Annotated in this window: 51 protein-coding genes, 3 tRNA genes and 1 riboswitch (1 of these 55 only partly in view); of the genes, 5 read left to right on the forward strand and 49 right to left on the reverse strand. The window is 28.1% G+C overall.

Annotation, left to right across the window (positions count from 1 at the left end; all coding sequences use genetic code 11):
- Positions 1–184, forward strand: a 184-nt coding sequence (locus I2A75_RS01120; RefSeq protein WP_195262633.1) for an alpha/beta-type small acid-soluble spore protein, incomplete at its 5' end; no start/stop codon positions are given.
- Between the two features lie 44 nt (positions 185–228).
- Here I2A75_RS01120 and I2A75_RS01125 read toward each other — a convergent pair.
- The 4 genes from I2A75_RS01125 to clpB all read right to left on the reverse strand — a co-directional run bounded on the left by I2A75_RS01125 (position 229) and on the right by clpB (position 3399).
- Positions 229–303: transfer RNA gene (locus I2A75_RS01125), tRNA-Gly, on the reverse strand.
- A 33-nt stretch (positions 304–336) separates the two neighbouring features.
- Positions 337–412, reverse strand: a tRNA-Lys gene (locus I2A75_RS01130).
- 7 nt (positions 413–419) lie between these two features.
- Positions 420–496 (reverse strand) — tRNA-Arg (locus tag I2A75_RS01135).
- Between the two features lie 308 nt (positions 497–804).
- Positions 805–3399, reverse strand: a complete 2595-nt coding sequence (clpB, locus tag I2A75_RS01140; protein WP_195262634.1) for an ATP-dependent chaperone ClpB — start codon at positions 3397–3399, stop codon at positions 805–807.
- Positions 3400–3582: 183 nt separating this feature from the next.
- Between clpB and I2A75_RS01145 the strand changes: the two genes are divergently transcribed.
- A complete protein-coding gene (locus I2A75_RS01145; protein WP_195262635.1) occupies positions 3583–5649 on the forward strand; it encodes a helix-turn-helix domain-containing protein in 2067 nt (688 codons plus the stop codon).
- A gap of 369 nt (positions 5650–6018) precedes the next feature.
- Here I2A75_RS01145 and I2A75_RS01150 read toward each other — a convergent pair whose 3' ends face one another.
- The 6 genes from I2A75_RS01150 to I2A75_RS01175 all read right to left on the reverse strand — a co-directional run bounded on the left by I2A75_RS01150 (position 6019) and on the right by I2A75_RS01175 (position 11588).
- The gene (locus I2A75_RS01150; RefSeq protein WP_195262636.1) at positions 6019–7278 is read right to left on the reverse strand and encodes a helix-turn-helix transcriptional regulator; all 1260 of its coding nucleotides are present in this window, start codon (positions 7276–7278) and stop codon (positions 6019–6021) included.
- Positions 7279–7295: 17 nt separating this feature from the next.
- The gene (locus I2A75_RS01155; RefSeq protein ID WP_195262787.1) at positions 7296–8597 is read right to left on the reverse strand and encodes a helix-turn-helix domain-containing protein; all 1302 of its coding nucleotides are present in this window, start codon (positions 8595–8597) and stop codon (positions 7296–7298) included.
- Positions 8598–8899: 302 nt separating this feature from the next.
- Entirely contained in the window at positions 8900–9073 is a 174-nt protein-coding gene (locus I2A75_RS01160) for a YtxH domain-containing protein (RefSeq protein ID WP_195262637.1), read from the reverse strand.
- Between the two features lie 89 nt (positions 9074–9162).
- Positions 9163–10113: a ribonuclease H family protein gene (locus tag I2A75_RS01165; RefSeq protein WP_195262638.1), complete on the reverse strand. Its 951-nt coding sequence runs from the start codon at positions 10111–10113 to the stop codon at positions 9163–9165.
- Between the two features lie 43 nt (positions 10114–10156).
- Positions 10157–11119 carry a YkvA family protein gene (locus I2A75_RS01170; protein WP_195262639.1) on the reverse strand — a complete coding sequence of 321 codons (963 nt, stop codon included), beginning with the start codon at positions 11117–11119 and terminating at the stop codon, positions 10157–10159.
- A 25-nt stretch (positions 11120–11144) separates the two neighbouring features.
- Positions 11145–11588, reverse strand: coding sequence for a hypothetical protein (locus tag I2A75_RS01175; RefSeq protein ID WP_195262640.1), 444 nt, complete (start codon positions 11586–11588; stop codon positions 11145–11147).
- Positions 11589–11811: 223 nt separating this feature from the next.
- Here I2A75_RS01175 and I2A75_RS01180 point away from each other — a divergent pair, with 223 nt between their 5' ends.
- Positions 11812–13560: an FtsH/Yme1/Tma family ATP-dependent metallopeptidase gene (locus I2A75_RS01180; RefSeq protein ID WP_195262641.1), complete on the forward strand. Its 1749-nt coding sequence runs from the start codon at positions 11812–11814 to the stop codon at positions 13558–13560.
- A gap of 181 nt (positions 13561–13741) precedes the next feature.
- On the opposite strand, the gene I2A75_RS01185 is transcribed toward I2A75_RS01180, so the two are convergent.
- The 30 genes from I2A75_RS01185 to I2A75_RS01330 all read right to left on the reverse strand — a co-directional run bounded on the left by I2A75_RS01185 (position 13742) and on the right by I2A75_RS01330 (position 46105).
- Positions 13742–13972, reverse strand: a complete 231-nt coding sequence (locus I2A75_RS01185; RefSeq protein ID WP_195262642.1) for a hypothetical protein — start codon at positions 13970–13972, stop codon at positions 13742–13744.
- Between the two features lie 40 nt (positions 13973–14012).
- Positions 14013–14543 (reverse strand): helix-turn-helix domain-containing protein, encoded by a 531-nt coding sequence (locus I2A75_RS01190; RefSeq protein WP_195262643.1) that lies wholly within the window; start codon positions 14541–14543, stop codon positions 14013–14015.
- Between the two features lie 719 nt (positions 14544–15262).
- Positions 15263–15976, reverse strand: a complete 714-nt coding sequence (locus tag I2A75_RS01195; RefSeq protein ID WP_195262644.1) for an N-acetylmuramoyl-L-alanine amidase — start codon at positions 15974–15976, stop codon at positions 15263–15265.
- Between the two features lie 218 nt (positions 15977–16194).
- Positions 16195–17394 (reverse strand): DHHA1 domain-containing protein, encoded by a 1200-nt coding sequence (locus tag I2A75_RS01200; protein WP_195262645.1) that lies wholly within the window; start codon positions 17392–17394, stop codon positions 16195–16197.
- Between the two features lie 12 nt (positions 17395–17406).
- Complete coding sequence (locus tag I2A75_RS01205) at positions 17407–18339, reverse strand: serine hydrolase (protein WP_195262646.1); 933 nt, start codon at positions 18337–18339, stop codon at positions 17407–17409.
- A 199-nt stretch (positions 18340–18538) separates the two neighbouring features.
- Positions 18539–19372 carry a MetQ/NlpA family ABC transporter substrate-binding protein gene (locus I2A75_RS01210; protein ID WP_195262647.1) on the reverse strand — a complete coding sequence of 278 codons (834 nt, stop codon included), beginning with the start codon at positions 19370–19372 and terminating at the stop codon, positions 18539–18541.
- A gap of 136 nt (positions 19373–19508) precedes the next feature.
- Positions 19509–20147 carry a methionine ABC transporter permease gene (locus tag I2A75_RS01215; RefSeq protein WP_195262648.1) on the reverse strand — a complete coding sequence of 213 codons (639 nt, stop codon included), beginning with the start codon at positions 20145–20147 and terminating at the stop codon, positions 19509–19511.
- Positions 20147–21184 carry a methionine ABC transporter ATP-binding protein gene (locus I2A75_RS01220; RefSeq protein ID WP_195262649.1) on the reverse strand — a complete coding sequence of 346 codons (1038 nt, stop codon included), beginning with the start codon at positions 21182–21184 and terminating at the stop codon, positions 20147–20149. Before I2A75_RS01220 ends, I2A75_RS01215 begins: the two co-directional genes overlap by 1 nt.
- Before the next feature lie 93 nt (positions 21185–21277).
- A riboswitch (SAM riboswitch) is annotated at positions 21278–21425 on the reverse strand.
- Between the two features lie 94 nt (positions 21426–21519).
- Positions 21520–21816 (reverse strand): DUF503 domain-containing protein, encoded by a 297-nt coding sequence (locus I2A75_RS01225; protein ID WP_195262650.1) that lies wholly within the window; start codon positions 21814–21816, stop codon positions 21520–21522.
- 133 nt (positions 21817–21949) lie between these two features.
- Complete coding sequence (malQ, locus tag I2A75_RS01230) at positions 21950–23431, reverse strand: 4-alpha-glucanotransferase (protein ID WP_195262651.1); 1482 nt, start codon at positions 23429–23431, stop codon at positions 21950–21952.
- Between the two features lie 215 nt (positions 23432–23646).
- Positions 23647–24666 (reverse strand): LacI family DNA-binding transcriptional regulator, encoded by a 1020-nt coding sequence (locus I2A75_RS01235; protein WP_195262788.1) that lies wholly within the window; start codon positions 24664–24666, stop codon positions 23647–23649.
- 95 nt (positions 24667–24761) lie between these two features.
- Positions 24762–25655 carry a sugar ABC transporter permease gene (locus tag I2A75_RS01240; RefSeq protein WP_195262652.1) on the reverse strand — a complete coding sequence of 298 codons (894 nt, stop codon included), beginning with the start codon at positions 25653–25655 and terminating at the stop codon, positions 24762–24764.
- A gap of 1 nt (position 25656) precedes the next feature.
- A complete protein-coding gene (locus tag I2A75_RS01245) occupies positions 25657–26574 on the reverse strand; it encodes a sugar ABC transporter permease (RefSeq protein WP_195262653.1) in 918 nt (305 codons plus the stop codon).
- 61 nt (positions 26575–26635) lie between these two features.
- Positions 26636–27844 carry a maltose ABC transporter substrate-binding protein gene (locus I2A75_RS01250; protein ID WP_195262654.1) on the reverse strand — a complete coding sequence of 403 codons (1209 nt, stop codon included), beginning with the start codon at positions 27842–27844 and terminating at the stop codon, positions 26636–26638.
- A gap of 119 nt (positions 27845–27963) precedes the next feature.
- Complete coding sequence (locus I2A75_RS01255) at positions 27964–28911, reverse strand: helix-turn-helix domain-containing protein (protein WP_195262655.1); 948 nt, start codon at positions 28909–28911, stop codon at positions 27964–27966.
- 273 nt (positions 28912–29184) lie between these two features.
- A complete protein-coding gene (locus I2A75_RS01260) occupies positions 29185–29376 on the reverse strand; it encodes a peptidylprolyl isomerase (protein ID WP_195262656.1) in 192 nt (63 codons plus the stop codon).
- A gap of 210 nt (positions 29377–29586) precedes the next feature.
- Positions 29587–30129 (reverse strand): phosphatase PAP2 family protein, encoded by a 543-nt coding sequence (locus I2A75_RS01265; RefSeq protein ID WP_195262657.1) that lies wholly within the window; start codon positions 30127–30129, stop codon positions 29587–29589.
- 29 nt (positions 30130–30158) lie between these two features.
- Positions 30159–30785: a thioester domain-containing protein gene (locus I2A75_RS01270; protein WP_195262658.1), complete on the reverse strand. Its 627-nt coding sequence runs from the start codon at positions 30783–30785 to the stop codon at positions 30159–30161.
- 201 nt (positions 30786–30986) lie between these two features.
- On the reverse strand, positions 30987–31301 hold the full coding sequence (locus I2A75_RS01275; protein WP_195262659.1) for a PTS lactose/cellobiose transporter subunit IIA: 315 nt from the start codon (positions 31299–31301) through the stop codon (positions 30987–30989).
- A gap of 18 nt (positions 31302–31319) precedes the next feature.
- The gene (locus I2A75_RS01280; RefSeq protein WP_195262660.1) at positions 31320–32654 is read right to left on the reverse strand and encodes a PTS sugar transporter subunit IIC; all 1335 of its coding nucleotides are present in this window, start codon (positions 32652–32654) and stop codon (positions 31320–31322) included.
- Between the two features lie 42 nt (positions 32655–32696).
- Positions 32697–33002 (reverse strand): PTS sugar transporter subunit IIB, encoded by a 306-nt coding sequence (locus tag I2A75_RS01285; protein WP_195262661.1) that lies wholly within the window; start codon positions 33000–33002, stop codon positions 32697–32699.
- Between the two features lie 33 nt (positions 33003–33035).
- Positions 33036–34475, reverse strand: coding sequence for a glycoside hydrolase family 1 protein (locus I2A75_RS01290; RefSeq protein WP_195262662.1), 1440 nt, complete (start codon positions 34473–34475; stop codon positions 33036–33038).
- A 288-nt stretch (positions 34476–34763) separates the two neighbouring features.
- Positions 34764–35492, reverse strand: a complete 729-nt coding sequence (locus tag I2A75_RS01295; RefSeq protein WP_195262663.1) for a MurR/RpiR family transcriptional regulator — start codon at positions 35490–35492, stop codon at positions 34764–34766.
- Between the two features lie 147 nt (positions 35493–35639).
- Complete coding sequence (locus I2A75_RS01300) at positions 35640–37046, reverse strand: GH1 family beta-glucosidase (RefSeq protein WP_195262664.1); 1407 nt, start codon at positions 37044–37046, stop codon at positions 35640–35642.
- A 50-nt stretch (positions 37047–37096) separates the two neighbouring features.
- Positions 37097–37330, reverse strand: coding sequence for a hypothetical protein (locus tag I2A75_RS01305; RefSeq protein ID WP_195262665.1), 234 nt, complete (start codon positions 37328–37330; stop codon positions 37097–37099).
- Between the two features lie 344 nt (positions 37331–37674).
- The gene (locus I2A75_RS01310) at positions 37675–38733 is read right to left on the reverse strand and encodes a glycosyl hydrolase family 18 protein (protein ID WP_195262666.1); all 1059 of its coding nucleotides are present in this window, start codon (positions 38731–38733) and stop codon (positions 37675–37677) included.
- Positions 38734–38746: 13 nt separating this feature from the next.
- The gene (locus I2A75_RS01315) at positions 38747–40432 is read right to left on the reverse strand and encodes a glycoside hydrolase (RefSeq protein WP_195262667.1); all 1686 of its coding nucleotides are present in this window, start codon (positions 40430–40432) and stop codon (positions 38747–38749) included.
- A complete protein-coding gene (locus tag I2A75_RS01320) occupies positions 40422–42305 on the reverse strand; it encodes a glycosyltransferase (RefSeq protein WP_195262668.1) in 1884 nt (627 codons plus the stop codon). The genes I2A75_RS01315 and I2A75_RS01320 overlap by 11 nt, the downstream gene beginning before the upstream one ends.
- Before the next feature lie 25 nt (positions 42306–42330).
- A complete protein-coding gene (locus I2A75_RS01325; protein ID WP_195262669.1) occupies positions 42331–44895 on the reverse strand; it encodes a polysaccharide deacetylase family protein in 2565 nt (854 codons plus the stop codon).
- Between the two features lie 280 nt (positions 44896–45175).
- Positions 45176–46105 (reverse strand): YafY family protein, encoded by a 930-nt coding sequence (locus tag I2A75_RS01330; RefSeq protein ID WP_195262670.1) that lies wholly within the window; start codon positions 46103–46105, stop codon positions 45176–45178.
- Between the two features lie 147 nt (positions 46106–46252).
- On the opposite strand from I2A75_RS01330, the gene I2A75_RS01335 reads away from it, so the two are divergent.
- A complete protein-coding gene (locus I2A75_RS01335; protein ID WP_195262671.1) occupies positions 46253–46681 on the forward strand; it encodes a pyridoxamine 5'-phosphate oxidase family protein in 429 nt (142 codons plus the stop codon).
- Positions 46682–46883: 202 nt separating this feature from the next.
- Here the strand turns inward: I2A75_RS01335 and I2A75_RS01340 are convergent, their stop codons facing one another.
- From I2A75_RS01340 to I2A75_RS01360, 5 genes are all read right to left on the reverse strand, one after another.
- On the reverse strand, positions 46884–47678 hold the full coding sequence (locus I2A75_RS01340) for a metallophosphoesterase (protein ID WP_195262672.1): 795 nt from the start codon (positions 47676–47678) through the stop codon (positions 46884–46886).
- A gap of 1 nt (position 47679) precedes the next feature.
- Positions 47680–48594, reverse strand: coding sequence for an ABC transporter permease (locus tag I2A75_RS01345; RefSeq protein ID WP_243241910.1), 915 nt, complete (start codon positions 48592–48594; stop codon positions 47680–47682).
- A gap of 2 nt (positions 48595–48596) precedes the next feature.
- The gene (locus tag I2A75_RS01350) at positions 48597–49688 is read right to left on the reverse strand and encodes an ABC transporter permease (RefSeq protein ID WP_195262673.1); all 1092 of its coding nucleotides are present in this window, start codon (positions 49686–49688) and stop codon (positions 48597–48599) included.
- A complete protein-coding gene (locus I2A75_RS01355) occupies positions 49678–51174 on the reverse strand; it encodes an ABC transporter ATP-binding protein (protein ID WP_243241913.1) in 1497 nt (498 codons plus the stop codon). Before I2A75_RS01355 ends, I2A75_RS01350 begins: the two co-directional genes overlap by 11 nt.
- Positions 51175–51282: 108 nt before the next feature.
- Positions 51283–52353, reverse strand: a complete 1071-nt coding sequence (locus tag I2A75_RS01360; protein WP_195262675.1) for a BMP family ABC transporter substrate-binding protein — start codon at positions 52351–52353, stop codon at positions 51283–51285.
- A 258-nt stretch (positions 52354–52611) separates the two neighbouring features.
- Between I2A75_RS01360 and I2A75_RS01365 the strand changes: the two genes are divergently transcribed.
- Entirely contained in the window at positions 52612–53292 is a 681-nt protein-coding gene (locus I2A75_RS01365; protein ID WP_195262676.1) for a cyclic nucleotide-binding domain-containing protein, read from the forward strand.
- 421 nt (positions 53293–53713) lie between these two features.
- Here the strand turns inward: I2A75_RS01365 and I2A75_RS01370 are convergent, their stop codons facing one another.
- From I2A75_RS01370 to I2A75_RS01385, 4 genes are all read right to left on the reverse strand, one after another.
- A complete protein-coding gene (locus I2A75_RS01370) occupies positions 53714–54544 on the reverse strand; it encodes an SUMF1/EgtB/PvdO family nonheme iron enzyme (protein WP_195262677.1) in 831 nt (276 codons plus the stop codon).
- A gap of 334 nt (positions 54545–54878) precedes the next feature.
- Entirely contained in the window at positions 54879–55520 is a 642-nt protein-coding gene (locus tag I2A75_RS01375; protein ID WP_195262678.1) for a glycoside hydrolase family 11 protein, read from the reverse strand.
- 752 nt (positions 55521–56272) lie between these two features.
- Positions 56273–57625, reverse strand: a complete 1353-nt coding sequence (gene rlmD / locus I2A75_RS01380; protein WP_195262679.1) for a 23S rRNA (uracil(1939)-C(5))-methyltransferase RlmD — start codon at positions 57623–57625, stop codon at positions 56273–56275.
- 19 nt (positions 57626–57644) lie between these two features.
- Positions 57645–57671, reverse strand: partial view of an RDD family protein gene (locus I2A75_RS01385; RefSeq protein WP_195262680.1) — the 3' end only. The gene runs 363 nt beyond the window's last position; only the last 27 of its 390 coding nucleotides appear in the window; the start codon falls outside the window, past its right edge; the stop codon is at positions 57645–57647.

The raw sequence follows: 57671 nt of genomic DNA on the forward strand, positions 1-57671 counted from the left end.
AAGTAACAGAAAATTAGTTCCAGAAGCTAAACAAGGATTAGCTAAATTCAAAAATGAAGTAGCTAATGAAATGGGAGTACCTTTCTCAGACTATAATGGAGACCTTACTTCAAAACAATGCGGTAGTGTTGGTGGAGAAATGGTTAAGAGAATGGTTGAACAATACGAATCAAAAATTAAGTAGTTAAAATAAAAAAGAGAAGTGTTTATCCACTTCTCTTTTCCTTATGGAGCGAAAGACGGGACTCGAACCCGCAACATTCACCTTGGCAAGGTGACGCTCTACCATTGAGCCACTTCCGCACAAAAAAGCTCATTTTATCAATGAACTTAATATGGTGGCTTACCCGGGAATCGAACCCGGTACACCTTGATTAAAAGTCAAGTGCTCTACCGATTGAGCTAGTAAACCATAAGCTTGGTGCGTGTTAAGAGATTCGAACTCCTGGCCCACGCCTTAGAAGGGCGTTGCTCTATCCAGCTGAGCTAAACACGCATATTTGCTACGTTGTATATAATAACCCAAAAGGTCGGATTTTGTCAACAACTTTTTTAGTGAAATAATGAAAAAATTAAATTAAGAAATATAAGTTGTCAAAGATAAGTAGAATATGTTCCATAAGCTAAATAGCTACGAAAAAAGTGCTAGGCTTATTTTACAGTCTATTTTTCTTAGCCAACTTATATTTCATAAATTAAGATAATTAAATAAAAAATTAGCCTCATTAATGATATGTATTAAATCTAGAATTGTATTCGACATTATATAAAAATAGGAAAGCTAATACATATCATTAAGTTCAATTATTTAATTACTATTTCTTCTTCCTTTGCATCAACAACTACATTTGATCCATATCCAATTTCACCTTTTATAATCTTTCTTGCTAAATTATTTTCTAGGCTATTTTGTATATATCTTTTTAATGGTCTTGCTCCATATACTGGATCATATCCCTCTCTTGCCATAATTGTCTTTGCTTCATCTGTTACTTCTAAAGTAATATTCTTATCTTTCAATCTACTTGAAACTTCTTTCAAGAATATATCTATTATCTTCTTAATTCCAGTTTCTGATAATGGCTTAAACATAATTATATCATCTACTCTATTTAAGAACTCTGGTTTAAATCTTAATTTCATTTCATTCATAACTTGAGTTTTTATATTTTCATCAACTATATCTTCATTTTTATTTTCTAGAAGATAGCTACTTCCTATATTAGATGTCATAATTATTATAGTATTTCTAAAATCAACAGTTTTACCTTTATTATCAGTTAATCTTCCATCATCCAGAATTTGTAAGAACATATTAAATACATCTTCATGTGCTTTTTCAATTTCATCAAATAGTATCACACTATATGGATTTCTTCTTACAGCTTCAGTAAGTTGCCCACCTTCATCATATCCTACATATCCTGGAGGCGCTCCAACTAATCTAGATACTGAATGTTTTTCCATATATTCAGACATATCAATTCTTATTATATTTTCTTCTGAATCAAATAGATTTCTTGCTAAAGTTTTTGCAAGTTCTGTTTTACCAACTCCTGTAGGTCCTAAGAATATAAATGAACCAATTGGCTTATTTACATCTTTTAATCCTGCCCTTGCTCTTAATATTGCATTAGAAACAGCTGTTATAGCTTCTTCTTGACCAATTACTCTTCTTTGCATTTCATTTTCTAATCTTAGAAGTTTTTCTCTTTCTCCTTCTAATAAATTTGTAACTGGGATTCCAGTCCACTTAGAAAGAATTTTAGAAACTTCCTCCTCGGTTACTTCTTCTTTTAAAAGAGCTCCTTCGTAATTTTCTTTTACGTCCACTTCCTTTTGTCTAATTTCTTCTTCTAATGCTGGAATAACACTATATTGAATTTCTGCTGCCTTATTATAGTCATAGCTTCTTTGAGCTGCTTCTAGATCTCCTCTTGCATCATCTAATTTAGATTTTAAATCTCTTAAATTAACTATTGCATCTTTTTCCTTTTCAAATTTTGCAGTCATTTCATCATTTTTAGTTTTTAATTCTGCTATTTCTTTTTCTAAAGCTACTAGCTTTTTCTTAGAACCTTCATCACTTTCCTTAGTTAAAGCTTCTTTTTCAATTTCTAATTGGAATTGCTTTCTTCTTATATTATCTAATTCTGTTGGTAATGAATCTATTTCTGTTCTTATCATAGCTCCAGCTTCATCTATTAAATCTATAGCTTTATCTGGTAAATATCTATCTTGAATATATCTATGAGATAATTTTGCTGCTGCTATTAAAGCAGTATCATGTATTCTCACACCATGGTGAATTTCAAATCTTTCTTTTAACCCTCTTAGTATAGATATAGCATCTTCTACTGTAGGTTCTTCTACAACTACAGGTTGAAATCTTCTTTCTAACGCTTTATCCTTTTCTATATATTGTCTGTATTCATCAAAAGTTGTAGCACCTATACAATGAAGCTCTCCTCTTGCTAGTAATGGTTTTATTAAATTACCTGCATCCATGGCGCCATCAGTTTTTCCTGCTCCAACTATAGTATGAATTTCATCTATAAATAAGATTATTCTACCTTCACTACTTTGAACTTCTTTTAATACAGCTTTTAATCTTTCTTCAAATTCACCCCTATATTTAGCTCCCGCAATAAGGGAACCCATATCTAACGAGAAAATTACTTTATCTTTTAAACCTTCTGGTACATCCCCTCTAACTATTCTCTCTGCCAATCCTTCTACAATTGCAGTTTTACCAACACCAGGTTCTCCAATTAGCACTGGATTATTTTTTGTTCTTCTTGAAAGTATTCTAATTGTTCTTCTAATTTCATCATCTCTTCCTATAACTGGGTCAAGCTTATGTTTTTTAGCTAAGTCTGTAAGATTAGTTCCATACTTGCTAAGCGCATCATATGTTCCTTCTGGATCTTGTGTTTCTACTCTTTGATTTCCTCTTACTTCTTTTAGAATTTCCATGAAATTCTTCTTGTTTATATTATATTTATCTAATAACCTTTTAACTTCTCCATTTTTATCTACTTCAATTATTGCAAGCATTAAATGCTCTACGCTTATATAAGAATCCTCAAATTTTTTAGCTATATCTTCAGCCTTGACTAAAACTTCTTCGATTTGTCTTGTAGCATAAACTCCAGAGGAGTTAGCACCTTCTCCCAAAACCTTTGGCTTATTATCTAGTACTTTATTTAAATCTTCATCTAATGATTTAACTCTAACTCCCATCTTAGTTAAAATATTTGGTATTAATCCATCCTCTTGTTCCACTAATGCACAAAATAGATGAATTAACTCTACTTGTTGATGGTTATATTTAACCGCTACTAAACTAGCATTGTTTAATGCTTCTTGTACTCTTAAGGTCATTTTATCTATATTCATGCTTAACTCCTCCTCACATTTACAACCTCAAACATATTTAATATATCCTTATATTCATATAATAATACAAAAGTCAAAGAAAGTCAAAGTTTATTTTGCTTATTTTTTTGAAAATTTTATATTTATTAATAAATAAGCTATAATTAAATTATAACTTAATTCTATTAGAAAAGAGGGGATTTTATGAGAAGAGAATATGTGAGTTACCAGGAAGATGCTCCAATTAAAATAACTTATGCAAATATACAAGAATACCCTATTCACTGGCATAATTCTATTGAAATATTATATGTTTTACGTGGGAGTGTTAACATTAATATAGATACTGACTCATTTGAGTTACTTGAGAAAGAATTAGAAATAATAAATGTTGATGAGGCTCACAGAATTTATAGTAATGAAGATAATAAGGTATTAATATTTCATATAGATCCTTACTTTTTTGAAAAATATTATAAAGATATAAACAATATATTCTTCTATACAAATTCTACTGATGATGGTGCTCAAGAAGGTGAAGAATATGATCTTCTTAGAAATTTTTTAGCCAAACTCTTATGTGAAGCTATTCAAAAACTTGATGATTATGATAAGGAAATTGAATCAATTTTAATAGATTTATTATATCACCTTATAAATAACTTCCACTACTTAACTTATGAAAAAGAAGAGCTAAAAGAAAAAACTGAGCAATTAGCTCGATATCATAGAATTTCTAAATATATATTTAATAATTATGATAGCAATATAACTTTACAAGAAATTGCGAAAAAAGAATTCTTAAGTCCTCATTATCTATCTCATGAGATTAAATACGCAACTGGAAATAGCTTTACTGATTTAGTTAACCAAACTAGAGTTGAAGAATCTGTTAAGCTTTTATTAGATAGTGATTTGAGTATTTCAGATATATCTGATGAAGTTGGTTTTTCTCATGTAAGATATTTAAATAAAAACTTTAAAAATTATTATGGTTGTACTCCACTTCAGTATAGAAAGAAAAATAAATTAACTGAAAAAGAACTTGAAGAAATTAAAAAAATAGATATATTAAAACTTGAAGAAGCTTTAGAATATTTATCTTCTGAATTAGATGATTATGAACGTTTTAACTATGAAAATAAATTGTGGAAAATTCATGTAAATATGGATAATAGTCTTGGAGAATTCAACAAGGATTATAGTGAAGTTATAAATTTAGATGATGCCTTTGATTTATTATTAGAAGATAATAAAGATATTCTTGAAGAAATTCAAGAAGAACTTCATTTTAATTATGTAAGGCTCGAAAATATGTTTAATAGTGATATGGGAGTATTTCCTAAAGCCGATTTTTATAATTGGAATAAAGCCAAAAGTGTAATAGAATTTTTAGATTATATAGATTTAAAACCACTTATATTAATTGATAACTCTAATTTTACTTTTGATAAATATAAACAAGTTCTAACTAGCTTCTTTGAATATTTTTCAGAGATAGATTATATTGATGTATCGCAATTTAAATTTCAATTTACACCAGCTATATCTAAAAACACCAAAAAGTCATTAAGTGCATTTTTAATTGAAGAGTATAATTTAGATGTCATTGAAAATGATTTTATATGTGATAAAAGCTTAAATAAAATTTATGATACTGCTTATATGCTTCCATATATAATTCATAATACTATTTTTAATAAAAACTCATTAAGCTTCTTAAGAGCTTTTGATGTTTTAGAAAAAGAAATAAGTCTAACAAATGAAGTATTTATAGGAGCCCCTGGACTTGTTAATGATATGGGAATTAGAAAACCATCCTATTACGCATATTACTTGCTTAGCAAATTAGGAAATGAAATAGTTGCAATGGAAAATGGATATATTGTAACTAAAAAGGACGATGAATATTGTATTTTGCTATATTCATATAATGATGAATTGAATGAAATGCAAAACTTCGAAGATATTTTTACTAAGCGTGGTAAAAGAAAAATATATAAAAGAAAAATTTCCTTAAACATTGAAAATATAAAAAAATCTTCTAGAATCATTACTTACGAGATTAGTGAAAGAGTTGGATCTTCATATAATTATTGGTTATCCATGGGTTCACCAGATAGACTTAATAAAGAGGAAAAGGAAATTCTGCACAAAGCATCTTTTCCTAAGATAGAATTTAAATATTCAAAGAAAAATGTAATACTAAATATAATTACTGAACTTAGGGGTTATGCTGCTAAGCTAATTTTAATAAAAAGTATTAAATAAAGTACAAAGAAACCAAATTTTATGGTTTCTTTGTACTTTTTTAATTTATTTATTTTAATTTTAATAACTTAAATGTACTTAAATATCAACACTTAAGTCAATGCTTTTATACTTAGATTAAACTATAATTTAATCATAATAATAAACTAAAAAAGTTTAGAAAGGATTGATTATTTAATGAGAGGCTTATTCTTTATGCCTGGTATATTATCAAAATACTCAATATTAAGCATGTTAACTGCAATTTTACATCCATCTAAATAACTGCATAGATAAAATAAAAATTCTATAGAAACTTGAAGTTTATAGTATTTATTATATATTTAATTAGAAAAAGAATAAATAAAAGGTGGCTAATCTACCTTTTATTTATTCTTTTTCTAATTTCATAGCTAAAGTAAAATACTTTAGGGAATCCTTCACTTCGCCTAGCTTATAATACATTTCTGCCATGTCTAAATATCTTTCATATCTTTTTTCTTTATTAGCAAACTTAAATAAAGAATCCAAAGATAAATTCATATACATTTCTGCTTGAATATATAGCCCCTTCTTTTGAAGTATCATTCCTTTTAAATAATAAGCTTCTTCTATTAATACTATATCATTCGTATCAATAGCTAAATTTAATGTTGTATCAGTAATTTCATATGCAACATCGTACTCTTCATTATTATAAAGAGTTTTTATACACTTATTTAAAAATTTAACATACTTCGCCTTATTATCAGGTGGAAATAAGTCTATTCCATCTTTAATCTCTTTAATGGCTTTTTCTCTTTCATTTACATAAAAATAACTCTCACCATTTTTTCCTTTTGCTAAAGCTAAAATCATTGTATTTTCCTTTTGGCATTCATACGCTAATTTTATATATTTATCCGCATCACTTTTTCTTAATTTAATACATGCAGTAGCAAAACAATGGTATATATCTCCTTTTTCAATATCACCATCAATATAAGTTATGTAATCTATTGCTTCTTTTATAGAATTATAAGTTTCTTGTAATAATCCTAATTTTTCATAAGACTTTCCTTCTTTATAGCAAATATATGAATATTTTTCTTTATCGAACTTCTCAGAATCCTTTATAAGATCCTTTGCTCTACTATAATAATTTACTGCTTCATTATACTCTTTAATACTATAAAAAAATGTAGCCATATCTATGTAGTAAGTTATTGTATTCTCACGAGTATTATTTTTTTGGTACAAATCATAATATTGAGATATTATAATTTGTATATTTTCAACCTTATTTTTTTCCACATAAAAATTAAACAGTATATGCATAAGCTCAAACGCTAAATCATCATAGGAATATTCTAAAGCATAATTTAAATTATGGTTTATCACATCATCTATTTCATCTTCTGGTATTGAATTATTTCTAATTAATTCAAGATTACTAACTATTTGTTCTTCAACATCTCTAACTAAATAATCATAATCAATTTTAAGCTTGTTAGATATATATTCTAGAATATCTTTATCTGCCTTTATTTTTCCATTCTCAATGCAGCTCATTTTTGATATGGATACTTTATCTCCACATAATTCTTTTAAAGTTATCCCTTGATATACCCTTGCTCTTTTAATTTTTTCTCCAGTTGATAATATTTCCATTTAAACCCCCGCTTGAGTTAATTTTTAAGTATTCCTATTTCCTTAAAAATATTAACTCCTTCATCTAAATATTTAGCTGCTTCAAAATCTCTTTTATTATCTATATAAAATTTTCCTATCATAATTGCTAACTGAGCAGATTGCTTCTTTAAATTGCTCGTTCTAGCTAACTTATAAGTATCTAATAAAATATATTCCGCTTCTTTAGACATTTCTTTTATTGTATAAATTCTATACCATAATATATTTAAATCTATTAATTTCTCCATATCATCTTCTTCCATATATGAAGCAATTTCTTCTAATACTTCCTCACACTTAGAAATATTCTTTAACTTAATATAATTCTCACATATATTTATTAAAGTATCTATTATCTTGTAGTCTTTTCTCCTCATTCTTATATCTTTAGATATTTCATAATGTTTAAAGGATTCCTCTATATTTTCAAACTCATAAAATAACTTACCTAAATTATTCTCTATTTCAGATATATTATTCAGTTCTTCTAATTCTTTATATACTTCCAAAGTTTTTTGAGAGTACTTAATAGCATTAGTTAGATCTCCCTTTTTATTATATTCTTCAGATATTAATAGTAAAGTTTTAGCATACTCTTCTCTATTCTGAACTTGCTCAAATTTACTTTTTGCTAAAAATGAATAATCTATTGCCTTTCCTATATTTTCAGTTTTAAAATAGGATCTAGCCATATAATAATATATTTCCCCAAGCAATGAATCATCGCCAATACTATTATCTAAGTAGACCTTTTCAGCTTGTCTTAAATAACTATTAGCAGAATGATATGCTTTTAACTTCAATGTTATTTTACCCAAATTTAAAAAAGTATTTATAATTTCCTCATAATTATTATTTTTAATAAATATTACGTTTGATGATAAGAAAAATTGCTGTGCTAAAGTTAGTTCGCCCTTAGCCATGTATATTTCAGCCCTTAGATATAGTATTTTTGCCTTTCTATATTCCAAATTATATTTTTCTACATAATATAAAGCATTTTCTATATATTTTTCTCCTGTTATATAATCTCCTGATAAAATATAAGATTCAGCAACTTGTTCATAATAAATACTAATCTTTTCAGCCTGAGTTTCTTCAGACTCCATTAAGTACTCAACTGAAGTTTGTAATGCACCTGCTAAGTATTCTAATAAATCCATAGAAGGATTAGATCTTCCTGATTCTACCAAACTTATTTGTCCAGGGGTTATCCTATCTCCAGCTAAATCTTTAAGGGTCATATCTAATTCTTTTCTTCTTCTCTTTATTTTTTCCCCTAATGCAAGAATTTCCATCAATACTCTTCCTTTTCATTACTATAAATTAATAATTTTTCAAATTTTTTGTTTTTATTCAATTATATCATAATTTAACAAATTTAAATAGTAATTGTTACTGAACTACTTTATAGATTAGATTTTTTTCGTCAAATTATAAATTTTATAATCAAATTTAGAATATTTTTTCATTTTTTATTTATTATATCATTAAATATATCTAAAATACTATAAAAATTGTAAATATTGTTATTGAATTTATATAAATTATAGTGCTATTTTAATAATAACAACAAAAAAAGAGTAGATTTCCTACTCTTTTACTTCATATAACCCATTATTGTATCATAAGCATCGCCAGCCATATTAATTGCTCTCTTACTAGCTCTTCTTATATTTCTTTGTGTCCTTCTATCTAGTTGTGGTAAAACCATAGCGCTTACTGCCATTCCTAGCATTGCACCAGCTGCCATACTTCTCATCATCTTTGCCATAATTATCACCTCTATAAATATTCTTGATTAGATATACTTATTATTAGTAATATTATCTTCTTTACTCTATGAAAATTATGGAATTTATATTATTTTTGTTTATTATATAAATATTCAGCGTACTTTAATACATCTAGCTGATTTTCTAAAGATATTTTTTTCATAAATACATTTAACTGATTTATTATTTTCACACTTTCATTTTCTATATTAGTAGGATTTTCATTAGAAGAATCTTCATTATTATATGAATCAAGTGATATGGCTACATCCTCTTCACTATTTCCTACAACTATTATTTTCTCTTCTTTTCCACTAACAATTTCTAGTATTTCTTTTTTAATTTTGTTACTAGCTACATATAATTCATTTTTATCTAGCCATTTATCAACTACTCTATCTGAAACAATTGATAATTCTTGTTTGCATTTTTCATCAGCAATTTCATTAAATAAATCACCTGTATGGCTATCAACTTTTACAAAAATAACTTCTATGCCACTATTAATTAATTCATTCATTTTATTATAGTAATTAATAGATGATTCTTCTCTTCTTTCCCAAAATCCAGTAGCATGATGGGCTATACCTTCATAATCATGGAATATAACAACTTTTTTATCCTTATTCCTTATTGCATATTCAACACCTTTTATTGATGCTTCCAATTCTCCTGCAATTTGTCTGATATTACTTTTAGTATTATCCTTTGCTGCTGATGATTCTATATATTCTATAACATTATCTCTAACTGCAACTAATCCATAAGAATACTTTTCAGAACTTATACTATAACTTCCATCAACATATATATGCAAACAATCTTCTGGATATTTATCTATCCCCTTTTTTAATAACTTACTACCTTCTTCTAAGAACTTTTTAGCTTCATTTATATCTTCAAAGCTCTTATATTTTGCCCCCTTAACACCCTTTACATATTTCAAACATTCTGCCCATGTATTAACGATTATATTTTCTACTTTTTCATTAGTAGTAGAATTAAATCCTTCTTTTATTGCATAAACTTTTTTACCCATACTCTATGCTCCTTAAAATTATCTTCAAATATTGTACATTATTTTATAATGACATGACTTCTTCCACAAAATTATAAACTTTTTCCACATTTCTTGCACCAGTAAAGTTAGTAACATATTCTATTATATTTTTAATAACTAGAACTATATCATTTTTCCCTTCCCAGTTTTCTAATATTATGTTAGTTGAAACATCAGCTATAATCCTATCAATAGCAAAAAACGCCACTGCTATTTCATCTACTTTACCTATAAAGGGAATATTATCTGGTATTATATCCGTTGGAAATGCGATATATGCAATTGCTCCTGATATTATTAACTTAGTCTTAACTGGTACTCTCTTATCTTTTAATAATCTATATAATAAAGCCGCCATATCTGGTATTATAAATAAATAATCACTATATGTCTTTATTTTTTGTGGTAATTTATTTTCTAAATATCCTCTTCCACTACTATAACAATCTTTTACTTTTTCTATATTTTCATCAATTTCTTCAATGACTTCTTCATCTTCATCTTCAAAAGCTTCAGTTTCTTCCTTTTTTAAGTTTCCATCTAAAGAAATATTTATATTTGCTACATCCACATTTAATATATTTTGTTTAATATGTATATCTGCAATATCTAGGTCTACATAAGGCACTTCTTTTAGTAAGCTTTTTAAATTTATAACAATTTTTCCGTCTTCATAATTTATTCCTTTTTCTTCTAATGACTTAAGCGTATATTTTAATGCCATTTTTCTTAATAAAGAAAACACCTTAATTTTAGCTATTTTAAATGAAGAAACTTCCCCATGAATAATTCCATTTTCAACTCTTTTAATTTTTACTCCAGCAATAAAATCTATTTTAAAACCTTTAACGTAGCTTCCAAATAATTTTATTTCCTCACCAATTTCAATCTTAGATAAATTTAATCCTTCTACCTTTACAAAATCATTTATAATACTTAATAAGTCCTCTCCTGTTAACGAAACCTTAACCCCTGATATATTCATAATTACCTCCTATAATACAAGTTATTTATGCATTTAAATACATGTCCAAATTTGTCCCAATTATATATAAAGCCTTGTCCTTAATATATACGTCACTTATGGATGTGTTATATAAAGTACCATCACTCTTTACCTTATTTAAATCAATTATTATATTATTATCTTTTATATTTATATAATCTTCTCCAAGCATTTTTACAATGGCCTTTAATATTACATTGCTTGCTCCCTTCAATAACCCTAAGCTAGTTATATTTAAATTTTGTGCTTCTAATATTATTTTATTATTACAAAAACTTTTTATATATATAACTCCTTTAAAGCTAGCATTTATTTTCGCCCTAATTTTCCCTGAAAATGCTACTCCATTAGTAATTTCTATATGGGTTACCTCTATTCCTTTTTCTTTTCCTTTTAAATTGATTATCTCAGTAATATCTTCTGACGTTAATACAGTTGAGTTAAGCATTTTTAAAACCTCTCCTTGCTATATTACTTGTTAAAGATATTAGTCTAATTAGTCAATAATTTAACTTAAAGTATACTCTATTTGTAAGACTTTTAAAAGATATCTTTTCAATTTTACAGATTCACCAATACTTACATTGGAAAAATATATGATTTTAATTAGACTAAATATTTTTAAATGTTACAATATTCTTAGAAATCCATCTTCTATTTAGGAGGTAATGATGAATAAAATAAAGAAAAATATAATTTGGATACCAATAGTTACTGCTATTTTTTCTACATTAGTTTTGGGATATACAAGTTTTGGCTCCAAAGCTAATCATAATAAACAATATTCAGGTTTTTTAGAAGATATAACTAGTAATAATATTTCCAAGGTTATTTTTAATAATAACTCTAATTTAACTGTATTCTTAAAAGATGGAACAAAATATTCAACAAATGATCCTGATAGTCCTACTTTGAAAGAAGAGTTATTAACACATAATATAGAAGTATTAGATCAAAATAGTACAAGTACTCCTAAAACAGTTGCTTCAAGTATTCTTTTGATATCAATTGTTTCAATTGTTTTTGTAACTATTAATAAAAGAAAACTTGGATCATCAAGCATGACTAATTTAGATGTTAAAGATTTTTCAGAAGATCAAAATGCTCTAAACTTTGATTCTGTAGCTGGTAATGAAGAAGCAAAAGAAAGCCTTATGGATATAGTAGATTTTCTTAAGAACCCTCAAAAATATAAAGATTATGGTGCTAGAATGCCAAAAGGAGTTATCCTTTATGGTTCTCCAGGTACAGGTAAAACCTTACTTGCTAAAGCAGTTGCTGGTGAGGCTAAAGTTCCTTTCTATGCATTAAGTGGATCAGACTTCGTACAAGTATATGTAGGGGTTGGTGCTGCTAGGATAAGAAATTTATTTAAAAAGGCAAAAGTTCAAGGTAAAGCTGTTATATTTATAGATGAAATAGATGCAATAGGTAAAAAAAGAGGTGGCTCTAGTGCATCTAGTGGAAATGATGAAAGAGATCAAACCTTAAATGCTCTATTAACCGAAATGTCAGGCTTTGGTGAACAAGAAGGAATAGTTGTTATTGCTGCAACTAATAGATTAGATACTCTTGATTCAGCATTATTAAGACCTGGTAGATTTGATAGACATATAGAGGTTTCATTACCTGATATAAGTGCTAGAGAAAAAATAATATCATTACATTTAGAAAACAAGCCTCACGATATCATTGATTTAAAAGATATCGCTAAAAAAACTGCATACTTTTCAGGTGCAAAACTAGAAAGCTTAATTAATGAAGCTGCAATTATAGCAGCCAAAGAAAATTCTGTCTCGCTGACTCAAGATCATATAAATAAAGCATACTCTATTGTTCTTGCTGGTTATGAGAAAAAGGAAAGAAGTCATTATCTTGAAGAAGATAAGCTATTAACTTCATACCATGAAGCTGGACATGCTCTTGTTTCATTATTAAAAACACCTGACGATAAAGTTTCAAAAATAACTATAATTCCAACAACTAAAGGTGCTGGTGGTTATACATTAACTATACCTAAAGATAGTTCTTATCAAAGATTAGATTATCTAAAAAATAGAATTATGGTACTCCTTGGCGGAAGAGCAGCAGAAGAAATTATATTCGGAAAAGATAAAATTTCAACTGGAGCTCAAGGTGACCTAAGTCAAACAACAGAAATGGCAATGTCCATGATTTCAGAATATGGCATGGGAAAAACATTAGGTTTATTAAAACTATCTAGCCTCGGACCTCTTTCAAATAGTTATGGAAATCCAATAGTTGAAGAATGTAGGGAACTTGTTAATTCACTATATGAAGAAACTTTAGAATTGCTTAAAGAGAATAAAAAAATTCTAAATAAAATAGCTATGAATCTTATAGAAGAAGAAACTTTGGACGAAAAAGAAATATACAGCTTATTTAATGAAAAAATTTAATAAATAAAAATTTAAAAGGAGCTGTTGCATAAAGTTATACCAATGTAAAATTTAAAATTAAGGTAGTATTTCATCCTGAAATACTTAAATTTATATTATTTAAAAACTACTTTCAGTAGTATTCACCTTAACTCTACATTCTAAATTTTACATTTCTAATTATGCACAGCCCCCTATTTTTCTATTGTACTTTTCTATACCAAAAAACAGTTTCCATAAAACTATCATTATAATATAAGTCGTATGAGACTCTATCTAATTCTTCTCTTTCAATTAATCTATTTCCTACAATCCTTCTTTTATATGGATTGCTAGTATTTAGTCCATCAATTTGTATCCTATAAAGAGTATTTTGATAAATGAATGTTTTAAAAATTGGCTCAGCCTCAAAAGTTAATTCTAATATTTTCATATATGTCTCTTGACCTAATGAAACCTTTTGTGAATTTTCCCTAATAATCAAGTTGTTTTAATCTTAAGATTAATTGCTCATGACTTGCTTCTACTAATTTATATAATATTATTTTTCTTTCTATTTCTTTTTGAAGTTTATCCGAATTACTAAATAAGTCCCTTACCATATTAATTGCATAAGCAAGAACACTTGCTACTCCTGCACTACCTAGCTCAAACCCCATACTCTCTGTCTCTGAAAGTTGTCCTTTCATCAGCTTATATATCTCATTACAATAAGCCCCTTTTATAATTATAATGTCATATTTATACTCTAATCCAATTAATAATTCTGATGGATTAAAAGCTTCAAATGCTGGATTTTCTTGTTCTAAAGCTATAAGTTCATCCAATACAGTACCTGGAGTTTTATTTAAAGTTTCAGCTAAAGCCATTATTACCTTATTTGAATACTTTTCTATTTTCTTATTTGTATGAGTTGCAAGCAATTGTTGACTAACTCCAGTTTTTTTATATACATCATATCTCTTACTGTTATTCCTTTGCAGATATAAATCTAAATAATTCATTCTCATTCTCCTCTTATTTTTATTGATCCATAATTATTTATTACTAAAATATTTTTTACTACTTAATTATATTATACTACTTTTCTTATAAATTGTTCCGAGACACCAAGAAATATTTTTCATAACAAAAAAACCAAGCATATATTTACTTGGTAACAAATTTAATTTATTCTATTTTTAATTTATTCTATTTTTAATTTATTCTATTTTTAATTTATTTTATTTTTAATTAATATACATAAATTCAAAATTTTAATTACCTATTTTACATGGGAGTCGCGAAACGCGACTTCCTTTTTAATTCTTTATTTTAGTAACTCCAATATATTTCATAAATACTATTCTACTCAAAGCTATTTTCATATATGTCAAATAATACTGTTATTTCTACACCTATTTCTTATCGTAATCACCAACTACATTAGTCTGATTATTTGCGAGGAAATTTAATGATAAAACAGTTCCTATTAGCAACATAAAAGTAGGTATCTTCTTCAAAAGTAACACCGTCCTACTTACTTTGATATATTTTATCTAAATGTTTCAATCCATTCAAGAGGTTTACTACACAATTTCAAATGGGCTAACGAAACGTTAGCCCCTTTGAAGTCCTTGATTTTACTGCCTTAGAATAGTTTTCCTTCATTATTTTACTTTTTCATAGCTTCAACTTTTTCTCTTTTCATAACTCGGCTACTCTAAGTTATTTCCTTAACTCTTTACTCTTTCACATTTTCACTTTTCCCATTTTCCTCAGGGTATGGAACAATATAAGCTCCTTTAAGCCCATTTTTATTTAATTTAATTAACTCTTCTTCTGCTTCTTCATAATCCCGATAATATCCTAAACAAATTCTCCATCCTTCTCTTGCTGGAGTTTTAGGTTTTTTTATTGGAATATCAATTAAAACCTTATCAACCATAGCTAAACAAGCTTTGGCTACCATGTACCCATATTTAATACTACTAAAGTTTTTCTCTATGTCTTCGTTAGATATAAATTCTGCTTCAATTATGACCGCAGGCATATTAGTTTCTCTTAGCACAGTATAACTTGCTTCTTTTATTCCTCTATCATTAGACTTTAAATTTGCTAATAGCTCATCTTTAATAAATTTTGCTAAATCTTCTGATTTACCTCCTTTTTCAAAGATTACTATTTCACTTCCTTTTATTGAATCATCAACAAAGGAATTCATATGGAAGCTAACAAAATAATCTGCATTCCAGTTATTGGCTATATTTACCCTGTCTTTTGCATCTAAATTTGCATCTGATGCTCTAGTCAGTAATACTATTTCTCCATTTCTTTCTAACAATCTTTTAGCTTCATATACTGCTTCTAAGACTATATCAGCTTCTCTTCTACCATGTTTTCCTATTGCCCCTGGGTCATTGCCTCCATGTGCTGCATCTAACACCCATTTTGCCAATTCTGTCCCTCCTATTATTTATATATAAGAATATAAATATTGTATTAATTCATAATTTAGTATACTTATAACTTCAACACTTGGTTACAAAATTAATATCTCCATCTTCATTTTTGACAAATAGAAAAATTAATCATCTTATAGTCCTAATATCTTCATTAATTATTAGAAAAACATAAAAGCTACTCCAAATTCTCAAATCTAGGAGTAGCTTTCCATTAAATTTCATTTTCTTTTACTTTATTTTTGATACTATTAATATAATTTTCAATATCTATATTTTCTCCTGATCCTTGAGCCAATATTTTATTTCCTCCACCTTTTCCCTTTATTTCCTTAATTGATTCTTTTAAAAGTTGCCCCATATTAACTTTCTCCAACTCTTTAGAGCATGAAAATAATATATTGGATTTATTATTATTTATAGTTGCAAATAAACAAATAATATTACCTCTATCAACTAATCTATTAGCTAATTTTCTTATATAATCAATACTTCTTTCATTAAATATCTTTGTTATAATTGTCAAATCAGTTTCTTTACTTGAATTAAGGATCATATTTTCTATTTCATATTCTATAAGATCTTCTTCTAGTTTTCTTTTTAAATTATTCAAACCGTCTATATTATTTTTTAAATTTTTAATACTATTTAATGCCTCTTCCTCATTACTACTTAAATAATTACATATATCTTTTAATACTTTATCTTTAAATAAAGAATCTTTAATTGCTCTTTCTCCAGCTAAAAACTCAATTCTAGTATTATCTTTATTTTTTTCGTGTTTTCTAATTTTAATTAATTTTAAATCTAAAGTTTTCTTTGGATGAACCCCACAACAAGCATTAATATCTAAATCACCAATTTTAACAACTCTTATTTCTTCTTCTGTATTAGGCAAATCTCTTCTTAAATTCATATTTTCCAGCTCTTTTTCGCTAGGTACTAAGCTCTCTACTAAAATATTTTCTCTTATTATCTCATTTGCCATTTTTTCAGCTTTTCTTATTTGATCTTCAGTTAAATACCCAATAATATCTACTGTGCTAATATCTTTTCCTAAATGAATACTTAATGTATTTCTATTAAAAAGTTTAAAAAAGCATCCTGATAATACATGTTGAGCTAAATGCTGATGCATTCCATCTTCTCTTCTATCCCAATCAATCTTACCTTTAACGTTAATTTGGTCTGATATATCTTCTGAAACAACATGATATATTTCCCTATTTTCTTCATATACATCTAATACCTTTACTCCATTTAACTCACCTAAATCACAAACTTGGCCTCCACCACCTGGGAAAAATGCTGTTCTATCTAAGGCTAAATGAAATTTACTATCTATTTTTTTAATACCTACAATTTTTGCTTCAAAGTCTTTTAAATATTGATCTATGTAATATAATTTTTCCATATTTTTCACCTATTAATAATCTTCCTCAACCATTAAGTATATTTCTTTTGATATATTTGCTATCATTTCATAGGCTTCATTACCCCAATCTAAAAGGTATCTTTCATCTTCACTTCCATTTTCATAAGGCTCCTCACTTAAATCACCTATGTCCTTTGTTAATATTACTATTATATAAGGATCTTTAGCATATACTATTCCAAAATCATGATAATATCTATAATAATCTCCAATTTTATGCGATACTATATCATAAGGCACATATTTATCTATTCTATCATGAAATACAGTTTCTTTCATGTATTCTATAAGTTTTTCATAGTAAGGATTATTATCTGGATTTTCATATAATCTTTTTAATACTATATATAGCTGCTCTGCTGTAATATAATTTTCATAAGGAATACTATCATCTTCCGTTATACCTCTTAAATAATCTGTTAATGATATATCGCTTATTCTATGTAACATATTTTTAGCAACATTATCTGATTCAACAATAGATAAATAAACAGCTTCTCCAATAGTTATGTCCGGCACTTCTGGCAAGTAGTATAAAACTCCACTTCCACCTTCACTATCTGCTTCTTCATAATAAATAGTATCTTCTAATGATATTGTACCTTCAAAAACTTGATCTAAAATCATCATACATAAAGGTACTTTCGTTGTACTTGCTGCTACATAATATTTATCTGCATTTAATATATATTCCTCATTTGTATTTAGATTCTTATAGTATATAGATATATTATCCTTATAATCTCCTACTATTTCATCTATCTTTTTATCTATATTTGAACCTATCTTCTCATCCATATTTTCGTCTTTTATGCTATTTGTTATAAAATTACTTTTATCACACTCTATAACTTCCTCTTTTTTAGTACATCCTTGTAAAAATAATATGAGTATAATAATTGATAAAACATGTACTTTTTTCATCTATGCCCCCTATTTCAAAGCATTATTTTAATTATATTTTTATAATTATTATATCATATATAAATTCTTATAATTCTAAATGCAAATTAAAAGAGCAAGTAAAAGCTTATTTTCTTACTTACTCTTCCATTTTAATTTTTATATTTTACTATATTTCTTTTCAATAAATCTCTTAAATTCTTTATATTTTAATTAATTTCTAGAAAGCTGGAATTACTGATCCATTATATTTCTCTTCAATAAATTTCTTAACTTTATCTGATGTTAAAGCCTTTGTTAAAGCTTGTATTTTATCACTATCTTCGTTTCCTTTTTTTACAGCCAATACATTATAATATTTTTTTGAAGCATCGTTAGTTGCATCTTCTAAATAAATAGCATTTTCAGCTGGATTCAATCCTGCTTCAAGGGCATAGTTTCCATTAATAACGGCAATACCTACTTCTTCTAAAACTCTTGGTAATTGAGCCGCTTCAAGCTCTTCAAATTTAAGTTTCTTAGGATTCTCTGTTATATCATTTGGTGTAACTAATTCACCGTCTTTTAACTTTATTAACCCTGCACCTTCTAGTACTCTTAAAGCTCTTGCTTCATTTGATGGATCATTTGGTACTGCAACTGTCGCTCCTTCTTCTAATTCATTTAAATCCTTAATATTAGAAGAATAAACCCCTAAAGGTTCTAAGTGAATACCTTTTGTATAAGTTAAATCTAAGCCTTTTCCTTCATTAGTTTCATCTAAATATGCAATTGTTTGGAAGTAGTTTGCATCTAATTCACTTTCTGATAAAGCTGTGTTAGGTGTTACATAATCTGTAAACTCTACTATTTTTACTGTATATCCTTCTGCCTCAAGATCAGGTTTTATCTCTTCTACTATTTCCTTATGAGGAACTGGAGTAACCCCTATTGTTATTGTTTTATCTTCACTCTTTGCCCCTGTTTCATTTTCCTTATTTGCATTTCCACAACCTATTAAACTTATTGCTAAAGCCCCTGTTAATAATAATGATAAAATTGATTTTTTTTTCATTTCTTTAACCCCCTCGAAATAATTGATAATGCATAATTGACAATTGATAATTTAGGATATAACTCTTATAGAGTTCTTTTAGTTAAATGTCTTTCATACATTTATCTTCTATATATTAATTTAATTTTTATAAACTTTATTTTGATAATTTTTTATATAGATAGTTTCCTAGTGACTGTAATGCTTGTACGATTATTATTAGAATTATTACTGTCACAATCATAACATCTGTTTGATATCTTTGATATCCATATCTTATTGCTACATCACCAAGTCCGCCACCACCTACTGTTCCAGCCATAGCTGAATATCCTATTATACTTATCACAGTTAATGTTAATCCTGATATTATTGATGGAACTGCCTCTTTTAGCATAACCTTAAAAATTATTTGTGTATTAGATGCCCCAAATGATTTGGCTGCTTCTACAACTCCTGGATCTACTTCTTTTAAGGATGATTCTATTATTCTTGCTACAAAAGGTGCTGCTGCTATTGTTAGTGGAACTATAGCTGCTGGTGTACCAATTGACTTTCCTACTATTAACTTTGTAAGTGGTATTATTGCTACCATTAAAATTAAAAATGGGAACCCTCTTAATATATTTATTATTGTATCTAAAACTCTATATATAATCTTGTTAGGATTTAATCCATTCGGAGCTGTAACTACTAATATAATTGCTGGTATAAATCCTAATATAAGCGAAAATAATGTTGAGAAAAAAACCATTGCAATTGTTTTATTAAACGCTGGTATTAATATTTCTGACATTAATTAAGCACCTCCAATACCACATTTTTACTTTCTAAATATTCTATTACTCTTTCTTTATCATTTAGATCTACATTTATTACTAAGTTCCCAAGCACATCTTCTCTAAATTTTTCTAATTTCCCCCAAACTATTGAAAAATCTATATCTAACTCTCTAGCCATTTTTGTAATAATAGCATTTTCTGATGATGTACTTGGAAAAAATAGCTTTATGTTAATCCCATTTGTAGGTAGTAACTCATCATCCTGCTCTCCTAAAAATTTCTTAAGAGAGATTTCTGGTTTTAAAAATAAGTCCTCTGAATTACCTTCTGCTTTTAAAATGCCCCCTTCTATTAAAGCAACTTTTTCACAAACCTCTTTAACTACCTCCATTTGATGGGTAACAATTACAATTGTTATACCTAATTCTTTATTTATCTTTGATAAAAGTGATAGTATATCTTTTGTTATTTTAGGATCTAGAGCTGAAGTAGCTTCATCACAAAGTAAAATCTTAGGCTCTAATGCTAAAGCCCTTGCTATTGCTACTCTTTGCTTTTGTCCGCCACTTAAGCTTGCTGGTTTTACATCTGCTTTTTCTGAAAGTCCTACTAAATCTAGAAGTTCAGCTACTCTGTCCTTTATTCTTTCTTTCTTAAATTTATTATAGCTACAAGACTTTATTCCTTTTTCTTTATTTTCAATCTTATATTTTTTATATTCTTCTTCATATCCCCATACATCTAATGGTAATGCTATATTTTCAGATACTGTTTTTCTATTGAGCAAATTGAATCCTTGAAATATCATTCCTAGCTTTTTTCTAAACTCCCTAAGCTCTAGTCCATTCAGTTTTTTAACTTCTCTTCCCATTACTGTAATTGATCCATTTTCATAGCTCTCTAGGCCATTTATGCATCTAAGTAATGTAGATTTTCCTGCCCCACTATGCCCTATAATTCCGTATATTTCTCCTTCTTCTATCTTAAGTGAAACTCCCTTTATAACTTCAACATCATTGAATCTTTTACTTAAGTTATTAATTTTAATCACAAGTCATTCCCCCTTTTATGAAACTTAAAGCAAAATAAAAAGCGCACCGGAGAATAAATCTCTAGTGCGCGTAAATTCACATATTAATCTATTCTCTCATCTATCAGCAAAAAAGCTGCAGGATTTAGCACCAAACTTAATAAGAATAAATTTTATCTAACACAAATTAGACTTATCATTTAATCCTATTACAGGTTGCTGGGTTTCACAGGGCCAGTCCCTCCACCACTCTTGATAAGAAACGTAATCTAATTATTTAATTTTTCTATTGATATTAATATACATTTATTGGATTGGATTGTCAACCCACTACTTTAAATTTTATGTATTTATTTTTATAAGAACTTAAACATAATAACATCCTTTTCTATGTTAATAATCTCCGCATCTGTATTTGACTCAATAAAATTAATTATATTCTCCATTGTAGAATCCACTTGTGAACTACTTGAGCATATTCCTGAAATAGCAATTACTATACTTTGATGAATATCTTGATCTTCTACTTCATTTACTGAAATATTGAATTTATTTTTTAATTTTTGAGTTATACTTTTAACCACCATCCTCTTTTCTTTTAAAGAATGTACCCAGCTTGCTCTTAATTTAACGCTCATTACTAGAACTCTCATTTTCAACCACCTACATTACAATTTTTAGATATTATATATCTTAACATTATTATGAATAAAGCTCATAGAGAATATTCTCTATGAGCTTTATTTATAATTTTTATAGGGGATTACTTTACTAATCTAGTTAAAATTATTTTATTCTGCCATATAATTTTGTTAAATCATAAATTTCTTTTGCTAGTTTATCATTTAAATCCTTTGATGAAGCTCTCCATACCCAGTTACCACCTAATGTAGAAGGCATATTCATTCTTGCATCATTTCCTAACCCCAAGAAGTCTTGCATAGTTGTTATTGCTAAGTAAGCTGGGCTTCCCCATGCTCCTCTTATTAATCCTCTTGCAATTCCTTCTTCATAAGTTAAGTTTAAATACTTCTTGGCTTTTTCTATCTCCTCTTTGCTTCCTGTAACATTGTACCATCCACAAACAGTATCATTATCGTGAGTACCTGTATAGGCTATACAGTTAACTGGATAATTATGAGGTAAGTCTCTGCTATCTCCATCACCAAATCCAAATTGTAATATTTTCATACCTGGAAAACCTGTTGTATCTCTAAGTTTTATAACACCATCAGTCATCATTCCTAAATCTTCTGCTATTATATTAACATCTCCAAGTTTATCTTTTATTGCATCAAATAACTTTATTCCAGGTCCCTTTGTCCACTGTCCAAATTCTGCTGTCTTATTACCATATGGTATTTCCCAATATGCTTCAAATCCTCTAAAATGGTCTATTCTTACTACGTCATATAACTTAAAACTTTCTCTAACCCTATCTATCCACCAGCTATACCCATCTTTATCTAAGTTGACCCAATTATATATTGGATTTCCCCAAAGTTGTCCAGTAGCTGAAAACGTATCTGGTGGACATCCTGCTACCGTTATTGGCATCATATTTTCATCAACATTAAAATACTCTGGATTACTCCATATATCTGCACTATCTTCTGCTACATAAATTGGAATATCGCCTATTATTTCAATTCCATTATCGTTAGCATACTTTTTCAAACTATACCATTGCTTAAAGAACATATATTGAACAAATATCCAATAATCAATTTCATCCTTTAACAATGATTTATAAGAATCTATAGCTTCTTTTTTTCTAAGTCTTATATCATCATCCCAATTTTGCCAACTAACTAAATTAAAATGATTCTTAACAGCCATATATAAAGCATAATCTTCTAACCAAAATTTATTTTCCTCTATAAATTTGTTTATTTCTTTATCATACTTATTTTTAGAGTTTTTATATGCTATTCTTAATACTTTATTTTTATTTATAAACAATTTAGCATAATCTACACTATTTTCATCTGAACCATAGTCTAAGGTTGAATAATCTTCCTTAGCTAATAACTCGTCATTCTCTAACAATTCAAAATCTATAAAATATGGATTACCAGCAAATGCTGAAAAACATTGATATGGTGAATCTCCATAACTAGTTTGTCCTAATGGCAATATCTGCCAATACATTTGTCCGCTTTTTTTCAAAAAATCAACGAAGGCAAACGCTTCCATTCCAAATGTGCCTATTCCATATTTACCTGGTAATGATGAAATATGCATCAATATACCACTACTTCTTTTCATAAATTTTACCTCATTTCTCATAAAACCTATTTCTATATTATAATTATTATTATATATTGAGAATTATTTATAATAAATTATTAATCTATTATATTAATACATAAGAGAGATTTACTTATATGCCTGAGGGCTATAAACAATTTATTTTAAATCTATATATTATATATAATCTATTCATGATAAAAGTTTTCATAATATCATGAATAGATTAATTTTCATTTACTTATCTTGAAATTTGTTGATTCTCTTTCAATCAGCTCTGTATTCAGTATAACGTGTTTATTATCAGTTTTATTAGCTATTAAATCTAGTAATAAATCTACGCTTATCTTCGCCATTTCTACTTTAGGTTGTATTACTGTTGTAATTGCAGGATTATAAAATTCACTAATGTCCATACCATCAAATCCAATTATTGCAACATCTTTTCCTACTTCTAACCCATTATCCTTTATAGCCTTTGCACACCCTACAGCCATTATATCTGATATAGCAAATATAGCTGTAACATCTTTATTGTTCTTCAATAACTTATCTGTTTCTTCATATGCTCCTCTATAATCATAATGTCCTAGAATTTTATAATTTCTATTAAATTCAATGTTATTTTCACTTAATGCCTTTTTATAACCAGCTTCTCTTAAATAACCAATTCCAAAGTCATTTTCATCTCCTAGCATTATAGCTATATTTTTATGCCCATTATTTATTAAATACTGTGTAGCCGAATAAGCAGATTTTTCATTATCTATAGACACTGATGAAAAATTAGAAAACTCTTTCCCATATTTATGATTTATTGACGTTAATACAACCGGTACATTTATATCATTAAAATCATCATTTTTTACATCTGTAAAGTTTCCTCCTAAACAAATTACCCCTTGTAGCCTCTTTTCCTTTATCATGGATATTAAGTTATTCATTTCATCATCACTTAAATAATCATGATGCTCTAAAATCATAGAATATCCAGCTTTAGAAATCCTTTTACTTATTGAGTCTAACATTTCTGAGAAAAATGGATTAAAAACCCCTTTTATTAATACTCCAATATTATTTGTATTATTTTTTTTTAGGTTTCTAGCACTATTATTAGGTATATAATTATTTTCTCTTATTACCTCTAATACTCTTTCTCTAGTTTGTTCTTTTACATCTGGATGATTATTTATAACTCTTGAAACTGTACTAACACCTACCCCAGCAATTCTTGCAATATCTCTTATGTTTATCATAACTCCCTCCAAATTTCGACAAATTATTCGGTATCGTTTCCATTAATTTCTACATTAATTATATCATAAGATTTAATTCAAGGGTAAAATCATTATTCTTTTACTGATCCAGAAACTAATCCACCTGCTATATATTTTTGTAAAAGTGAAAATATAACTACAATTGGTGTAGCTGCCATTACCGCTGCTGCTGAATACATAGTCCAGTTTGCAGAAAATTGATCCTTAATAAATTTTTGTAATCCAGTTACAAGTGTTTGTACATCTGCATTCTTTAATATTGCTGAAGTAAACATAAATTCACTATAAGCTCCTATAAATGCAAATAGGAATATAACTATTAACATATTTCTTAGTAAAGGTAATATTATTACTGAAAATACCTTCCAAGTTGATGCTCCGTCTATATAAGCTGCTTCAACCAATTCATCTGGAATGCCATCTACTGCTCCTTTTAAAAGCCAAATATTATATGCACTACCACCAGCTAATATTAATATTAATACCAATGGTTTATTAGTTAAATTATATGTGAAAACTATACCCATTATTGCTGGTAAAGCCATAGCAGCTGGAAACATTTGAAGAATTAATAAACTCATAAGTCCATTTTTTCTTCCCCAAAATCTTAGTTTAGAAAATGCAAAGGCTGCTGGAACCGATAATACTAATTGAAGAACTGCAACACTTGTACAAATAATCAATGAATTTTTTAGCCATAATAAAAAGTTAGTCTTTTCAAATACCCTTCTATAATTCTCTAAGGTCCATTCTGTTGGAAAAAATGATGTCTGGGTAAATGCATTTCCTTTTGCCATTGATGCAGAAATTACAGCTACTATAGGAAATAACGTTATTAATATCATTATCCATATAAATATTCTTCCAAACCAAGCTGCCCTTACTTCATCAGGTCTTAATTTCTTTTTATATACTATATTTTCTTTTTTTCTTGAAATACTTTTTAAATTTACCTCTGTTTGCATATTAATCAACCTCCTCAAATTGGCCAGATGCCTTCATTTGCGCAAATGAAATTGTTGCAATTATTATAAATATTATTATGCTAAGAGCAGAAGCAATCTCAAATCTTCCAAATTGCATTGAAAGTTTATAATTTACTGATGCTAATATATCTGTATATCCTGCAAACTGAGTATTTAACCTTGGAGGGTTACCTCCTGTAATTAAATAAGCTGATCCAAAGTTATTAAAGTTAAATGCAAATGATGATATTATAAGTGGGTAAGCTGTTTTAGCTATTGAAGGTAAAGTAATATTAGTAAATTGTTTCCACTTAGTAGCTCCATCAACCATTGCTGCTTCATAGTAAACTTCAGGTATTGCAGCTAATGAACCTAAGCAAACATTCATCATATAAGGAAATCCAAGCCATATATTAACCATTAAAATACTCATTCTTGCCAAGTTAGGATCTGTTAACCACTTTATAGGCTCTTGAATTAAGTGTAATTGCATTAATAAATTATTTATTTGTCCATAACTACCATTAAATAAACCTTGAAATGATAGGATTGCAACTGATGCTGGTAGTGCCCAAGGAAGTATCAATATTCCTTTGTAAAATCCTCTTTCTTTAATGTTAGGATTATTTAAAACTAATGCTATTACTAATCCTAATAAAAAGCATCCAAGTGTTGATATTATTGCAAAAATTAAAGTCCATGCAAATACAGGTAAAAATGTTTCCTTAAAAGGGCCTGCTAAAACTTCTATGAAATTAGAAAAACCTACGAAATTAATTTCACCCTTTGAAAACTGAGTATAATCAGTAAAAGCATAGTATACTGTTGATATTACTGGAAATAGTGTAAATATACATATTGAAATAAGTGCTGGTGCTAAAAAATAATAAGCTTTACGACTTTTACTCTTCATGCCCATTTAAAATCCCCCTTTATCTTATATAGAGATAGGTAAACACCTATCTCTATTTAGCTAAATATTATTTTATTTGTTTGATACCTTCTTTTACTTGATTTACTATATTTTCTCCAGCTGTTTTAGCATCTATTTGACCTGAAGTTAATAACTTTAAGTTATTTGCTGCTGGTTCCCACATAGCTTGAACTTCTACTATATTTGGCATTGGCATAGCAACTTTTGCTTGTTCCATAAATGCTTTAGTATATTCATCATCAATTACGTAATCTTTAGCTACAGGAATTCTGCTACCAGTTTTATATACTATATCTTGTCCCTTATTAACGAACTCTTCCATAAGTTTCCAAGCTGTATCTTTATTCTTTGAATTTTCATTAACAAATGAAGTTTGAACACCTAAGAATGTTTGTGGAGCTTTACCATTTAAAGTTGGCATAGGAATTACTCCAAAGTTTAATCCAGCTTCCTTAGCACCTGAAACATCCCATGGACCTGAGAAGTAGAATCCAGCTTTACCTGATGTAAAGTCACCCTTAGCTATATCTCCAGTAATATCTGCTGCCATTAATTTATCTTTATTAACTAAATCTGAAATAAATTGAAGTCCTGCTACTGAACCTTCATTTCCAAGACCTATATCATTAGGATCTAATGTACCATCATTATTTTTATAAACATATCCGCCACCAGCTGATAAGAATGCATATGAGAAGAAGAAATCGTTAACGTTATATTCAAATCCAACTTCCTTTGCCATTGCAACTAAATCTTCCATAGTCTTTGGAACTTCTTTAACTTTATCTTTATTATAGAACATTCCAGTTGTTTCTTGAGCAAATGGAACTGCATAAATCTTTCCATCTATAGTTACTGCATCAACTATACCTTGAGAAGTATATTTATCAGCTGAAACCATTCCTTCTGGAACCTCAGCAATTGCACCTGCTTTTTGGAATGTTCCTAAATTATCATGTGGAACCCCTAATACAAGGTCAGGACCATTATCACTTTGAAGAGCTTGAATCATTTCTTGGAACTTTCCTTGATCTTCAACAACGTTTATTTCAACGTTATTTTCTTCTCCCCAAGCTTTAGCTACCTTTTCAAATTCTTGAACTTCATTAGTAGTAAAGTGTGACCAAACTGTTAAAGTTTTCTTTTCACCATCAGTAGTAGCTCCTTTATCATCCTTTCCACCACAACCAACTAAAGAAGTTGTAGCAATTACACCAGCAATTAAAACTGCTAATAATTTTGAACGTTTTACCATAATAAATTCCTCCCAAAATCTAATTTTAGATCTTTATATTTATAAACCCTTTTAGGTTTATTAACTAATTTAATGTTAATGTTTACAGGTAACCTTACCGGTATCGTTCCCATAAAATTTTATAAATTACTCCTATGCCATGATTCCTTCCACAATAGAAATAGAATTTTAAATTCTACTGCTTCATTAAAATTCGATATATCATAATTCACTATTTTCTTTATTTTATCTATTCTATAAAATAAAGTATTTCTATGAATATATAACTTATCTGCAGACTCACTTATTTTTAAACCTTCACTAAAAAATATTTCTATAGTCTTTATAAGATCATCATCCAATTTAGAAAAAGTATCATTATATTGTCTATATATTCTATTAATTTCTTTTTCTTCTACATTTTTTATCATTTTTTCTAAAAGCAATGAGTTTTCAGTATATATTTTTGATGGTAATTCATATTTTAAACAAATTTCTAAGTTTGCTTTAAGATGCTCAAATTTTTCTTTCAACTCATTATACTCATTAATGTTACAATAACTTATATAACATTTATCTGTTATACTCTTTTTTATTCCTAGAAGAATTTCTTTAATACTATCATTACTGATATCATTTTTACTTATTATAAGAATATATTCATCTTGAATGACCATTATACTCTCATCTTCTAAATACTTTTTCTCTATTAACTTTATAGCCTTAGACTGCTTGTCCTTTAAATAAACTAATATTAATTTAAAAGGCTTGTCTTTTATTACTTCTTTAAGAATGTCATTAGAAAATTCTTTCCCCTTTATTATATCTGATATTATTTCTTCTTTTGACTTCACTGCATTGCTTAACTCTTGTTCTAAGCAATATTTTAATAAACTAATACAGTTACTGTAGTTTTCATATGTTTCTAGCAGCAACTCTTCTGTTGGCATTTTTAAAATACTACTTACAATTTTCGAATTATTTCCTTGTAAAAAATTAGCTATTACAGATCCATCTTTTTCACTTATCTTGAAGGGAATTTGAATTTCTTCACTTATTTTTTGGAAAGAGTTTTTTAACCCATACATAAGCTTCCCCCATTATAAAACAATTTTATATTTTCTTAATCTCCTGAAATAGGTAACGTTTCCAGAAAATAATAAATTGTTTTAGCTTTTTTATTTACCTTTATCTTAATTTGATTATACTCTTGCAATCGTTTTTATTCAATAGTATTTTATCACAATTAGATGCATATTTTTTGTGATTTTTCACAAAATCTATTACCCATCCTTTATATATCAATATAAAAGGCTAACTAAAAAAATTCCAAAATTAATATTTTTAGTTAGCCTTTCACTCTATTTCATTTTTTTCATAGCTTTTTTCATATCATTCATCATATTTTTCATACTTTCCTTAGCATTCTCACCCATGTCCCCAACTTTATCTGCTAACTCTGATATTTCTTCTGCTATTTCCTGAGTCATCTTTCCTGACTTTACTTGCTTATATAGTCTTTTCATTTTATTTTCTATTTCTTCCATAACCATAATTTATACCTCCTAAATGAATATATCATTATATTTTGCTTTAAATTTAATTTTATACACATTAGGAGAATTTAATTATTGAATCTCCAGGTAAAAATGGAGTTACCACTAATCCGTTTTCAAAAAATATTATTATAAACAATATAATTATATGATTCATAATAAATGCATATAGTACATAATTCTTAATAAATAAAAAAACTACCATATTCATGATAGTTTTTTTATTTTTATATTATTTATAACTTCTATAGTAGCTAAACTACATGAAATTCCTAGTACTATTCCTCCAATTATATCTGATGGATAATGTACAAATAAATATAATCTCGAAAAGGCAACAAGAGCTGCAAAAAAATAAAATAAGTATCTCCAGTTCTTTATATAATACCCAAGTACCACAGCTGCGGCAAATGAAGATGCAGTATGTCCCGACGGAAATGAATATGATAAAGGTGCCTTAATTATTATTTCTATATCTGGAAAAGTTATAAAGGCTCTTGGCCTTTGTATAATATTTTTTATAATTCCTTCACCAATAATACTTGTTACAGCTAAAGCAATTAACATTGTGAATCCAATTTTTCTGTATTTTTTACTTATTAATAAAATTATGCCTATTACTATCCATACAAATCCTCTATCTCCTAGTTTAGTTATAAATATCATCATGGAATCCATTAGAGGACTTGAAAAATAATTTCTAATAAATCGTAATATACTTATATCTATTAAATTTATATACTCCCACATGTTTCCCCCATTATTTTTGAACCTATAATTTACTTCCCATATATAGAACTTCCCTCTATATTTTTTCTTTCTGCATTCCTCATATTTTCTTCTCTTAACTTACTTTGTTCATTTTTGATTAAAGCTATATCTTGTATATTATCATTAGAGTAATATAGCATATATTCATTACTATATGACTGCTCATCTTTTCTTATTCCTTCATTATAGATCTTTTTTATAGCTTCTACAACTCTAGTATCACCTTTAAATCCATTTACATCATATCCTTCAACAAAACTCCATACAGCAATTTGAGTTGCAAAATATGCTTCTTCTTCTGAATAAAGCTTTAATTCACTATAACTTTTGCTTGGATAGCCTGAAGCTAGTATTCCTGCTAGTTGCTTTGTTGCATATCCATTTTCCTTAAATGTTTCTCCCTTTGGATAAGACTTATCTATCTCCAAGCAATATCCTATTTGATTTGTTTCTACTTCCCTTATCATTTTTGCTTTAATATTAAAATTTTCATATTCAACTTCACCTACATAATAATTATCAGTTGTTATTTTAACTTCATTGTTAAGTTTAGTAGCCCAATAACTATAGCTCCAATTACATAATATTAAAGTTAACACAACAATAATTAATACATTTTTCCATTTACTTTTCATTTTATCCCTCCTACTAGCTGTCTCAATACTATTTTTATCAATTTACAGCTAAATATACTAATTAAGAGGGTTAATTTTTAACTCTTACTTTGCTAATAATCACCATATTATATGCATAATTACTTTTGTATTCACTAAAAATAATTAAGGTAGCATCAATTTATTTCTGATGCTACCTTAATATATATTTTACACGAATATTTAATTCTTTTTGAATTCCTTATTCATTTCTATAAGCTCTATTGCTATATCTTTTATAGTTTCTGCACTTATTAGTTGATCTTCAGCGTGCATTATTATTAAAGAAAACTCAAGCTTTTCACCATTTGCTTCCTTATGAATCAATCCAGAATGTGCATGATGCCCCTCTAATAAAAACCCTTTAGCCTCTTCTATTTTCTTTTCTGCTTCATCATAATTACCATTTCTAGCTTCTCTTATTGCTTCCATAGCTAAAGATTTAGCCATACCTACATTGCTTATAATTTCAAATGCAACTAATTCTAGTTCATTCATTTCTTATTCTCCTAACTGTTACATAGTTTCTGTATTTGAATTTAATTCTTCTTGTGCTTTCATAGCTGCCTTATTAGATGCTATAACGAAAGGTGCATAAATTAATACACTGACTGCTAGACACACAAATCCTACTACAAGTCCCATAAATACTCCACCAGTTCCTATAAACGGAATAAGTGGTCCTGGAGTAGTCCAAACAGCACCATAAGCTATAGGTGGAATAATCTTAAGCACTATTGCCCCATATCCAATAAGAACATTTACTATAGGTACTAATATGAATGGTATTATATATATTGGATTTAAAACTATTGGTAAACCAAATATTACTGATTCATTAATATTGAATAATCCAGGTCCTATAGATAATTTAGCAATATCTCTTTGATCCTTTGCTTTAGAGAATATGAATATTGCTATAAGTAATCCAAGTGTCATACCTGAACCACCATAGTTAGCAAAAGCATCAGTTAAAACCCAAGTTGTTGGGTATGGTGCACCCCATGCTGTTCCATTTGCTTGTGCGAAAGCTAGGTTAGCTGCATTTGGTTCAGCAAACATAGTTTCTCTTACTGCTGCTATAGTATTAGGTCCATGAATACCCATTATCCATAATAAATTTGATACTAAAACCATAATTACTACTGAGAAGATGTTATCTCCAAGTTTAGTTAATGGGGCTTGTAATACATTATAAATCATAGTATGAATTCCGCCACCATTAGTAATTTTACCTAATATAAAGTTAAGAATTGAGAAACCAACTGTTACTATTATTATAGGTAATAATATTTTAAAAGTTCTAGATACTGCTGGAGGTACTTGTTCTGGCATCTTAATTTCAAGTTTAGGACTCTTAGAAAGCCTTGATAAAAATTCACCTACTAATAATCCAACTATTATTGCAACGAATAGACCTTGAGGTCCCATGTATTGCATTGTAATACTTCCATCTACTGCTGATGGATACATTATAAAGAATACTGATACTGAAGTAAGTCCAGTTAATAAGTCATCTGCACCTAAAGATCTTGCAAGATTCCTTGCTATTAAAAATGCTATAAAGATTGCTAAAATGTTTAAAGATCCATTTAATACAGGTGCAAATATTGCTTGATAGTCTGCTAAATTAGGAATTAAATCTCCTAAGTGAATAAGTTTAGCTATAAACCCATCTGGATGAAGTAAAACATTATTTATTAATACCATTAATGAACCTGCCATTGTTAATGGGAAGGTTAAGATAAATGCATCCCTAATTGCAACAATATGTCTTTGTGCATTTAACTTTGTTGCAATTGGAACAAGTATTTTTTCCATGCTGTTTTCTAATTTCGTCATAACGCTCATTGTTTTTCCCCCTTATATTTTTTTTATTTATTAAACCTCTTGTTAAATTCCAAGAGTTTTTAATACTTGATCTAATATTGCTTTTCCATTCATTGTTCCATATAATCTCATATCTATAACTTCTACAGGTATTCTACCCTTAACTAAAGCATCTACTTGTGGTTTTTGGAACCTTACTTGTGGTCCTAATAAAACTATATCAACATTATCAATTACCCTTGAACATTCTGAAACTGGTAAGGCATCAATATTAATTTCTATTCCTTTTTCCTTTGCTGCTGCCTTCATCTTATTTACTAAAAGACTTGTAGACATTCCCGCTGCACATACTAATAAAATATTTTTCATAATAATTCCTCCTAAAATTTATTTTTAATATAATTAAAGTTCTTCTCCATTAGTTGCTATTACATTTTTATACCAATAAAAACTCTTCTTTTTAATACGTCTTAAATCCTTTTCATCTTTTTCATCTCTATCTACATAAACAAAGCCATATCTCTTTTGATAGCCATTAAGCCAGCTTAATAAATCTGTAAATGACCATGTACAATATCCTAGTAACTCTACTCCATCTGTTATAGATTCTTTGCAAGCTAAAATATGATTTCTTATAAATTCTATTCTATAGTCATCATTTATAATATCGTTATCTTCAAGCTTATCAAATTCACCTAACCCATTTTCAGTTACTAATATTGGTAGCCTATATCTGCTATTTATTCTTCTTATCCCTATTCTAAGACCAGTTGGATCGATTTCCCAATCCCAATTTGTTCTTTCTAAATTAGGATTTTTTATAGTTTTAAAATTTCCTGGAATTCCATAATCCTTAGATGTTCCTTTTTTTCCTGATGTATTTATTTCTTCAAAATTACTTATTCCATCTATGGAGTTTGCCTCTACTGTTTCACTTCTATAATAGTTTATTCCTATAAAATCAGGCTTTCCTCTTTCTAAAAGCTCTAAATCTCCATCTTCAATCTCTGGAGCTATTCCTTCTTTTTCATACCTACTTAAAGCAAAAGCTGGATAGTTACCAAAGCAATATACATCTAGCCACCAGTGACAGTTCATATCCTCAGCATTTTCTCTTGCTAAAACATCTTCTGGCTTACATGTATAAGCATAATTAGGAGTAAATGCAAAGCTTGGACCAATCATTCCATTAGATACATATTGCCTAAAAGATTCTATTGCCTTTGCATTTGCTAAACTTGCAATATGATTTGCTTTAAGCATCCTTTTATCATCTTGTATCTTTGGTGGATGTATTCCTATCTTATATCCTAAAAGTATAAATACATTTTGCTCATTTAAAGTTATCCAGTACTTAACTCTATCTCCATATCTCTTATAAAGTGTTATGCAATAATTATTGAAATCATCTATTATCTCTCTAGATTCCCATCCTCCATATAAATCCTGGAGATGTTGTGGTAAATCCCAGTGATATATTGTAATAATTGGTTTTATATCGTTAGCAATAAGCTCATTTATAAGGTTATCATAAAACTCTAAGCCTTTTTCATTTACCTTACCTCTTCCTTCTGGATAAATCCTGCTCCATGATATTGAAAACCTATAGGCTTTTAATCCCATCTCTTTCATTAAAGCTATGTCCTCTTTAAACCTTTTATAATGATCTACGGCGACCTTTCCATTAGTTCCTTTATAGGTTGTCCCGGGCAATTCAGTGAAGGTATCCCAAATACTTAATCCTTTTCCATCAATATTATAAGCCCCTTCAACTTGATATGCTGCTGAAGCACTTCCCCATAAAAAACCCTCTTTAAATTTATCTAGCTTTTTATGAATCAAGATTCCCTCCTCCCTTCTTGCTTGTTGATTATATTATATCTTAAAAAATACTCTTTGTAATCATTTGCATACCTTAAAAAAACACACTTCCAGCTTATATAATTTGTTCCATAAATATAACAAATTGTTTTAACTAAAATAAGTATTTAATATACTATTTTAATGTTTGTATCTATGAAATAGAACTATTAAATAACACCATATTTCTTACAATTTACTATCAAAGTTCTATAAAACATAAATATATAAAATTTATTTTTAAAATTATAAAGGATAGATGCTTTACATCTATCCTTTATAATTTCTATACAGCTTCCTGCCGATAGTTTCAATAATGTATAATGCTGGAATTTGTGTCGTTATATCATGTTCTCCATTCTTTTCTTCTTGAACATAATATCCAATATTTATATCGCATATTTTGGCTAAAGTCGAATCTTCATTATTAGTAATGCTTATCGATTTACATCCTTTTCGCTTTAAGTTATTCATATGCTCTATTACTGTTGGTGTTTCACCAGATACAGAAAATGCAATAGCAACATAATTTTCTGTACATTTAATATTAATTGGATAAAACGGATCATCTATATATATAGCATTTCGTCCTATTGCAGAAATATATCTTGCAGCATACTTTGATAGTATACCTGAAAAACCTATTCCAACAAAAATTATATTACTTGCTTTATCTAATACATCACAAACTCTATCTATCTTATCTCTATAATCCTTAGTTTGTGCTTTTTTTAAGAAATCTATTATCATTGATGTATTATCAGTTAAATGCTTTTCTTTTCCTTCTTCTATATACATCTTAAATTTTAATTTAAATTCTGAAAAGCCTTCACAATCTAGCTTTTTACAAAACCTTAAAATTGTAGTTGTAGATACATGAGCTTCGTTTGCTAATTCTCTTATTCTCATGTAAATTACTTTTTCACTATTTTTCATTATATAATTATAAAGTGATAATTCTAACTCATTTAAATTTTGTATTTTATTATAGCTAAACATTGCTCATCTCCTTTTCCTAGAAATAATCTTTTAATTATTTCTACATATATTAATATACATTAAATATTTATATTTTTTATTTTCAAAAGGCTGAAATCTATCTATTTAAGACTTCAGCCATGTAAATATAAGTATATTTTATTATACTTAAATATCTTCTCCTCTAGTTTCTATTATATTTTTATACCAATGGAAAGATGCCTTTTTCTTTCTCTCTAGGTTATTTTTATGGTCTACATATATAAATCCATATTGTTTTTTATAACCATTCAACCAGCTTAATAAATCGATAACTGACCATGCATAATATCCTTTTAAATTTATTCCTTCTTTAATTGCATTTTTTACAGCTTTTAAATGTGCTTCAATAAATTTAATTCTAGGTATATCTACTATTTCATCCTCTATAATAGGATCTTCATCTCCTAATCCATTTTCAGTTATATATATTTTTACATCTCCATATCTTTCTTTAAGCATTCTTAGTCCATCTAAAAATGCTTCAGGAGATATCTCCCATCCCCACTTAGTATATTTTTTATCCTCCATTTTAACTGTTCTATAAAAACCATCAAATGAAGGGTTTCCTGGTGCTCCTGTTGAATTTTCTCTATTTCTTTCAACTTCTTCATCTATATTATTTTTCATTACCCTTTGAGGCTGATAATAATTTAGTCCTATAAAATCATTTTTATCTGAAGCATTTTTAATTATCTCTAATTCTTCCTCATTCCAATCAATTTTAACGCCGTGCTTACTAATTATATCTACAACATATTTAGGATATTCACCTTTTAATATAGGATCATAGAACCAATGTGTATCGATTTCATTTGCATGCTTAGCTGCCAATATATTTTCTTCCTTATCATCTATACTAAATGCTGGAGAAAATACATGAGTAATTCCTATCTCACCATATTGTTTTAACTTTTTATATAAATCAACTGATTTCGCATGAGCTAAAAATACATTGTGGGTAGCTTGGAAATATTTATTTAAATCTCCAACTATAGCTGGTGGATGTGCTCCTGCCAAGTATCCTAATCCACAAAATACAACTGTTTCATTAAATGTAATCCAGTGCTTAACTCTATCTCCAAAAGCTTTATAACAAATTTCAGCATAATTTAAAAATGCATCTATAGTTTCTTTATTTGTCCATCCACCCTTTTCTTCTAGAACTTGTGGTAAATCCCAATGATATAAAGTTACAAATGGAACTATTCCATATTTTAGACATTCATTTATTATATTGTTATAAAATTCTATGCCTTTTGGATTTACTTCTCCAACACCATTTGGTAATATTCTAGGCCATGAAATTGAAAATCTATATGATTCTAATCCCATTTCTGCCATTAGCTTTATATCTTCTTTATATCTATGATAGTGATCTATTGCAATATCACCATTAGTACCTTCAAAAGTTTTTCCTGGAATCTTAGAAAATACGTCCCAATTTGAAAGCCCCTTTCCATCTTCATTCCATGCTCCTTCTACTTGATATGATGCAGATGCTGCTCCAAATAAGAAATCCTTTGCAAACTTCATTTATTTCTTCCTCCCATTTATAAAAATAAGCTTAATTTTATTTCAATATGTTATTTTACGTGAAGTGTATAATAAAGACTCATTCCATACTTTGATTTTGTTTTAAATTCTGATTTTAAATAAGATTCTAATTCATTAGCTGTTAAACCTGTTTCTGCTGAATAAACTATTTTTATTCTATTACTATCATCAAGCACTGTAAGCTTAACCTTATCATCTTCAAAATTATCAAAGAATTCTCTTATAAATTTCATTTGAACTCCGTTTATTTCTACTTTATACATATCCTTGTCCCCCTACATTATTCTTTTTATAAACTAATTTTACAATATTTTTTTTAATAAAACTTATTTTTATAAATTAATAAAACAAATATCATTTTTTATAATTTGTTTTATTTTTGTAACATATTGTTATATTCATTGTAGCAACATTTTCCATAAAAATATACTCTTAATTTTATGAAACTTAATCAAATTTATAAATATATACTTTATACATTAAATATAAAATAATATATATTTATAAATATTACCTAAACCACCCCAAGTATACTTAAAATATTTTAATGTAATTAGTTAATAAAAAAGAGAGTTATAGAATTTTATAACTCTCCATTTTCTATATTTTAATTATCAAATAAATTTCCACCTAATCTCCACAAGCTAACATCATAGCCCTCTTCTTTAATAATTTCAGATAAATATTCTAATGTAACTTGATCTGCATACCATACTTCATGTTTAATATTTTCTTTATCCCTATAATTAAAATATAAATATTTGCTTTTATCATCTCGCTTAGCTTCTATGTTATTTTCAATTAATATTTGTTTAGCTTCAATTTCTGATACTGATTTAGTGTCGCCATTATCTTTCCAATCAAACCCGCCAGTTGGAATTGCAAAACTTTTTTCACCAGGAACTACTTTCATCTTATCTATTAACTCTTTAATAAACTTTTGGTTTGTTTTTTCTCCAGCTGCACTAAAGCCTCCATGCAAATTATAACACATCATTACATATGTAGGTCCCTCAGTAAAGTTAAGCTTATCTATAGGCGCATTCGGCTCTAAAACTACTCTTAATTTCAAATTATTATTTAAAGCTTTATTATATAATTGATTTATAAATAATATATAATTTTCCCATAATCCCAAATCATCTTTAATTTGCTCATAATCAATTTCAATACCATCAAATTCATATTCTTTAGCTAAATCAATTATATCACTAATATGCTTTTCTCTAGATAATTTATCACTAAGCAAAATATTTAATATCTCTTTGTCCTTTAGTGAAGATGTACCATCATCATTAACTACGTCATTTACAATAGTTATATATTTTTCATAGTTATATGACTTTGTCTTATCATAATATACTTTTAATTTTTCAGGAATAATTAAATCGTTGTTTTGATTAAAATTAACAGCAAAGTATGAAATACTACTCAACTTATCATTTAGCATATTTATTTCGCTATCTACATTTAAGTCCCAATAAACTATCCATGAAGATAAATTATCTATACTTTGAAAAATATCATTATTTTTCTCCTGAGAAATTATATTTGGACTCTTAATAGTACTATCTTTATTTAATGTCTTTTTTAAGAAGATAGCTCCAACTAATAAGATAACAATTCCTATTAAAATAAATTTTCCTTTATGTTTGTTAATATTCATTTTTACCTCTTGTTTATAAATATTTTATAAACCAATTTATAACCTTATTAAAGTATTTCTTTACATTGTATTTTATCAGATCCACTCCTTTTAAAGATGAATCGTATAATATTGTATCATTTATGTCAGATATCTTAAGCTTTTTAAATACTCCATCATATACATCGTCAGCTATATTTCTTTGACTATATCCATATTCTCCCCATTCTGATTCTAGATAAATACCACCTTCATTTGTATTTCTGACTTCTAATCCCTCTACTATAAGATTTCCATCTAAAGTCAAATTAAGCTTATTATCATTTATATTTATATCTATTTTTTTACTACCTAACTCTTTTATATCAATATCATCAATACTCTTGTCATCATTTAAATCTAGAGAATATAGTATTTCTTCATTTCCATTTAAGGTTTCTATAACCTCAATATTATTATTAACAAGCTTAACGCACAAACTATTTTTTAAATCATCACTTGTTCTAAAATATATAGCTTGAGAACCTATAACATTTCCATTTAACTCTGATGAAATTTTAAAATCTTTATACTTATCACTACCTAATAATTTAATAAGCCCAGTATCTTTTGGCAATGATGTTAATATTATAGTATCATCAATAAATTCTGCTTCTCCTTTTATTTCTTGAAAATCTTTTGCTTTTTCTTCATCCCCAACAATAAAATCTATATTTTCTTTAGTATCATCCCATATTCTCATTAATAAATGATTAGTTGACCAATATGCTTGCGGCTGTATTCTTGTTAAATCGTAAATGGAGCTCTCTCTTGTATTTAAAGAATAACCTTCTCTGTTGAAATTCATGTTAAATAATTCTTTAATCCATTTGCCATTTATTAAACTAACCTTATCATTTGTTCCAAATTGTCCTGTATTTGAATGCATAAGAGAATATAAATTTGGTACATTTCCAATCTCTTTAGTATAAATTTTTGATAACTCTTCATAATCACTATTAATACGATCTTCCATTTCACTATAAGTTTCCATTGGAATATTATATTCATCTCTTATAAAGTCCATTAAATAATGGTTATAGTTTCTATTGATTGTATCTGATAGCTTTGAAAACTCCAGTGAAGTTAATTGACCTAAATATTTATTATCTTTATCAAAAACATTTATATACTCAAGTCTATAACCATTGGTGCCTAGTTCCCAATAAGAACTATCAACTAATTCTAATAAATCCTTTGGCATTAAAAACTTAGGATCATTTTTTGCAAACTTATCTGCATAAGTAAGCATTGTAGCCTTATAATTATATTTTTCCATAATCTTTTGTGAGAAAATAGCAGTATCTCTTCTACCATCTTCAAATAATAAAAATAATGCTTTATTTGGTAGGCTTTTTCCCTCAATATAATAATCTAAAATATCTTGTTGTGTTATTGTCACATAACCATTATCCCGTAAAGCCTTTATTTGTTTCTCTAAAGCTCCAGTGCTTATTAATGTATCATTTCCTGTTCTATCTACTCCAAAATATGATACAGCAATAAACCCATTATCCTCACTACTTACTACTTCATTATAATCATAAGGCTTATATTCTGAAAATGTAAAAACCGCCTTTATAATTATTATCAATAATACAAATAATATTATTCCTTGAAATGTTCCTCTTAAAATCTTTATTCTATCTTTTTTCTCAGGAGAAAATCTTTTATTTTTCACTTTCAATTCCTCCCTTTTTATTAAATTTCTTTATAGCTTTTTTTTGCTCTTTTTTTCTTTTAGCTTCTATATCACTCGGAGTCATTCTTGTTCCCCATGTTGATTTCCAAAATGTTACCCAAGCTATAGGCATTTGCCAAAGTAATACAACTTCATAGTATAAACAAAATAGTAGCCCAAATATCCAAGTAGTACTTTTTCTAAAGAACATTTGTGCAAAGCTCATCATCAAAGCCATCATTAACACACCAACAAGAAAAGTTGTTGGAAACACCTTTTGAAATATCGGAACATAAATAAGGTTATATACTACTACTATTGGAGCTGCTAAAGGAACAAGTAGGCCAATATAAAAGAATAGTGACATAAATGGCTCCTTCTTCCACATAAACTTTCCACCTATAATAGATTCTCTAAGCCAAGATCTTTTCCATCTCATTTGTTGCTTTAAAAATACTTTATACTTATTAGGTACTATCGTTGAACAAATAGCCGTATCTTGATAGCTAGTTCTATGCTTGCTAAGGACAAAATTAGTCATTGCCCTATCATCACCAAATGTAGCTCTTTGACCTAAGAACTTTTGATTTCTCCAAGATTCCATATTGTCAATTATTATTTGTTTCTTGTAACATGAAAGCGGCCCTGATAAACATGTAACTGCATCAAAATAAGCTTCCGCTGCCTTCATTATTCTAAAAGCAATATAATATCTAACTGATTGCATCTTAGTTAAAGTATTAGTATATGTGTTGGCAACATCAGTTCTACCAGACACTCCTCCCATTTTAGGGTCTTTAAATGGCTGTACTAAATTAATAATTGCAAATGGATCTAAAAAGCTGTCTGAATCAACAAATACTACTAATTCATGTTTTGCATTTAATACTCCTGTGCATAGTGCTTCTCTTTTTCCCATATTCTTTTCTTGTACAATGTATTTTAATCTTTCTTTAACATCAAATCTTTCTTCTTTTTTTAATTCTTCTACTATTTCTTTGATCTTTTCTACTGACCTATCATGTGAACAATCATCTACCACTATTACCTCTAATTTATCAATAGGATAATCTTGATTAATGCAACTTAAGATTGTTCTTTGTATCCATTCCTCTTCATTAAAACAAGGAATTATTATCGTTACTCCTGGAGTATAACTAGTATCTATAGGTACCGGTTTATATAAGGCACCGAATAAATATCTACTTAATAAAAATACAGCAGCTATAATACTATATAAATAAATCCACCTGTTAAATTTAAAGTAAATTATACTTTCTGCCCTCATCAGAATTATAAAGATGCTTATAAAAAATAATATTAAACTTGATGTAAATAAAAAATATTTATCTTTTTTTCTATTCGAATATTCTGATAGTGTTTCTAAAAACTCTAGTCCACAAAGTATATTTCCATTCTCATCAATTGTATCTCTAACTTTTTTAGCCTCTATATTTACCTTCATTTCATATCCTTCAGGCATGGCTCCAGGTAATATTTTAAACTGTAATTTTACTTTATCTGCTTCACTAATTATATTTAATTGTTCTTTGTCTTGTAATTCTAATAGCATTCCTGTAGTAGATATATCTATGGACTTTGCTATAAATGTTATATCACCTTTCGAACTTTTGCATCTAATCTTAATATCAGTTTGCATTAGATATCTTATTCCTGCTTTATTACCATCAATAAATGCAGTTGAATTATCTTTTCTATCACCTAATATTTTTTTCCCTCTACGATCAGTCCCATTCCTTATTTTTTCCTTATCTGGAACATTAGATAATAATCTTCTATCTCTTCGAGGTCTTAAAAGAATATCATTGGTTATTTCTGTGTTACTTTTTTTTCTTCTGTAGTTAAACCTCACTCTTCAAACTCCTCTTCTTGTACTTTTACTTTTCTAAATAATCACTTAGCTTCGCAATTTTATACTTCGTTCCATACACTCCATTTTCATTATTGGTAAGAAATTTATCTAAAGCTTCTGCAGTATAATAGCTTTGATTATTAAAATGCATTATAACTATGTTACCCTTTCCTTCTACTAACTTAGGTTCAATTGCATCTAAAATTTCTTGTGAAGAAGCACTTTCATAGTCGTGTGTAGAAATATTGGCACCGACTGAATAATTGTATCCACTTTCAAATACTGCTTCTAATCCTGCTTTTCTTACTAATAATGTTGGTGGTCTAAAATACTGTCTTAATGAATCTAAATCACCTATAACATTTGACATAACCTCATAAGACTTTATTAATGATTTTTTTAACTCTGCCTTATTAGTATCTAACAGCTCATGATTATAGTTATGACTTCCTATATCATGACCATTTAATGCAATAGTTCTAAGCAAATTTGGATTAATGTTAGATATACCACTATTAACATCTGAATACTTTGCAATAGTAAAAAATGTTGCTTTAACATTATGCTTATTTAAAACATCCAATATTTCATTTACTATCGGATCTCCGCCCCAATCATCAAATGTAAAAAATATAACACTTTCACCATTAGTGTCTATAGTTCCAGTCCTATCAATATTTAGCTTCTCATCATCACTAAAATCTTCTAAACTAACATCTTTATTTCCTATATAGTTAGTATTTATCATCTTTAAAGCTTCCTCATAAGATCTCATTTTCATAGATCTAATGTTAGTTACAATATTATATCTTCCAAAATTTGATTGACCTTCAAAATTACTTTGTATATTCTTCAATGGAACTACTGAGTAATTTAAAGGCTTTTTATCTAATAAATATGTCTGCAGTTCATTACTATATCTATGAGCATAACCATTTTTTACATAGTTCTCTGTTAGTAACTCAATCAAATTTGGAACTACATTATCATCTTTAAACAAATCAGAATCTAATCTAAAATATACTATTTCACCTTTACTTAATGAAAGATATGAATTTACATTAAAATAGTCTTTTATAATTTGCTCTGCATTCATATCTTTGTATTTGTGTATAATCGGCGCCTTTGTATAAGTAATTAATTCATAATTTTCAAAACCTTTAATACTACTTATTGCAGATATTGCTTCTTGAACTTTAGAATTCGAATAGCCATATCCAGGCATATATGAATTAGTTAATATACCTCTCTCTTTTAATAACTTATCCACTTCATATATTTCTTTACATATTTCTTCAGAAGTCTTATCTAATAAATTAGAGTTAACTGTTATTCCGCCATTTCCAATTTCATGTCCATGTCTTAAGATCTTTTCTATTCTATCTGGATAGTTTATTATTTCATTTTTAGTAACAAAAAATGTTCCTTTTGCATTATACTTATCAAGACTTGCTAATACCTTATCTAACACCATCTCATTGCTTACTCCTCTAAAGGTATATGATAAAGCTTCTTGAGTCGTATAAAATCTTGAAACTATAGGGGAAATCATCCCATTATTTTTATCTATTAACTCTTTAAAATTAATCTCATCCACATTATTTTTATTCTCTTCATAATTATCATTATTAATACTATTGTTATCATTCATATTTCCTATTGTTGTATCATTCAGCTTGTTATTATTTAATAATTCATTGTGTTTTTTAATACTTGGAAATTCTTTTATCTTAACTGCTAATTTTTCTTGCTCCTTAATAGCTTTTAATACCCATTCTACTATTTCAGTAATATTTCTTTCCTCTTCTTTATCTACTGTGTTTTCTTTTATACCTGCTTCCTTATCTATAGCTGGCTTTTCTTCTAAAATTTCTTTATTATATTCAAAATCATTAAGAACCCCATCTAATTTTATAGATAAAATAGTTCCATTTAATAAACCTTTTATATACCCATAAGCTTGTTCATAATTCTTAAAGCTTTGATAACTTAAATAATGATCTGTATTAACAACATATTTATTTCCCGCTGCAAAAGCAGAAGCTAGTATATTATCATTATAAATTGTTGAATTACATTTCAATAATTCAGGAGTTGTATATGTAATAGTCTTTAAAATTTTATTAGTAGTAGAAAAATCTGAAATTAAATCTTCTTTTGGCAAGTTTTCCATATTATTAATTTCTGAAAGCGTTCCACTTCCTATATCATGTCCACCTTCTTTAATACTTTCAACTATACTAGAATCTTCAGCAGCTTTTATTCCAGGAATAAAAAAAGTAGCCTTAACATTATATTTATCTAGTAAATCTACTATTTGTTGCATAGTTTCTTTATTATTAATTCCTTCAAATGATAAAGAAATTATATTTGATTTAGTATCTATATTTGTTATAACTTCTGATTTTTTTGTAATATCAAAATTTTTTAATGCATCACTAATTTCCTTTGATGCATCATATCTATTTTTTTTAACAATATTCGGAATTACTCCATTAGTATCTATGTTGTAATTTTTGTATATATAAACTCCTATAAAAGTGCTAAGTATTAATGCTCCTATAAGAATACTAATGTATTTTTTCTTCATTGCCTTCTCCTTACTTATAAATTTATATAATAATTATACTTATTTTATATATTCTTTATCATATTAAACTCCTTGAATTTCCCCCATAATATTCCTAGTATTAAACTTTTCAATTATATATACATCTTCCAATATATATATTTTTATACAAATAAATCTTATCAAATATCTTTTTATTATACAAATAATATTCTATAAGTGTATATAAATTTAACACATAAAATTCTTTATTATTATATTAATATTATAAAATAAAAAAAGCACCTAACTGGCGCTTAAACTAATTATATATATCTAACATATTTTTTATTCTTTTAATAAGTTCTTGTCGTATACTAATAGGTTCTAAGCATTCACATTTATTACCAAAACCAAGCAAAAGATTGTATCCAAAATCATCATTAATAAATGGAAAATCTATAAGTAATTTATTATTTTTATAGGTCTTAATATTTTCCTCACCACAATGCTCTATCATTTTTTCTCTAAGGGATTCGTCCACTAAAAGTTTTATCATAATAATATTTTTTTCTATGTAGTCCCAAGAACCTAATGATCTTAAATTAAATTCCCTTGTAATAAAGCTTTCTTCAATAACCTTAAGTTCTGAAATACGAGATAGCTTAAACACACGAAAATCTTGTTTTGAAATACAATACCCTTGTAAATACCAATTTAATTCCTTTAATATCAACTGATAAGGCTCAACTTTTCTGTTACTCTTTTTGCCATTACTATCAAAATAATTGAAGATTAAAATCTTTTTATCATTCATAGCCTTTTTAATCTCTTCAAGATTAGTTTTGAAATCTTTATTTCCTATCCATGGAGTAAGATCAATAGAAACTTGATTTGATTTTAACTCTACCTCTTTCATATGCTCCTCTGGAAGTAATGCTTTTATCTTTGCTAAAGTGCCTCTAATTTCCTCCTTTGAAAAGGTAGATGATATACTACTAAGACCTATTAAAAGCGTTGCTATATCCGATTTGGTAAAAATCTTTTTATCTATCTTATACTCATCCATAATTCCAATCCCACCATTAACTCCAGGATATGTGACTATAGGAACCCCGGCTAAACTTATCGCTTCTATATCTCTATATATAGTTCTTGGTGTTACTTCAAACATTTCTGCAAGCTCTGATGCACTTATCTTTTTACGTTCTAGTAATATCATTATAATTGATACAAGCCTATCTATCTTCAATTGAAATCACCTCTTATTTATCATCCCATATTTAAATTTATTTTATCATATAACCATGACATAATGATGTCATGGTTATATGATAAAATAAATTTACATTGATCAATGAGTATTGATAATAAAAATAACTTAAAAAGGAGAATTAAAATGGAATTAATACAAGAATTCATTAGAGTAATAAATGAAACGAATAGGATTGCCTTAGCAACTAGTGTAGATAATATACCAAATGTTAGAATAGTAAACTTTTGTAATAACCCTCAAAATAAAGGTGTTGTATACTTTTCATCCTTTAGAAGCCATCCAAAGACATTGGAACTTTCACAAAATAATATAGTAACATTTACAACAATCCCTTTATCACTTGAAAGCAGTGAGCATATTAGAGTAAAGAATGCTACAGTCAAAAAAAGTAATTTAACAATATATGAATTAAAGGATGAGTTTACAAAAAAACTACCAGGCTATGATGATATAATAGAAAAATTTGGAGAAATGTTAGATGTTTATGAAATTAGTTTTAATGAAGCTACTGTAGTTTTAGACCTGGGTAAAGGTGGCAAAATAACTTTATAAGAACACTCTTATAATTTTACAACGGAGTTTTTTCTATTTCTACTCACCGCTAGAAGCTTTCCGGAACCACAGGTCGAACCTATGGTATTCTAAATACAAAAATATGGAGCTGTTACAAACAGCTCCATATACTTAATGCATGATTAATACTCTTAAAATTTTGAATTTAAAAATCCTTTAAAATATAAATTTAAATATTATATTAAAACTTAACGTATGTTAAAAATTCACTTTTCTCTAAAGCATCTATAACTTCTACAAACATTTCACCATTTTCATATCTACAAAGATTACATCTAGTTTCCTCTTCAAATCTAACACTTCCATCATATTCATCATATCCAACGAAAGAAAGACTCCCTGATGTAAAGTAAGGTTTTCCAGCAAAAATTCCTTTGTAAGGATGATGTGTATGTCCAGAAAATATACCCTTAATCTTACTTTTATTAATAATTTCTTCAAACTCTCTATTAAAACTAACAGATGGTAAATTAAATTGTTCTTTTAAAAGATGATGATGAAGCATGAGAATTACATCCTGTTTTGAAGATTTCTCTAATTCATTCTTTAGCCATTTACATCTGTCTAAATTTATAATTCCATTACTATTATGATATTCAGAATTATCAAAGCTTATTATCTTAAGATCTCCTATTTCCATAGTAGTATTATAAGGCTCATCCTTTGATTCTTCATTAAACCATCCTTTATAAAACTCCTTTTTATTATCATGATTTCCCAATGTAACGATATAAGGAATTTCTCCAAATAAACTATCTAAGTTTTCTTTTAGACATCTGTAATCATCACTTTTTCCCGATTCAACTAGATCCCCAGTAATCATAATAAAATCTAAAGTACTTTTATCTACTTTTTCTAATACTCTTTTTATTTGAATAATTGGGTTAGTCATATTATTAAAAATTGAATTATATCCAGAATCCTCTTTTTTATATTCTCTTAAGAAATGAACATCTGATAAGTGTAAAAATATCATGCTACACCTTTTTAACCTTCTTTTTTCTATTCCTTATGCTAAATATAACCAAAGCAACTACTGTAGCTACATACGGAATAGATGCTGTTATTTGTGTTTTTAAAGATGTATTTTGAAGTACATTTCCTGCTGCTTGTGAAAATCCAAAGAATAAACTTGATAATAATACTCCTATCGGATTTGATCTTCCTAAATTATTTGCGGCCATGGCTATATATCCACGTCCTGAAGTTATATTTTGTATAAATAAAGTTACACTTCCCATTGATAGTAAAACTCCGCCTAGACCACATAATAAACCTGATAAACTTATTGTAAGGAATTGATATTTTTCTACTGGAGTTCCAAGACTTCTTGCTGCTTCTTTATTTATTCCTATTGCTCTTAATCTATATCCTAAAACTGTTTTATATAAAAATATATGCATTCCAATCGCTAGTATAAATGCTAAATAATCAATTATTGTTAAACCTGAAAGCATCGTTCCAAGTACTGGTATATCCTTAACAAAAGGTATGTCTATCTTTGTAAGACTAACTAAGCTTGGATCAGTAAATACTCCTTTAGTCTTAAATATTATATAAAGTAAATATGTAGTTACGCCACCCATCATCGTATTAGTCGCCATACCAACAACAACTGGAGAAGCCTCTAGCTTAATGATACAAAAACCAACTATTGCTGAAACAATCATTCCACTTATTGCTCCTGCAAGGATAGATAAAAATACATTATGAGTATAGTAATTAGCAACAATACTAAAAAATGCTCCTGTTAGCATAGTTCCTTCCATTGCAATATTAAAAATACGAACTTTAGTACATATTGCTGCTGCAAGAGTTACTAATAAAATAGGTGTCATCATACGAATAGTAGAGTTTACTACTACTGCTAAATAATCTATATTCAATTCCATTTTTATTGAACTCCTTCCTTAGTTGATATATTTTTCTTTTTCTTATACCACTTAACCACAAACTTTGCAGTAATTAATAAAGTTATAATTCCTTGAATAATTGTAGTTACTTCTGATGGCACTCCCATACTTCTTTCTATTGTGCTACCACCTGTTGTAATCCCAGCCAAGAATATAGCACTAATTAAAATACCAATAGGATGATTGCTAGACATTAATGAGGCTATAATACCTGTCCATGCATATCCTGGAGATGTTATCATAGAGTCTACATAACGATATCTTGAACCTAAAACCTCACAAGCGCCTCCAAGACCTGCTATAGCTCCACTTAACATTAATACAAAGTACATCATCTTTGTACTATTAATTCCACCATAATTTGCAAAGTTTGAATTTAATCCTCCCATTTTGGCCTTGTATCCAAAGCTTGTCTTCTTCATGATAAATAGTATTAATAATACTACAATTAATGCAATTACAAATCCCCAATGTAATGAATAACCCTTAAATATCTTGGGTAGTATTGTATCTGTTAACTTTTGTGTTTGAATAGCAGAAGAATCTACTGCTAATGGATCTTTTACTACATATGTTGTAAAATATGATGCAATATAATCTGCAACATAATTAAGCATAAGAGTTATTATAAGTAAATCAAGCTTAAATCTCTCACTTAAATAAGCAGAAAGCATTGAATATAATATCCCTACCACTGCCCCTGTAATAAGAGCTACAATTACAACAAATACTGCTGGTCCTGGGCAATTAGCAGCCACAACTGCTGATGTAAATGCTCCTAAAACCATTTGTCCTGCTGCACCAAGACTTGAGTATCCAGATCCCCAAGCTAAGGCTCCTGCAAGACCAGCAAAAATAATAGGAACTGAACGTGTTAAAGTAGTTGTTAAATAGTACAGTGAACCGAATCCACCTTTAAACATTCCTATAATTGCTTCAAAAGGATTAAATCCTGAAAAAGCAATAATTACTCCACCTAATATTAATCCAACAACTATTGCTTGTAATGGATGTTTTAATGGTTCAAATAAAGTAATAAATTTACTTTTTGCTAATGAACTTTTACTTTTCATTTGTTTTTCCTCCTACCATTAAAAGACCAAGTCTTTTTTCATCGATACTTCCTCTTTTAAATTCTCCAGCAATTTCGCCTTCATAAATAACATAAATTCTATCACTTAAGCTCATTATTTCGCTTAATTCTGAAGAAACTAGTAAAACACTATCTCCATTATTTCTTTTTTCCACAAGTTGGTCATGAATAAACTCCATAGCTCCAATATCTATTCCTCTTGTTGGTTCACATGCAATAAGAAGCGGTGTGTCCATAGCAATTTCTCTTGCTACAATAAGTTTTTGTGCATTACCACCTGAAAGTTCTTTAATCTTTTGATTAGGCGAATCAGCTTTCACAAGGAATTTAGAAATTAATTCTGTTGCGTGGCTTGTAACCTTTTTAATATTTAATATTCCTCTTTTTGAGAACCCATCTTTATCTTCAAATCCCATTAAAGCATTTTCTGATAAAGTAGCTTCTGGTGCACTTCCCCAGAAATATCTATCTTCTGGAATATGTGCAATTCCTGCATCCCTAATTTCCATTACCTTTTTATTTGTAATATTCTTTTCATTAAGTATTACTTCTCCTGAATCCACGTGATCAAGACCAGTTATACATCTTATAAGCTCTGATTGACCATTTCCTGATACACCTGCGATACCTACAATCTCGCCCTTTTTTATATGTAAATTAATCTTATTTAATATTTTCTTTTGGTGTTCTCCATTTAAAGTTAAATCTTTAACTTCTAATACTAATTCATTTGTCTCTTTATCTGGAATTACTCTTGTTAATATTTGTCTTCCAACCATTAGATAAGATAATTCTTCTATGTTTGTATCCTTTTTAAGTTTTTCTGCTACTACTTCCCCAGATCTCATTACTACAACTCTATCTGAAACTTCCATAACTTCATTTAATTTATGAGTAATAATAATTATACTTTTTCCTAGCTTAGCTAATTGTTTCATTGTTTTTAAAAGCTCGTCTACCTCAATAGGAGTTAGAACTGCTGATGGCTCATCAAATATAATAATATCTGCATTTTGATATAGAATTTTTAAAATTTCAACACGTTGTTGAAGTCCAACAGGACAATCTTCTATAATAGCCTTTGGATCAACCTTTAACATATATTTCTTAGAAAGTTCTTCTACTACTTCAATATTCTTCTTGTAATCAAAGAACACTCCATTTTTAATTTCATTCTTATAAACTATATTTTCTGCAATTGTCATTGAATTAAAAAGCATGAAATGTTGTTGAACCATTCCAATCCCTTGTTCCATAGCATCTGAAGGATTATGAAAGTCCATCTTTTTTCCATTAATATATATTTCACCTGAATCTGGTCTTTCTAATCCATAGAGTATTTTCATTATTGTCGATTTTCCAGCTCCATTTTCACCTACTATAGCCAGAATTTCACCCTTGTTAAGATTTATATTTATCCCATTATTAGCTAATACATTTCCATATTTTTTAACAATATTTTTCATTTCTAAAAGCATAATAAATCTCTTCCTTTCTAAGTGGTTTCAAGCATAAAACAAGGGCAAAGCAAACTGCTAAAGCCCTTAACTAAATATAATATATCTATTATTTTATTATCTTGAAGCTTCTTCAGGAACTTCAATTGAAAGCTCTCCTGATATAAATTTGTCAGCTGTTTCTTTTCCTACTGAAATAACTTCATCTGTTATAACATCAGTATTTCTGTAATTCATATTTTCTGGAGAAACTCCTACAACTCCAAAAGCACCTTCTTTTAATCCAAGTATTTGTGCTCCACCTTTTAATTCTCCTGCTAAGAATTCATCAACTACAGTATTTACACATGCTGCTGTATTCTTTATTAATCCACCAATAATATGTTTATTATCAGCTGTTGTTTGGTCAATGCTTAATCCTGTTGTATAAATAGGTGTACCTTTCTTTTCTAATTCAAGAGCTGCTTGATATATACCTGAATTTGCACTAGCAGAAACTCCCCCAAATATGAAATTTGCTCCTGCTGCTTTTTGTTGTAATGCATATTCATATGCTAAGCTTGTATCATTATAAGAGTTTGTATAGTTATACATAAACTTTGCATTTGGATTAACAGATTTTACGCCTTCTGCAAAACCATATCTATATTTATATGTAGCTTGTGATTGGAATGATGAGACATATCCATATAAACTTTCATTTGGAAAAGCTGTTGCAATCATAGTTCCAAGTACATAACTACCTTCTGCTTCATTAAATCCTATACTTGTAACCTTCTCATTAGAAGCTGTTGTATCTATAACCGCATATTTAGTATTTTCAAATTCATCTGCTGCTTCACTAAATGGATCTGCTGCTTGCCAACCAATACCTATTATTAAATCATAACCTTCATTTGATGCTGCTCTTGTATTTTCTTCCCAAGCAGCTGTGTCTGTACATTCAATTGATGTCCATTGGAATCCATACTTATCTGCTGCATCTTTTAATGCATTATAAGCTTGAAGAATAAATTGCTCTGTTCCAATTGTGTCTGAAATCAATGCTACTCTTAATTTTGAATAATCTCCGTTAGAAAATGCGTTTTCAACTGATGTACCATTAGCTGATGTAGAGCATCCTGCAAAAACAAGAGTTGACATAATAAATAATAAACAAATAGTAAATTTCTTCATGATTTTTTTCATAACTCATCCTCCGTATTCAACTTATGCCTTTATTATAATAATTGTTGAACATAAAAAATATGACATAGGTCATATTTTTCGAAAAAACTATATATTCATATTATTTTTATCAAAAACGTTCGTGATTTTCAACAGGATATTTTTTACACTTTGCTTTATTATTTAATTATCTAATTAAAACCTTTAGACTAATTGAATGCTAAAGAACCTTATGATAAAATATTTATTACTTAATAATATTATATATTTGGAGGTCTTATGGAAAAAATTGAAAGTAACTCTCTTTTTAATAAATATGTGAGTGAAACTAACATTTTAGATATATTTTCAAATGATATGATTGATAAAATGGATTTTTTCCATTTCAATAAAGGTGATATATTAATAAATGAAGGTGAATGTTCGGATTATTTGTTTTTTTTGGTCAGCGGGAAAATGAAAGTCTTTTCTCATTCTAGCTCTGGAAAAGTAATGTTTGTTTCTCATTTTAAATCCCTACAAATTTTAGGAGAAACCTGCAGCCTATGGCAAAAAGCACCTACTGCTTCAGTTCAAGCTACCACTAATGGATACTGTATAGGAATATCTCTTATAAGATATAGAGAAATTCTTTTAAATGATGTGAAATTTTTAAGATATACTTGTATGAACCTTGGCGAGAGGCTTAGCTATATGAATAGTAATACTTGTATCACTATGTTTGATTCATTGGAAAATCGTTTAGCTTCATTTATACTAAAAAACTCTAAAGATAATATTTTTCACTATAATTTAACTGAATGTGCTGAACTTTTATGTACTAGTTATAGGCATTTATTAAGAGTTCTCAATGCTTTTTGTAATAATGGTAAGTTAAGTAAAACAGGTAAGTATTATAAAATATTAGATGAAGAGTATTTTATAGAAATTGCTTCTGATTCTTATGATGTGAATTCTTAAATATAATCTACAGTAACTATATTTATATCTATATTACATAGCATTCAAAATATATTCTTCTTACTTATACGAGAGAATAACAAATTTACATATTTATTATTTTATGTTACTAGAAATTGCAATTTCTAGTATATTTTTTTCAAACTTGACAGCAATCTCATATACTATAAACTTTCAAATATATTATTTAATTATATACAACTAAATAATATATTTCTACATTAATAAGATATATTAAATATCGGAAATTATATTTATGATAACGCTTGTATGGAATTCCTTCATACTTAAATAGAGAACGAAGGAATTCTATACACCTATATAACCTCCCCTTGGAGAAGCTAATGTAAAATAAAAAGGATTTATCTTTTATTTAAGTCTAGTAACATATGATCAATTTATAATATAAGTAATTTCACCTCTACTCGCTACGACATACACGAAATCCTTGATCTGGCCCCTTACCATTTGCATCGTACTTTCCTATGAAAGAAGACTCGCAACAGATGACATCACCAATCCATCCGCCCCCTTTACAAACTCGGGTTGAGATACTAGTAATATCAAAGCTTTTATACCAATCCCAGCACCATTCCCTTACATTACCTGACATATCATAAAGACCTAATTCATTTGAATTCTTCTTTCCAATTGATTTAGTTTTATTATTGTTTTTTTCTATAGCAGGCCAGTTCCAGTCTCCTGCTAGATATTCATCTCCAGCATTTCTCCAATTCCATGCTACTTCATCTGAATCATTACTTCCGCTATATGTGTAACTCTTACTAAGTTGCCCTCCGCCCGCTGCATATTCCCATTCCTCTTCTGTTGGCAATCTATAACCGTTAGCTCCTTCATTAATTGATACTGTCCACTTTATATCATCATTATTATTCTTATTATTCGGATCTTTTTTATTCTTATCTATATTGTAATATGGCTTCAATCCTTCTTTTATGCTCCTTTTATTGCAGTACTCAATGCAGTCATACCAGCTCACCATTTCTACAGGCGAATTCTTTCCTTTAAATTGTGATGGATTACTTCTCATTACATCAATCCATTCTTTTTGAGTTACTTCGTATTTCCCAATATAAAAGTTCGATATTGTTACATCCTTCCCATAATAATTAGACTTTGTATTAATGAAAGTTCCACCTTTAACTAATACAAGGTCATTAGGTTTTGCTTGTGATTTCACTCCCAAAACAACCATTATTGTAATTGTAAATATAATCAATAATTTTTTCATTGATATATCTCCTTTAAATTTTCCTTTAGATAATATTTAAGTAATATGCAGATAAGTATTTCTTTTAGGTATATAGAATAACAATTCAAATTTATCATATATATTTCGTACGATAAGAATCTATATTAGCCTAATAAAAAGGCTTATTATATGAATGTATTAGTGCAATATTTCGGAAAATAGAGTTGTAATTTGATTCGTTATTTTTTTGATTTTACCTTAATTAATAACTTTTGCTTATAATATTAATTAGCCGTAGCAATCAATAAAAAGCATTCTTAGTAACTCTAAAAATAGTTTGTTAACAATAAATTTCCTATTTCTAGAAAGGCCATTACCACACTGTTACATTAGCACTTCCGCTACTTTGGTATCCTTCTGTTGCTATTACTTGGTAAGACCAATTAGAGCCTAGACTCATTCCCTTACTTCCCCATGCATCAGCATGATTTTTCATAGTTATAGAATTATTAGTACCAAGTGATCTTTTTGATTGCCTAACACTCCAGAATTGTTGGAAAGTTGCAGTACCATCTATTGAAGGTGCATTATATCTAGTAGTTTGGTATATATCATATGTGCCTCCATCACTAGTTACAGTACCCTTATAATTTCCTGTAGGTCTATAAGTTCCCCAGTTATCAACAACATAATATTCTATAAGTGAGTTTCTTGTCCATCCATATAGAGTCAAATATGCATTGCCAGAAGGTTGAAACTGACCAGCATTATAATTTGCTACTCTAGTGTATGATCCCGAATTCCATCCTTTACCAACAACAAAATTACCGCAATTTGACCATGTAACACTATAATTACCGCCTGAACCATTAACAGGATTTACTGTTCCACCGCCATCAGTCCAATTTTGCCAGTAGTCTGTAGCTGCCTGTGTTGTTTTTACGTTTACAACTGAAAGCGCAAGTGTGCAACACATCAATGATGATAAAAATAATTTTAATCCTCTTTTTTTCATTATTAAATTTCCCCCTAATTATATTTATTTAGTTACTTTAAAAACCAAAATATTTCTATTTGTTGCTACTCACCTACATACTACTTGAATATTACCTTTTATAATTACTTTTTTTATATTTTACGTCATTTTCTTTTCAGTAAATTGCTTTTCCTATGTTATTACATGAACTTCTAGATCACATCCTTTCTAAAAAATTTTCTTTGTCTACTAACAATGATACTCTCAGTAAAAAATAAAAGTTTTCTATCGTCATATAATAAAATAACAAATTCAAATTTGTTATTTACAATCACAAAATATTTATATTATATATTCATTTATTTTATTCATCATAATTCGTTTCCACGGAACTAAATTAATTTTTAAAGTTATCATTCAATAAGTATTCTTAATTTATATATACCTAAAAAATATATATCTACTCATCTCCATACTGATCAATCCACTCATATGCAATTCCCTCTAAACTTACAGCTTTAAATCCATTAGGCAGAACATAAACTTTATGCTCCTAAAAACATTGGATCTCTATACATTAGAAATGATATTACAATTGAATCTTTGATTCACGATGCTAGTCATGAATCAGGTATACGTACAAAAGTAGAAAATGTAATTTTTTATATATCTTTAGGAGGGCTTGCGGAATTGTGGAATTGTGGAATTGTGGAATTACTGAAGAAACTTTAGTCTAGTCAAATACACTATAAAAAAAAGAGTTAAGCAATTATCTTGCTTAACTCTTGTATTTATTTCACTAACTTAACAACAACCTCCGCATGAGGAGTGTTAGGGAACATATCCTTAACTGTACTTTGGACAACTTTGTATCCTGCATCTATTAAATCCTTTAGGTTTTCTACTAAAGTTTTTGGATTGCATGATACATAAATTATTTCCTTAGCATTGAATTTAATTACATATTCTAATGCTTTTGGATGTACTCCACTTCTTGGTGGATCTAGGATTATGATATCCGGCTTATCTTTAACAGTTTTTATTATTTCTGCAACATCACCTGCTAGGAACTCGCAGTTATTTAAATTGTTTAACTTTGCATTTTCTTTTGCTGCTTCTACAGCTTCTTCTATAAGTTCTATTCCAACTACTTTTTTAGCGTTCGAAGCTGCAATTTGACCTATAGTTCCTGTTCCACAATAAAGGTCAAAAACAACCTTATCATTTGATTCTCCCATAAAATCTCTAACTATACTATAAAGGCTTTCAGCCCCCTTAGTATTAGTTTGGAAGAATGAAAATGGTGATATCTTAAATTGTAAACCTAATAAATTTTCTGTTATATAGTCTTTTCCAAACAATAAATTTACTTTTTCAGGTATTACAGCATCTGAAAAGGAATTATTTTCAGTGTGTAATATAGATACTAAATTTCCTTTATAAGTTTGTGATTTTAGTAAATCTACATACTCTGATAAGTCAAAATCTATTTGCGTCGTAGTGACTATATTAACCATTAATTCACCAGTATTTATTGCTTTTCTTATAACTAAGTGTCTTAAGTAGCCTTCTCTTTTCATAACTCTATAATAAGGTAATTCCTTATCCTTAAAATAATTTACAGTTTCTCTTATTATAGTTCTAAAATCTTCATCAACTATTAAGCACTTATCAACAGTTATAATTCCAAATGATTTTCCTTTCATATGCATGCCTAAAGTTAATTCTCCACCTTTTTCGAAATCTCCAAAGGTAAACTCCATTTTATTTCTGTATTCCCATTGTTCCTTGCTACCTACAACACCTAAATACTCTCCCATAGGTATATTAGCATCTTCAAATAATGCCTTAACTTCTTCACTTAGTAAATCTAATTGCTTATCATAAGTTAAGTTTTGTGATGTACAACCACCACAAACTCCAAAGTATTCACAAGATGCATCTATCTCATAATCTGCTCTTTCATCTACTGATAAAAGTTTTAACTCTGCAAATCCTTCTCTCTTCTTCTTTACTCTACCACTTACCACTTGTCCTGGGAAAGCACCCTTTACATATATCTTTTTTCCTTCTAAAGTGCCTACTCCAACGGATGGAAATTCTGTTTTATCTATTTTAACTTGTACTGTACTTCCTTTTCTCATGCTATCTCCTAATTAATGTTTATTTTAACATTGTTTTTTTTCCTAT

This window comes from Clostridium sp. 1001275B_160808_H3, assembly GCF_015550425.1.
Lineage (GTDB): Bacteria > Bacillota > Clostridia > Clostridiales > Clostridiaceae > Clostridium.

Coding starts and splice junctions, on each gene's coding strand:
- clpB (WP_195262634.1), bottom strand. CDS start 3,399: ATGAATATAGATAAAATGACCTTAAGAGTACAAGAAGCATTAAACAAT.
- I2A75_RS01145 (WP_195262635.1), top strand. CDS start 3,583: ATGAGAAGAGAATATGTGAGTTACCAGGAAGATGCTCCAATTAAAATA.
- I2A75_RS01150 (WP_195262636.1), bottom strand. CDS start 7,278: ATGGAAATATTATCAACTGGAGAAAAAATTAAAAGAGCAAGGGTATAT.
- I2A75_RS01155 (WP_195262787.1), bottom strand. CDS start 8,597: ATGGAAATTCTTGCATTAGGGGAAAAAATAAAGAGAAGAAGAAAAGAA.
- I2A75_RS01160 (WP_195262637.1), bottom strand. CDS start 9,073: ATGGCAAAGATGATGAGAAGTATGGCAGCTGGTGCAATGCTAGGAATG.
- I2A75_RS01165 (WP_195262638.1), bottom strand. CDS start 10,113: ATGGGTAAAAAAGTTTATGCAATAAAAGAAGGATTTAATTCTACTACT.
- I2A75_RS01170 (WP_195262639.1), bottom strand. CDS start 11,119: ATGAATATATCAGGGGTTAAGGTTTCGTTAACAGGAGAGGACTTATTA.
- I2A75_RS01175 (WP_195262640.1), bottom strand. CDS start 11,588: ATGCTTAACTCAACTGTATTAACGTCAGAAGATATTACTGAGATAATC.
- I2A75_RS01180 (WP_195262641.1), top strand. CDS start 11,812: ATGAATAAAATAAAGAAAAATATAATTTGGATACCAATAGTTACTGCT.
- I2A75_RS01185 (WP_195262642.1), bottom strand. CDS start 13,972: ATGAAAATATTAGAATTAACTTTTGAGGCTGAGCCAATTTTTAAAACA.
- I2A75_RS01190 (WP_195262643.1), bottom strand. CDS start 14,543: ATGAATTATTTAGATTTATATCTGCAAAGGAATAACAGTAAGAGATAT.
- I2A75_RS01200 (WP_195262645.1), bottom strand. CDS start 17,394: ATGGAAAAATTATATTACATAGATCAATATTTAAAAGACTTTGAAGCA.
- I2A75_RS01205 (WP_195262646.1), bottom strand. CDS start 18,339: ATGAAAAAAGTACATGTTTTATCAATTATTATACTCATATTATTTTTA.
- I2A75_RS01210 (WP_195262647.1), bottom strand. CDS start 19,372: ATGAAAAAAAAATCAATTTTATCATTATTATTAACAGGGGCTTTAGCA.
- I2A75_RS01215 (WP_195262648.1), bottom strand. CDS start 20,147: ATGTCAGAAATATTAATACCAGCGTTTAATAAAACAATTGCAATGGTT.
- I2A75_RS01225 (WP_195262650.1), bottom strand. CDS start 21,816: ATGAGAGTTCTAGTAATGAGCGTTAAATTAAGAGCAAGCTGGGTACAT.
- malQ (WP_195262651.1), bottom strand. CDS start 23,431: ATGAAAAGAAGTAGTGGTATATTGATGCATATTTCATCATTACCAGGT.
- I2A75_RS01240 (WP_195262652.1), bottom strand. CDS start 25,655: ATGCAAACAGAGGTAAATTTAAAAAGTATTTCAAGAAAAAAAGAAAAT.
- I2A75_RS01245 (WP_195262653.1), bottom strand. CDS start 26,574: ATGGGCATGAAGAGTAAAAGTCGTAAAGCTTATTATTTTTTAGCACCA.
- I2A75_RS01250 (WP_195262654.1), bottom strand. CDS start 27,844: ATGGTAAAACGTTCAAAATTATTAGCAGTTTTAATTGCTGGTGTAATT.
- I2A75_RS01255 (WP_195262655.1), bottom strand. CDS start 28,911: ATGTATGGGTTAAAAAACTCTTTCCAAAAAATAAGTGAAGAAATTCAA.
- I2A75_RS01260 (WP_195262656.1), bottom strand. CDS start 29,376: ATGGTTATGGAAGAAATAGAAAATAAAATGAAAAGACTATATAAGCAA.
- I2A75_RS01265 (WP_195262657.1), bottom strand. CDS start 30,129: ATGTGGGAGTATATAAATTTAATAGATATAAGTATATTACGATTTATT.
- I2A75_RS01270 (WP_195262658.1), bottom strand. CDS start 30,785: ATGAAAAGTAAATGGAAAAATGTATTAATTATTGTTGTGTTAACTTTA.
- I2A75_RS01275 (WP_195262659.1), bottom strand. CDS start 31,301: ATGAATGAACTAGAATTAGTTGCATTTGAAATTATAAGCAATGTAGGT.
- I2A75_RS01280 (WP_195262660.1), bottom strand. CDS start 32,654: ATGAGCGTTATGACGAAATTAGAAAACAGCATGGAAAAAATACTTGTT.
- I2A75_RS01285 (WP_195262661.1), bottom strand. CDS start 33,002: ATGAAAAATATTTTATTAGTATGTGCAGCGGGAATGTCTACAAGTCTT.
- I2A75_RS01295 (WP_195262663.1), bottom strand. CDS start 35,492: ATGTTTAGCTATAATAAAATACAAAATTTAAATGAGTTAGAATTATCA.
- I2A75_RS01300 (WP_195262664.1), bottom strand. CDS start 37,046: ATGAAGTTTGCAAAGGATTTCTTATTTGGAGCAGCATCTGCATCATAT.
- I2A75_RS01305 (WP_195262665.1), bottom strand. CDS start 37,330: ATGTATAAAGTAGAAATAAACGGAGTTCAAATGAAATTTATAAGAGAA.
- I2A75_RS01310 (WP_195262666.1), bottom strand. CDS start 38,733: ATGAATATTAACAAACATAAAGGAAAATTTATTTTAATAGGAATTGTT.
- I2A75_RS01325 (WP_195262669.1), bottom strand. CDS start 44,895: ATGAAGAAAAAATACATTAGTATTCTTATAGGAGCATTAATACTTAGC.
- I2A75_RS01335 (WP_195262671.1), top strand. CDS start 46,253: ATGGAATTAATACAAGAATTCATTAGAGTAATAAATGAAACGAATAGG.
- I2A75_RS01340 (WP_195262672.1), bottom strand. CDS start 47,678: ATGATATTTTTACACTTATCAGATGTTCATTTCTTAAGAGAATATAAA.
- I2A75_RS01345 (WP_243241910.1), bottom strand. CDS start 48,594: ATGGAATTGAATATAGATTATTTAGCAGTAGTAGTAAACTCTACTATT.
- I2A75_RS01350 (WP_195262673.1), bottom strand. CDS start 49,688: ATGAAAAGTAAAAGTTCATTAGCAAAAAGTAAATTTATTACTTTATTT.
- I2A75_RS01355 (WP_243241913.1), bottom strand. CDS start 51,174: ATGAAAAATATTGTTAAAAAATATGGAAATGTATTAGCTAATAATGGG.
- I2A75_RS01360 (WP_195262675.1), bottom strand. CDS start 52,353: ATGAAAAAAATCATGAAGAAATTTACTATTTGTTTATTATTTATTATG.
- I2A75_RS01365 (WP_195262676.1), top strand. CDS start 52,612: ATGGAAAAAATTGAAAGTAACTCTCTTTTTAATAAATATGTGAGTGAA.
- I2A75_RS01370 (WP_195262677.1), bottom strand. CDS start 54,544: ATGAAAAAATTATTGATTATATTTACAATTACAATAATGGTTGTTTTG.
- I2A75_RS01375 (WP_195262678.1), bottom strand. CDS start 55,520: ATGAAAAAAAGAGGATTAAAATTATTTTTATCATCATTGATGTGTTGC.
- rlmD (WP_195262679.1), bottom strand. CDS start 57,625: ATGAGAAAAGGAAGTACAGTACAAGTTAAAATAGATAAAACAGAATTT.